The sequence below is a fragment of the Stenotrophomonas sp. ZAC14A_NAIMI4_1 genome, from assembly GCF_003086915.1.
Classification (GTDB): Bacteria; Pseudomonadota; Gammaproteobacteria; order Xanthomonadales; family Xanthomonadaceae; genus Stenotrophomonas.
In genome coordinates this window covers 737142-794210 of sequence record NZ_CP026002.1, presented here as the reverse complement: position 1 = coordinate 794210, position 57069 = coordinate 737142, and the positions used below count along the sequence as shown (strand labels likewise).

General features: G+C 67.5%; 50 protein-coding genes and 1 pseudogene (1 of these 51 cut by a window edge). 27 read left to right on the top strand and 24 right to left on the bottom strand.

All coding sequences use genetic code 11. The annotated features are described in order from the left end of the window. Positions 1 to 42: 42 nt before the first annotated feature. A pseudogene (locus C1926_RS03555) lies at positions 43 to 219 on the top strand (helix-turn-helix domain-containing protein); the annotation flags it as partial. Between the two features lie 286 nt (positions 220 to 505). Here C1926_RS03555 and C1926_RS03550 read toward each other — a convergent pair. After that, on the bottom strand, positions 506 to 1654 hold the full coding sequence (locus tag C1926_RS03550) for an acyl-CoA dehydrogenase family protein (protein ID WP_108758274.1): 1149 nt from the start codon (positions 1652 to 1654) through the stop codon (positions 506 to 508). Between the two features lie 163 nt (positions 1655 to 1817). Between C1926_RS03550 and C1926_RS03545 the strand changes: the two genes are divergently transcribed. From C1926_RS03545 to C1926_RS03530, 4 genes are read left to right on the top strand one after another with little or no spacing between them, the layout of a single operon-like run. Next, on the top strand, positions 1818 to 2747 hold the full coding sequence (locus C1926_RS03545; RefSeq protein ID WP_079222406.1) for a metalloregulator ArsR/SmtB family transcription factor: 930 nt from the start codon (positions 1818 to 1820) through the stop codon (positions 2745 to 2747). 7 nt (positions 2748 to 2754) lie between these two features. Next, the gene (locus tag C1926_RS03540) at positions 2755 to 3849 is read left to right on the top strand and encodes a homocysteine S-methyltransferase family protein (RefSeq protein ID WP_079222407.1); all 1095 of its coding nucleotides are present in this window, start codon (positions 2755 to 2757) and stop codon (positions 3847 to 3849) included. Beyond that, positions 3846 to 6530 (top strand): methionine synthase, encoded by a 2685-nt coding sequence (metH, locus tag C1926_RS03535; protein ID WP_108758273.1) that lies wholly within the window; start codon positions 3846 to 3848, stop codon positions 6528 to 6530. The genes C1926_RS03540 and metH overlap by 4 nt, the downstream gene beginning before the upstream one ends. A gap of 47 nt (positions 6531 to 6577) precedes the next feature. Further along, on the top strand, positions 6578 to 7765 hold the full coding sequence (locus tag C1926_RS03530; protein WP_108758272.1) for an MFS transporter: 1188 nt from the start codon (positions 6578 to 6580) through the stop codon (positions 7763 to 7765). Positions 7766 to 7813: 48 nt separating this feature from the next. Here C1926_RS03530 and C1926_RS03525 read toward each other — a convergent pair whose 3' ends face one another. The 5 genes from C1926_RS03525 to C1926_RS03505 all read right to left on the bottom strand — a co-directional run bounded on the left by C1926_RS03525 (position 7814) and on the right by C1926_RS03505 (position 11776). Continuing rightward, positions 7814 to 8500: a DUF2058 family protein gene (locus C1926_RS03525; protein ID WP_108758271.1), complete on the bottom strand. Its 687-nt coding sequence runs from the start codon at positions 8498 to 8500 to the stop codon at positions 7814 to 7816. Between the two features lie 10 nt (positions 8501 to 8510). Continuing rightward, positions 8511 to 8750, bottom strand: a complete 240-nt coding sequence (locus C1926_RS03520; RefSeq protein WP_079222411.1) for a SlyX family protein — start codon at positions 8748 to 8750, stop codon at positions 8511 to 8513. After that, positions 8743 to 10092, bottom strand: coding sequence for a UDP-glucose/GDP-mannose dehydrogenase family protein (locus C1926_RS03515; RefSeq protein WP_108758270.1), 1350 nt, complete (start codon positions 10090 to 10092; stop codon positions 8743 to 8745). Before C1926_RS03515 ends, C1926_RS03520 begins: the two co-directional genes overlap by 8 nt. A gap of 22 nt (positions 10093 to 10114) precedes the next feature. Next, positions 10115 to 11092, bottom strand: coding sequence for an FKBP-type peptidyl-prolyl cis-trans isomerase (locus C1926_RS03510; protein WP_108758269.1), 978 nt, complete (start codon positions 11090 to 11092; stop codon positions 10115 to 10117). A gap of 96 nt (positions 11093 to 11188) precedes the next feature. Continuing rightward, on the bottom strand, positions 11189 to 11776 hold the full coding sequence (locus tag C1926_RS03505; RefSeq protein WP_108758268.1) for a glutathione peroxidase: 588 nt from the start codon (positions 11774 to 11776) through the stop codon (positions 11189 to 11191). A 368-nt stretch (positions 11777 to 12144) separates the two neighbouring features. Here C1926_RS03505 and C1926_RS03500 point away from each other — a divergent pair, with 368 nt between their 5' ends. From C1926_RS03500 to C1926_RS03470, 7 genes are all read left to right on the top strand, one after another. Beyond that, positions 12145 to 12393, top strand: a complete 249-nt coding sequence (locus C1926_RS03500; RefSeq protein WP_108758267.1) for a hypothetical protein — start codon at positions 12145 to 12147, stop codon at positions 12391 to 12393. Between the two features lie 2 nt (positions 12394 to 12395). Next, positions 12396 to 12758, top strand: a complete 363-nt coding sequence (locus C1926_RS03495; RefSeq protein ID WP_108758266.1) for a GntR family transcriptional regulator — start codon at positions 12396 to 12398, stop codon at positions 12756 to 12758. Beyond that, entirely contained in the window at positions 12755 to 13630 is an 876-nt protein-coding gene (locus C1926_RS03490; RefSeq protein WP_108746985.1) for an ABC transporter ATP-binding protein, read from the top strand. Before C1926_RS03495 ends, C1926_RS03490 begins: the two co-directional genes overlap by 4 nt. Then, a complete protein-coding gene (locus C1926_RS03485) occupies positions 13627 to 14652 on the top strand; it encodes a hypothetical protein (protein ID WP_108758265.1) in 1026 nt (341 codons plus the stop codon). Before C1926_RS03490 ends, C1926_RS03485 begins: the two co-directional genes overlap by 4 nt. Positions 14653 to 14673: 21 nt before the next feature. Beyond that, the gene (locus tag C1926_RS03480) at positions 14674 to 15561 is read left to right on the top strand and encodes a DUF2807 domain-containing protein (RefSeq protein ID WP_079222419.1); all 888 of its coding nucleotides are present in this window, start codon (positions 14674 to 14676) and stop codon (positions 15559 to 15561) included. 31 nt (positions 15562 to 15592) lie between these two features. Next, positions 15593 to 16210, top strand: coding sequence for a hypothetical protein (locus tag C1926_RS03475; RefSeq protein ID WP_108746987.1), 618 nt, complete (start codon positions 15593 to 15595; stop codon positions 16208 to 16210). 106 nt (positions 16211 to 16316) lie between these two features. Further along, the gene (locus C1926_RS03470) at positions 16317 to 16742 is read left to right on the top strand and encodes a hypothetical protein (RefSeq protein ID WP_108746988.1); all 426 of its coding nucleotides are present in this window, start codon (positions 16317 to 16319) and stop codon (positions 16740 to 16742) included. Positions 16743 to 16799: 57 nt separating this feature from the next. Here C1926_RS03470 and C1926_RS03465 read toward each other — a convergent pair whose 3' ends face one another. Next, complete coding sequence (locus tag C1926_RS03465; RefSeq protein WP_079222422.1) at positions 16800 to 18239, bottom strand: class II fumarate hydratase; 1440 nt, start codon at positions 18237 to 18239, stop codon at positions 16800 to 16802. A 232-nt stretch (positions 18240 to 18471) separates the two neighbouring features. Here C1926_RS03465 and purB point away from each other — a divergent pair, with 232 nt between their 5' ends. From purB to C1926_RS03430, 7 genes are all read left to right on the top strand, one after another. Beyond that, on the top strand, positions 18472 to 19839 hold the full coding sequence (gene purB, locus C1926_RS03460; RefSeq protein WP_108758264.1) for an adenylosuccinate lyase: 1368 nt from the start codon (positions 18472 to 18474) through the stop codon (positions 19837 to 19839). A 741-nt stretch (positions 19840 to 20580) separates the two neighbouring features. After that, positions 20581 to 21996, top strand: coding sequence for a cupin domain-containing protein (locus C1926_RS03455; protein WP_079222424.1), 1416 nt, complete (start codon positions 20581 to 20583; stop codon positions 21994 to 21996). Positions 21997 to 21999: 3 nt separating this feature from the next. Continuing rightward, positions 22000 to 22902 carry a GNAT family N-acetyltransferase gene (locus C1926_RS03450; protein WP_108758263.1) on the top strand — a complete coding sequence of 301 codons (903 nt, stop codon included), beginning with the start codon at positions 22000 to 22002 and terminating at the stop codon, positions 22900 to 22902. Between the two features lie 186 nt (positions 22903 to 23088). Further along, positions 23089 to 25920, top strand: coding sequence for a 2-oxoglutarate dehydrogenase E1 component (locus C1926_RS03445; protein WP_108758262.1), 2832 nt, complete (start codon positions 23089 to 23091; stop codon positions 25918 to 25920). A 40-nt stretch (positions 25921 to 25960) separates the two neighbouring features. Further along, complete coding sequence (gene sucB / locus C1926_RS03440; protein ID WP_108746993.1) at positions 25961 to 27163, top strand: dihydrolipoyllysine-residue succinyltransferase; 1203 nt, start codon at positions 25961 to 25963, stop codon at positions 27161 to 27163. A gap of 63 nt (positions 27164 to 27226) precedes the next feature. Then, positions 27227 to 28663 (top strand): dihydrolipoyl dehydrogenase, encoded by a 1437-nt coding sequence (gene lpdA, locus C1926_RS03435; RefSeq protein WP_108758261.1) that lies wholly within the window; start codon positions 27227 to 27229, stop codon positions 28661 to 28663. 210 nt (positions 28664 to 28873) lie between these two features. After that, on the top strand, positions 28874 to 29251 hold the full coding sequence (locus C1926_RS03430; RefSeq protein WP_159095028.1) for a hypothetical protein: 378 nt from the start codon (positions 28874 to 28876) through the stop codon (positions 29249 to 29251). Here C1926_RS03430 and C1926_RS03425 read toward each other — a convergent pair. Beyond that, complete coding sequence (locus C1926_RS03425) at positions 29243 to 30139, bottom strand: LysR family transcriptional regulator (protein WP_254057363.1); 897 nt, start codon at positions 30137 to 30139, stop codon at positions 29243 to 29245. The genes C1926_RS03430 and C1926_RS03425 overlap by 9 nt on opposite strands. A gap of 125 nt (positions 30140 to 30264) precedes the next feature. Here C1926_RS03425 and gstA point away from each other — a divergent pair, with 125 nt between their 5' ends. Then, on the top strand, positions 30265 to 30867 hold the full coding sequence (gene gstA, locus C1926_RS03420) for a glutathione transferase GstA (RefSeq protein WP_108758258.1): 603 nt from the start codon (positions 30265 to 30267) through the stop codon (positions 30865 to 30867). 61 nt (positions 30868 to 30928) lie between these two features. On the opposite strand, the gene C1926_RS03415 is transcribed toward gstA, so the two are convergent. The 12 genes from C1926_RS03415 to C1926_RS03360 form a co-directional block, all read right to left on the bottom strand. Continuing rightward, on the bottom strand, positions 30929 to 31192 hold the full coding sequence (locus C1926_RS03415) for a hypothetical protein (protein ID WP_108758257.1): 264 nt from the start codon (positions 31190 to 31192) through the stop codon (positions 30929 to 30931). Beyond that, positions 31189 to 31401 carry a hypothetical protein gene (locus C1926_RS03410; RefSeq protein WP_108758256.1) on the bottom strand — a complete coding sequence of 71 codons (213 nt, stop codon included), beginning with the start codon at positions 31399 to 31401 and terminating at the stop codon, positions 31189 to 31191. The genes C1926_RS03415 and C1926_RS03410 overlap by 4 nt, the downstream gene beginning before the upstream one ends. 167 nt (positions 31402 to 31568) lie before the next feature. Continuing rightward, positions 31569 to 37151 (bottom strand): putative Ig domain-containing protein, encoded by a 5583-nt coding sequence (locus C1926_RS03405; protein ID WP_159095027.1) that lies wholly within the window; start codon positions 37149 to 37151, stop codon positions 31569 to 31571. Between the two features lie 169 nt (positions 37152 to 37320). Further along, a complete protein-coding gene (locus C1926_RS03400; protein WP_108758254.1) occupies positions 37321 to 38910 on the bottom strand; it encodes an alkaline phosphatase D family protein in 1590 nt (529 codons plus the stop codon). After that, a complete protein-coding gene (locus C1926_RS03395) occupies positions 38910 to 41153 on the bottom strand; it encodes a TonB-dependent receptor (protein ID WP_108758253.1) in 2244 nt (747 codons plus the stop codon). Before C1926_RS03395 ends, C1926_RS03400 begins: the two co-directional genes overlap by 1 nt. A 120-nt stretch (positions 41154 to 41273) precedes the next feature. Then, positions 41274 to 42704 (bottom strand): replicative DNA helicase, encoded by a 1431-nt coding sequence (locus tag C1926_RS03390; RefSeq protein ID WP_108758252.1) that lies wholly within the window; start codon positions 42702 to 42704, stop codon positions 41274 to 41276. Positions 42705 to 42935: 231 nt separating this feature from the next. Next, positions 42936 to 43496 carry an NADPH-dependent FMN reductase gene (locus tag C1926_RS03385; RefSeq protein WP_079222438.1) on the bottom strand — a complete coding sequence of 187 codons (561 nt, stop codon included), beginning with the start codon at positions 43494 to 43496 and terminating at the stop codon, positions 42936 to 42938. Between the two features lie 65 nt (positions 43497 to 43561). Next, positions 43562 to 45505, bottom strand: a complete 1944-nt coding sequence (gene asnB, locus C1926_RS03380) for an asparagine synthase (glutamine-hydrolyzing) (protein WP_108758251.1) — start codon at positions 45503 to 45505, stop codon at positions 43562 to 43564. A 3-nt stretch (positions 45506 to 45508) separates the two neighbouring features. Further along, a complete protein-coding gene (locus C1926_RS03375) occupies positions 45509 to 47788 on the bottom strand; it encodes a transketolase C-terminal domain-containing protein (RefSeq protein ID WP_108758250.1) in 2280 nt (759 codons plus the stop codon). 131 nt (positions 47789 to 47919) lie between these two features. After that, a complete protein-coding gene (locus C1926_RS03370; protein ID WP_108758249.1) occupies positions 47920 to 48579 on the bottom strand; it encodes a glutathione S-transferase family protein in 660 nt (219 codons plus the stop codon). 84 nt (positions 48580 to 48663) lie between these two features. Further along, positions 48664 to 49206 (bottom strand): GNAT family N-acetyltransferase, encoded by a 543-nt coding sequence (locus C1926_RS03365; RefSeq protein WP_108758248.1) that lies wholly within the window; start codon positions 49204 to 49206, stop codon positions 48664 to 48666. A 119-nt stretch (positions 49207 to 49325) separates the two neighbouring features. Beyond that, positions 49326 to 50165, bottom strand: coding sequence for a glycine zipper 2TM domain-containing protein (locus C1926_RS03360; RefSeq protein WP_108758247.1), 840 nt, complete (start codon positions 50163 to 50165; stop codon positions 49326 to 49328). Between the two features lie 163 nt (positions 50166 to 50328). On the opposite strand from C1926_RS03360, the gene C1926_RS03355 reads away from it, so the two are divergent. Beyond that, on the top strand, positions 50329 to 50544 hold the full coding sequence (locus C1926_RS03355; RefSeq protein ID WP_079222444.1) for a DUF6116 family protein: 216 nt from the start codon (positions 50329 to 50331) through the stop codon (positions 50542 to 50544). After that, positions 50541 to 51320 carry a TatD family hydrolase gene (locus tag C1926_RS03350; RefSeq protein ID WP_108758246.1) on the top strand — a complete coding sequence of 260 codons (780 nt, stop codon included), beginning with the start codon at positions 50541 to 50543 and terminating at the stop codon, positions 51318 to 51320. Before C1926_RS03355 ends, C1926_RS03350 begins: the two co-directional genes overlap by 4 nt. A gap of 95 nt (positions 51321 to 51415) precedes the next feature. Here C1926_RS03350 and C1926_RS03345 read toward each other — a convergent pair whose 3' ends face one another. Beyond that, entirely contained in the window at positions 51416 to 52216 is an 801-nt protein-coding gene (locus C1926_RS03345) for a tRNA threonylcarbamoyladenosine dehydratase (protein ID WP_108758245.1), read from the bottom strand. 108 nt (positions 52217 to 52324) lie between these two features. On the opposite strand from C1926_RS03345, the gene C1926_RS03340 reads away from it, so the two are divergent. Further along, positions 52325 to 52759 (top strand): cytochrome c, encoded by a 435-nt coding sequence (locus C1926_RS03340; RefSeq protein WP_108758244.1) that lies wholly within the window; start codon positions 52325 to 52327, stop codon positions 52757 to 52759. Positions 52760 to 52888: 129 nt separating this feature from the next. Then, positions 52889 to 53386, top strand: a complete 498-nt coding sequence (locus C1926_RS03335; RefSeq protein WP_079222448.1) for a glycine zipper 2TM domain-containing protein — start codon at positions 52889 to 52891, stop codon at positions 53384 to 53386. Between the two features lie 73 nt (positions 53387 to 53459). Here C1926_RS03335 and C1926_RS03330 read toward each other — a convergent pair whose 3' ends face one another. Further along, entirely contained in the window at positions 53460 to 53669 is a 210-nt protein-coding gene (locus C1926_RS03330) for a cold-shock protein (protein WP_079222449.1), read from the bottom strand. Positions 53670 to 53903: 234 nt separating this feature from the next. Between C1926_RS03330 and C1926_RS03325 the strand changes: the two genes are divergently transcribed. From C1926_RS03325 to arsC, 3 genes are all read left to right on the top strand, one after another. Then, positions 53904 to 54389 carry a DUF456 domain-containing protein gene (locus C1926_RS03325; RefSeq protein WP_108747010.1) on the top strand — a complete coding sequence of 162 codons (486 nt, stop codon included), beginning with the start codon at positions 53904 to 53906 and terminating at the stop codon, positions 54387 to 54389. 121 nt (positions 54390 to 54510) lie between these two features. Next, complete coding sequence (locus C1926_RS03320; RefSeq protein ID WP_079222451.1) at positions 54511 to 55665, top strand: phospholipase A; 1155 nt, start codon at positions 54511 to 54513, stop codon at positions 55663 to 55665. Further along, positions 55665 to 56006 carry an arsenate reductase (glutaredoxin) gene (gene arsC, locus C1926_RS03315; protein ID WP_108758243.1) on the top strand — a complete coding sequence of 114 codons (342 nt, stop codon included), beginning with the start codon at positions 55665 to 55667 and terminating at the stop codon, positions 56004 to 56006. The genes C1926_RS03320 and arsC overlap by 1 nt, the downstream gene beginning before the upstream one ends. A gap of 79 nt (positions 56007 to 56085) precedes the next feature. On the opposite strand, the gene C1926_RS03310 is transcribed toward arsC, so the two are convergent. Further along, positions 56086 to 56721, bottom strand: a complete 636-nt coding sequence (locus tag C1926_RS03310) for a glutathione S-transferase family protein (protein ID WP_108758242.1) — start codon at positions 56719 to 56721, stop codon at positions 56086 to 56088. A 45-nt stretch (positions 56722 to 56766) separates the two neighbouring features. Further along, positions 56767 to 57069 carry the 3' portion of a hypothetical protein gene (locus C1926_RS03305; protein ID WP_159095026.1) on the bottom strand. It continues 30 nt past the right edge of the window, so only the last 303 of its 333 coding nucleotides appear in the window; the start codon falls outside the window, past its right edge — the gene reads right to left on this strand; the stop codon is at positions 56767 to 56769.

Genomic DNA, 57069 nt, shown 5'->3' with positions numbered 1-57069 from the left:
GAATTGGGTTGACACCTTTTCCCTCTGGAAAAGGAATGTTCAATGAAATCAACAATCAGGCGCAGCCAGCGGGATTACTCGCTGGCCTTCAGGTTGTCGGTGGTCGACCAGGTCGAGCGCGGGGAACTGACCTACAAAAAAGCCCAGGAGCGCTACGGGATTCAGGGACGCAGCACGGTCCTTTCCTGGCTTCGGCGGCATGGTCGGCAAGATTGGTCAGGTGGGGCATCATTCCCTTCCACCATCGATCAACTGTTCGGGCGGATCAGGGAGAAACCGCGGGCGGATCAGGGAGAAACCGGCGCGGAGATCCTTGCTACAGAGCGATCGAAAAGACCTAGAGCCGAACGGTCGTCCGCGCCGGGCTCTCGGCACCTAAGGTGCCAGACTCGGAAGAGATAAGAGCCGAGCCCATCCACGCATGGCGTGGATCTACACACGGCCCAACGTCAGCGCGCAACCACGCACGGCCGCGCCGCCATTGCAGCGGTGCGGCCGCTCGAACTCAGCGCAGGCCCGTCTCGTTGCGGGCGATCACCAGGCGCTGGATTTCCGAGGTGCCTTCGTAGATCTCGGTGATCTTGGCATCACGGAAGTAGCGCTCCAGCGGCATTTCCTTGGAATAGCCCATGCCGCCGTGGATCTGCACGGCCTGGTGGGTGATCCACATGGCCGCTTCGGACGCGGTGAGCTTGGCGATGGCCGCTTCGTTGCTGAAGCGCTTGCCCTCGCCCTTCACCCATGCCGCGCGCAGGGTCAGCAGCAGAGCCGCATCCAGCTTGCACTTCATGTCGGCGATCTTGGCCTGGGTCATCTGGAAGGTACCGATGGCGGCACCGAAGGCCTTGCGGTCCTTCACGTATTCCAGGGTTGCCTCATAGGCAGCACGGGCGATGCCGATGGCCTGCGAGGCGATGCCGATGCGGCCGGCGTCGAGCACGCCCATGGCGATCTTGAAGCCCTCGCCTTCCTGGCCCAGCACGTCCTCGGCCTGGGCCACGTAATCGTTGAACTCGATCTCGCACGTGGCCGAGGCGCGGATGCCCAGCTTCGGCTCGGTCTTGCCGCGGCCGAAACCGGCCTTGTCGGTGTCGACGAGGAAGGCGGTGATGCCGCGTGCGCCCTTGTCCGGCTCGCTCATCGCGAACAGCACGATGTACTTGGCCACCGGGCCGGAAGTGATCCAGCTCTTCTTGCCATTGATGATGTAGGTGCCGTCGGCCTGCTTGACCGCGCGGCAGCGCATGGCCGTGGCGTCCGAACCGGACTGCGGCTCGGTCAGGGCGAAGGCACCGATGGCCTCGCCTTCGGCGATGGCGCGCACGTACTTCTGCTTCTGCGCCTCGCTGCCATGGGTCAGGATGCCGTTGCAGAACAGCGAATTGTTGACCGACATGATCGTCGAATGCGCAGCATCACCGGCGGCGACCTCCACCATCGCCAGCACGTACGCAATCGGGTCCATGCCCGCGCCGCCGTATTCGGTCGGCACTTCGATGCCCATCAGGCCGTTCTCGCCCAGCAGGCGGATGTTCTCCAGGGGGAATTCGCCGGTGCGGTCATGGTGCTCCGCGCTCGGGGCGATCTTTTCCTGCGCGATGCGCCGCGCAACGTCCTGCAGCATCAACTGCTCTTCAGTAAAGCTGAAATCCACAACACCCTCCCAGGGACATGATGATATGGGCCACGCACAGCGTGCCCAGGTGCGCCGATTGTACCGGGGCCGGGCAACGGCGGCTGACTTGGGGGCGGTGGCGGCTTGACCGGGACAGGCGCCGTCGGCGAATATATCTCTATATCGCGATAGGTAGATATTTATGGATCTGGAAGACTGGTCGACCCGCCTGAAGGTGTTCGCCGACGCCACCCGTGTGCGCCTGCTGGCGCTGCTGGAACAGGAAGAGCTGACCGTGGCCGAGCTGTCGGCGATCACCCGGCTGGCGCAGCCGCGGGTGTCGACCCACCTGGCGCGCCTGAAGGAAGCGGGCCTGGTCCGCGACCGCCGTGCCGGCGTGTCGGCCTACTACCGCTTCGACGATGCCCAGCTGGACCCGGCGCAACGCGCATTGTGGCATGCCTTGAGCAACGGAAGCGATGACCCGCTGCTGCGCCAGGATGCTGAACGCGTCGCCGCAGTGATGGCCAGCCGTGCCGCCGACCAGAACTGGGCCGACAGCGTGGCCGGCGACATGGAGCGCCACTACTCCCCGGGCCGCACCTGGGAAGCGCTGGCACGCACGGCACTGCCGCTGCTGGAAACCGGCGACGTGCTGGACATCGCCTCCGGTGACGGCGTGCTGGCCGAACTGGTCGCGCCGCACGCCAGCCGCTACGTGTGCATCGACACCAGCGCGCGCGTGGTGGCCGCCGCCAGCGAGCGCCTGCGCCGCCTGCCCAACGTGGAGGTGCGCGAGGGCGACATGCACGCCCTGCCCTTCAAGGACCGCACGTTCGACCTGGTGGTGCTGATGCACGCGCTGACCTATGCCAGCAAGCCGGCGCAGGCCGTGGCCGAGTCCGCGCGCGTGCTGCGCCCGGGTGGCCGCCTGCTGCTGTGCAGCCTGGCCCGCCACGAGCACAAGGCCGCGGTGGAAGCCTACGGCCACGTCAACCTCGGCTTCAGCGACAAGGAACTGCGCAAGTTCGTCGACAAGGCCGGGCTGCAGGTCTCCAGCCTGGAAACGGTGACCCGTGAAAAGCGCCCGCCGCATTTTGAAGTCATCTCGCTGATCGCCAACAAGCCCTGAGGTCGCCGTGTCCGCCCTGCCCTGGCTGCATCCCGAACGTGCCCATGCCCTGCTCGCCGCGCTGCGCGAGCGCATCCTGATCATCGATGGGGCGATGGGCACCATGATCCAGCGCCATGGCCTGCAGGAAGCGGATTACCGCGGCGAACGTTTCGCCGGGGGCTACGACCACAGCCATGGCCCCGGCTGCGACCACGGCACGCCGGAAGGCCATGACCTGAAGGGCAACAACGACCTGCTGCTGCTGACCCGGCCGCAGGTCATCGGCGATATCCACACCGCCTACCTCCAGGCCGGTGCGGACCTGGTGGAAACCAACACCTTCAACGCCACCTCGGTCAGCCAGGCCGACTACCACCTGGAACACCTGGTGTATGAGCTGAACAAGGCTGGCGCCGCCGTCGCGCGTGCCTGCTGCGATGCCGTGGAAGCGACCACGCCGGACAAGCCGCGCTTCGTCATCGGCGTGATCGGGCCGACCAGCCGTACCGCCTCGATCAGCCCGGACGTGAACGATCCCGGCTTCCGCAACACCAGTTTCGACGAACTCCGCGATACCTACCGCGAGGCCATCGAAGGCCTGATCGACGGTGGTGCCGACACCCTGATGGTGGAGACCATCTTCGACACGCTCAACGCCAAGGCCGCGCTGTATGCGCTGGAAGAGGCCTTCGATGCACGCGGAGCACGCCTGCCGGTGATGATCTCCGGCACCATCACCGATGCCTCCGGCCGCACCCTGTCGGGGCAGACCGCCGATGCGTTCCATGCGTCGCTTGCCCACGCACGCCCGCTGTCGATCGGCCTGAACTGCGCGCTGGGTGCTGACGCCATGCGCCCGCACGTGGAGACCCTGTCCCAGGTGGCGGACTGCCACGTCAGCGCCCACCCCAATGCGGGCCTGCCCAATGCCTTCGGCGAGTACGACGAGACGCCCGAGGAAATGGCCGCCACCCTGCGCGGCTTCGCCGAGGATGGCCTGCTGAACCTGGTCGGTGGCTGCTGCGGCTCCACGCCGGACCACATCCGCGCCATCGCCGAGGCCGTGGCCGGTCTGCCGCCGCGCGCCCTGCCCGGCGCACAGGAGCAGCAGGCCGCATGAGCACTTCGCCCTACACCCGCCTGTCCGGCCTGGAACCGCTGGTCATCACCCCGGACCTGCTGTTCGTCAACGTCGGCGAACGTACCAACGTCACCGGCAGCGCGCAGTTCCGCAAGCTCATCAAGGAAGGCCGCTACGAAGAAGCGGTGGACGTCGCCCGCCAACAGGTGGCCAGTGGCGCGCAGATCCTCGACGTCAACATGGACGAAGGCCTGATCGATTCGGAAGCGGCGATGACCCGCTACCTCAACCTGATCATGTCCGAGCCGGACATCGCGCGCATTCCGGTGATGGTCGACTCCTCCAAGTGGAGCGTGATCGAGGCTGGCCTGAAGTGCCTGCAGGGCAAGAGCGTGGTCAACTCGATCTCGCTGAAGGAAGGCGAGGCGCTGTTCCGCGAACACGCCCGCAAGGTGCTGCGCTATGGCGCTGCCGCGGTGGTGATGGCCTTCGACGAGGCCGGCCAGGCCGACACCTGCGCACGCAAGGTCGAGATCTGTACCCGCGCCTATCGCATCCTCGTCGATGAGATCGGCTTCCCGCCGCAGGACATCATCTTCGACCCGAACATCTTCGCCGTCGCCACCGGTATCGAAGAGCACGACAACTACGCGGTCGACTTCATCGAAGCCACCCGCATCATCAAGCAGACCCTGCCGCACTGCCATGTGTCCGGCGGCGTCTCCAACGTCTCGTTCTCGTTCCGCGGCAATGAAACGGTGCGCCAGGCCATCCACTCGGTGTTCCTCTACCACGCCATCGCCGCCGGCATGGACATGGGCATCGTCAACGCCGGCGCCATGCCGATCTACGACGAGCTGGAGCCGGAGCTGCGCGAGCGCGTGGAGGACGTGATCCTCAACCGCCGCAGCGATGCCACCGAACGCCTGCTGGAGATTGCCGAGCGCTACAAGGGCAAGAAGGGCGCGGCGAAAACCGAAGACCTCGCCTGGCGCGAAAAGCCGGTGGCACAGCGCCTGGCGCACGCACTGGTGCACGGCCTGGATGCCTTCGTGGAGGAGGACACCGAGCTGGCGCGGCAGGCCTCCAGCCGCCCGCTGGACGTGATCGAAGGGCCGCTGATGGACGGCATGAACGTGGTCGGCGACCTGTTCGGCGCCGGCAAGATGTTCCTGCCGCAGGTGGTGAAGTCCGCGCGCGTGATGAAGAAGGCCGTGGCCTACCTGCTGCCCTACATCGAAGCGGAGAAGGCGCGTAGCGGCGACACCGCCCGCAGCAACGGCAAGATCATCATGGCCACGGTGAAGGGCGATGTACACGACATCGGCAAGAACATCGTCGGCGTGGTCCTGGCCTGCAACAACTTCGAGGTCGTGGACCTGGGCGTGATGGTGCCGGCGCAGAAGATCCTCGACGCCGCGCGCGAGCACAACGCCGACCTGATCGGCCTGTCCGGACTGATCACGCCCTCGCTGGAGGAAATGAGCCACGTGGCGCGCGAAATGGAGCGCCAGGGCTTCGACCTGCCGCTGCTGATCGGCGGCGCGACCACCTCGCGCGCGCATACCGCGCTGAAGATCGACCCGCATTACAAGGCGCCGACCGTCTGGGTGAAGGATGCCTCGCGCGCCGTCGGCGTGGCCCAGTCGCTGATCTCGCGCGATCTGCGCGAAGCCTTCGTCGCCGCCAACGAAGCCGACTACGCCGACATCCGCGCCCGCCATCGCAACCGCGGCGATGCCAAGCGCCTGGTTTCACTGGAACACGCGCGTGGGCAGAAATTCCAGGGCGACTGGGTGAACTACACACCGCCGGCACCCAAACTGCCGGGCCTGCATGTGTTCGATGACTACCCGCTGGCCGAACTGGTCGATTACATCGACTGGACGCCGTTCTTCCAGGCGTGGGAACTGGCCGGCAAATACCCGGCCATCCTCACCGATGAGATCGTCGGCACCCAGGCCAGCGAGCTGTACCGCGACGCACGCGCGATGCTCGGCCGCATCGTCGGCGAGAAGTGGCTGCAGGCCAAGGCCGTGTTCGGGCTGTGGCCGGCCAACAGCGTCGGCGATGACGTGCGCGTGCAGCACCCGCAGGGCGAAACCACCCTGCACTTCCTGCGGCAGCAGGTGGACAAGCCGGCCGAGCGCCCGGACTTCTGCCTGGCCGATTTCGTCGCGCCTGCCGACAGTGGCCGGCAGGACTGGATCGGCGCCTTCGCGGTGACCGCCGGCATCGGCATCGACGCCCACGTCGCGCGCTTCGAAGCCGACCACGACGACTACAACGCGATCCTGCTGAAGGCCCTCGCCGACCGTTTCGCCGAAGCGCTGGCCGAACGCCTGCACCAGCGCGTGCGCACGGAATTCTGGGGCTACGACCACGCCGAGACGCTGGACAACGAAGCCCTGATCGACGAAAAGTACCGCGGCATCCGCCCGGCGCCCGGCTATCCCGCCTGCCCCGAGCACAGCGAAAAGCGCCGGCTGTTCGACCTCCTGCAGGCAGAGTCCAACGCCGGCATGGAGCTGACCGAAAGCTTCGCCATGCTGCCCACCGCCGCCGTGTCGGGCTACTACTTCAGCCACCCGCAGAGCCAGTATTTCGTGGTGGGCCGCCTCAGCCGCGAACAGGTCAGCGACTACGCCCGCCGCAAGGGCGTCGACCGCGCCCAGGCCGAGCGCTGGCTGGCCTCCAACCTCGACTACGACCCCGAATGAGGCGGTAGCGCTGGGCATGCCCCGGCGCCACGTGCATTATTCCCGCGATGACCGTTCCCGCCGCCCGCCTCTCCAGCTTCTACCTGTTCTATTACGCCGCGCTCGGCGCGTTCACGCCGTACTGGAGCCTGTTCCTGACCGCGCGCGGGATGAGCGTCACCGCCATCAGCGTGATGATGGGCCTGTGGTACGCCACCCGCGTGATCGCGCCCAGCACCTGGACATCACTGGCGGCGGCCTCGCCACGCCCGATCCGCCTGCTGCGGGTGGGCTGCGTGCTGACGCTGCTGAGTTTCGCGGTGTTCCTGCTGCCGCTGCCGCAGCCGTGGATGTACCCGGCGATGGTGGTGTTCTGCTTCTTCTACAACGCGGTGATGCCGCAGTTCGAGTCGATCACCCTCACCCATCTGGGCAGCGACAGCCATCGTTACGGGCTGATCCGGGTCTGGGGCTCGCTGGGCTTCATCGCCATCGTCACCCTGTTCGGCTGGCTGATCGAAGGCGACGGCAGCGGCAGCCGCGCCGGGCTGCTGCCGTGGATGATGCTGCCGTTGTTCGCCCTGCTGGTGGCTTCGGCCTTCAGCAACCAGTACGCACGCGGCATCGGCAAGGCCGAGGGCGACGCCAGCGGTTTCTGGCAGATCGTGCGCCGACCGCCGGTGCTCGCGTTCTTCCTGGCCGCGTTCATGGAACAGCTGTCGTTCGGGCCGTACTACACGTTCTTCTCGGTCTACATGGACCACCACGGCTACCGCACCTCGACCCTCGGCCTGTTGTGGACCATCGGCGTGGTGTTCGAGGTGGGCGTGTTCTTCACCATCGGCCGCTTCTTCCGCCGCTACGACGCCAGCTGGATGCTGCTGATCGCGCTGATCAGCTCCTGCCTGCGCTGGGCGGTCACCGCATTGTTCCCGGAAAACCTGCCGGTGATGCTGGTGGCGCAGACCGCACATGCGCTGGGCTTCGCCGCCTTCTTCGCCGCGGCCATGCAGATGCTGGCGACCTATTTCCCGGGCCGGCTCAACGGCCACGGCCAGGGCCTGCTGTACGGCTTCTCGTCCGGTGTCGGCGGCGTGCTCGGCGCACTCATCGCCGGCCAGCTGTGGCCCATCGACAACGGCCGCACCGCGTTCCTCGCCGGCAGCGGCTTTGCCCTGGTCGGCGCCCTGCTGTGCTTCTTCGCGCTGAGCCTGCCGTTGATCCGCGCGCGGCGCAGCGCCACCGGCACGCACTGACGAAAACGCCGGGCAATGCCCGGCCTCCTCGTCATCCTGCAGACCTGCTTACCAGACCAGGTCGTCCGGCACCTGGAACTGCGGATCCGCATACGGATCTTCTTCGGCCGGTGCATTCGGATCGACCTTCAGCGCCACCGATGCGGCGAACACGGCCTCCGACTGCGCCAGCAGCTCGGCGGTCACCAGCAGGTAACGGCCGTTGAGCTGGACCACGCCCAGCTCACCTGCATTGAGCGCGGTCAGCTGCGCAGCGGTCACGTAGATGCGCTTGATCTTGCCGCCGTAGGGGAAGTGACGGGCGATGTCGGCCGCCTCGTCATTGAGCCCCTTGTCCTTCAGCAGTTCTTCCAGCTTGGCCTTGGCCTCGCGGCGCTGGCGCGCTTCTTCCTGCTTCAGGCGCTCGGTCTCGATGCGCTCTTCTTTTTCCTTCTGCGCGCGGATGGCGTAGGCCTTGGCCAGGTCCATCTCTTCGGCAGTGCGCGGCTTGCGCGGGCCCTGCTGGCCCGGGCCACGCGACGGGCCGGGCTTGCCGGCACCACCACGGCCATGGCCACGACGCTCGCCGGGCTTGTGTTCGCCCTTGCCAGCGCCCTGCGGCCTTGCATTGCCATTGCCATTGCCACCCTTGCCCTGCGGGCGGCCATCACGGCGGGGGGCATCGTTCTTGCGCTCGGGCTTGGGTGCCGGCTTGAAGCCCAGGCCCATCAGCTGGTCGCGGAGGGTATCGCTCATAGGAATCGGATCAGTAGTGCGGCGGCGGCGGTTCGCTCGCCGGATCGGAAGAATTCAATGCGTTGCGGACCTTGCCCAGGTCTTCCAGCAGCACGCGCAGCACATCGGCATTGCGGCTGCCCTGCATGCTTGCAGCGGCCAGCGCATCGCTCAGTTCGGCCAGCGCGTGTTCCTGGAAGGACACGCGCATCTCCAGTTCGACCAGGCGCGCTTCCAGCGCCTGCTCACGTTCACTCGGCAACTCAGACATGCAACGAACGCCCCCGGCCAATGCCGTAATAAGCCAAGCCGGCAGCCTCGACCTCGGACGGGTCGTACAGGTTGCGGCCATCGAACACCACCGCGTCCTTCAGCTGCGAACGCAGCGCCTGGAAATCGGGGCTGCGGAACTGCTTCCACTCGGTCACCACGACCACCGCAGCGGCGCCCTGCAGGGCCTCGTCGGCACTGCCGCAGAACACCAGGTCGTCGCGCTGCCCGAAGATGCGCTGCGCTTCATGGGTGGCTTCCGGGTCGTAGGCACGCACCGTCGCACCGGCGTCCCACAGCTGGGCCAGCAGGCGGCGGCTGGATGCCTCGCGCATGTCGTCGGTATTGGGCTTGAAGGCCAGGCCCCACACCGCAAACGTCTTCCCACGCAGGCTGGCGCCCGCATCCGTGCCGTAATGGCGCTGGATGAGTTCGAACAGATGGCCCTTCTGCGCATCATTGACCGCTTCGACGGCGTTGAGCAGCTTCGGCTCCAGGCCGTACTGCTGCGCGGTGCTGGCCAGCGCCTGCACATCCTTGGGGAAGCACGAGCCACCGTAACCGGCGCCCGGGTAGATGAAGTGCCAGCCGATGCGCGGGTCCGAGCCGATGCCCTGGCGGACCTGCTCGATGTCGGCGCCGACGCGCTCGGCGATGTTGGCGATTTCGTTCATGAACGAAATCTTGGTCGCCAGCATCGCGTTGGCCGCGTACTTGGTCAGCTCGGCCGAACGCACGTCCATTTCCACCACGCGGTCGTGGTTGCGGTTGAACGGTGCATACAGGCGGCGCATCACCGCCACCGATTCGGCGCTGGTGGCGCCGATGATGATGCGGTCCGGGCGCATGCAGTCAGCCACCGCATCGCCTTCCTTCAGGAACTCGGGGTTGGACACCACGTCGAAGGCGATGTCCGCACCACGCGCGGAAAGCTCGGCGGCGATCGCTGCACGCACCTTGTCGGCGGTGCCCACCGGCACCGTCGACTTGTTCACCACCACGGTCGGCACGCTCATGTGCCGGCCGATGGTGCGGGCCACGGCCAGCACGTACTGCAGGTCGGCGCTGCCATCCTCGTCCGGCGGCGTGCCGACGGCGATGAACACCACCTGCCCATGGTCGATGGCGGCTGCGGCATCGGTGGTGAACGCCAGCCGCGACGCGGCATGGTTGGCCTTCACCATCGGCTCCAGGCCCGGCTCGTAGATCGGGATGATGCCCTGGTTGAGGCCGTCCACCTTGGCCTGGTCGATATCCACGCAGACCACCTGGTGGCCGGCATCGGCCAGGCAGGTCCCTGTCACCAGACCGACGTAGCCGGTACCGAAAATCGCAACGCGCATGTCCGTGCTGACTCCTGGGGGCTTACGGCAGAACGCCCAGCAGCTCGACGTCGAAGGTCAGCGTGGCGTTCGGGCCGATCGGGCCACCCGGGGTGCCGTTCTCGCCATAGGCCAGGTCGCCCGGGATCCAGAAGCGGTACTTGGAACCGACCGGCATCAGGGCCACGCCCTCGGTCCAGCCCTTGATGACCTGGTCCAGGCCGAACTCGGCCGGGCCACGGCTGGCGGAGCTGTCGAACACGGTGCCGTCCAGCAGCTTGCCTTCGTAGTTCACGCGCACCTTGCTGCTCGGCAGCGGGCGCTCGCCGCTACCCGGGCGGATCACCTGGTACTGCAGGCCCGAGGCGGTGGTCACCACGCCCGGCTGGGTCTTGTTCTTGGCCAGGAACGCGTTGCCTTCCTGACGGTTGGTCTGCGCAGCCTGGGCGGCCTTGGCCTGCATTTCAGCCTGCTTGGTGCTCATGAACGACTGGATGGTGGCCGTCGCGTCAGCTTCGGTCATCTTCGGCTGGCCCTTGCTCAGAGCGGTGCTGATCGCGTCAAACAGCGAGGCCGTATCGATGTCGTCCTTCAGCTGCGCCAGCGACGGGCCGACCGAGTAGGAACCGATCATCTGAGCGACCTTGACGCGGTCGACCTTGGCCGGCTGCGAGCCCGGTGCCATGCCCGGAACCTGCTGACCGCTGCGGGCCATCACGACCTGGCGCAGGGCCGCGTCGGTGGCCTTGGCCTGGTCCTGGGTGATCTGCGGCTGCAGGCCTTCGAACGAACGCTCGACGGCGGTGCGCAGTGCGGCCACGTCGATTTCATCGGCGATCGGTGCGAACGACTTGGCCACATCCAGACCGATGGCGTAGCCGAGCTTCTGCTTGGGGGAATTCAAGGTTGCGGTCTCCTTGGCGGCCGCCGGTGCGGCCGGTTGTTGCGACAGGGCAACACCAGAGGTGCCCATCGCCAGAATCAGAACCGACGCCGCTGCGCCGCGCATTCCCATCTTCATTCGCTGCATTCCTGGAAGTGTCTGGGCGCCGACGTCGGCGCGAAAGCAATCATTGTCGCACGCACGCCGGAGATGTCGAGGCGCGCGTGCCGTCATTCAATGGGTGGCCGGCGCAGCCAGCGCCTTGTCGATGGCCGCTTTCAGCTGCGGATCATCCGGAGTGACCTTGCTGGCGAACTGGGCAATGACCTTGCCATCGCGGCCCACCAGGTACTTGTGGAAGTTCCAGCCCGGGGCAACGCCGGTGGCGGCGGTCAGGCGCTGGTACAGCGGCGTGGCCTCGGCACCGACCACGTGCACCTTCTCGAACATCGGGAACTTGACGCCGTAGGTCAGCGTGCAGAAATCCTGGATCTGCTTCTCATCGCCGGGCTCCTGGCCCTTGAAATCATTCGACGGGAAGCCGAGCACGGCAAAGCCCTTGCTGGCGTACTGCTTGTGCAGCGCCTCCAGGCCTTCGTACTGCGGGGTGTAGCCACACTTGCTGGCGGTGTTGACCACCAGCAGCACCTGGCCGTGGTAGCGCTTTTCCAGGTTGACCTGCTGCTTGCCGGCCAACGGGCGGTAGCTCACATCAAGCAGATCGGCGGCCAGGGCGCTGGCCGACCCGGCCAGGCCGAAGGCCAGCACGGTCAACAGGGACAGGCCGCGAAGGCGGCGCGGGAGAGCAATCGGCAGAGGCATGAGGGTCGTTCCGCGGTAGCTGTTTCAGGGCTCCGGCCAGCTCCGGCCGGGAATCGGCCGAACTATAGCACCGGGGCCCGGAGCGCCTGCCGTTGCAGGGGCCGCCTCACTTTGCGCGGCGTGGCGGCTGCCGTCCCTGGGTCCCGCCAGCGCACCGCCGATGACATAGCATCGATGTTGCTGAATGGAAGCGGGTCCGGAAAACACGGCTGTGCGAAGCCCGTTCTCCAATCAGATCAATCACTTGACTCGATAGCTTCAAAAGTGTGACCACCCCTGCCATCAGTTGGGTTGCAGCGGGTCTTGCACGACAGCGTGCCGGTGTTATAGTTGCATACAACACCAGTCACCTGAGACAGGGGGAAACCATGAACATCCAGATGCGACGCCGCCATGCCGCCCCTGCGGTCACGGCCGTATCCACGCTGTTGGCCCTGCTCTGGCTGGCCCTGCCGGCACCGCCGGCGCCCTCCTCCTCCCCCGACAACACCCCGCAGGACGCAGCACCCTTCACGGCCGGGAACGCCGAACCCTCTCCCCCTCCCCCGCGTCGGCTGCACAGCTCCCTGTCCATGCCGTACTTCTCGTTCGCACAGCCGCTGACCCCACGGAGCTGAATATGAGCGACATCCAGTGGAGCGACGGCGCTCCCATCTACCGCCAGCTGAAGGAGCGCGTGATCGCCATGATGCTCGACGGAATCCTCAAGCCGGGCGACGCCCTGCCTTCGGTGCGCCAGGTGGCCGCCGACTACCAGCTCAATCCCATCACCGTTTCGCGCGCCTACCAGGAACTGGCCGATGAAGGCCTGGTCGAGAAGCGCCGCGGCCTGGGCATGTTCATGACCGAGCAGGCCGCCACGCAGCTGCGCAGCAGCGAGCGCGAGCGCTTCCTCAATGAAGAATGGCCGGTGGTCCTGGAGCGCATCCAGCGCCTGGGCCTGAGCCTCGACGAATTGCTGCCCCAGGGGAAGATCCGATGAGTACCGTCGCAAGCGAAGCCGTCATCACCGCCAAGGGCCTGCGCAAGGCCTACAAGAACACCGTTGCCCTCGACAACGCCAGCTTCTCCATTCCGGCAGGCCGCATCGTCGGCCTGATCGGGCCCAATGGCGCCGGCAAGACCACCGCACTGAAGGCCATCCTCGGCCTGACCTCGGTGGAGGGCGAGCTGTCGGTGCTGGGCCGCGACCCACGGGCGCACCGCGATGAACTGATGAAGGACATCTGCTTCATCGCCGACGTGGCCGTGCTGCCGCGCTGGCTGAAGGTGCGCGAGGCCATCGATTTCGTGGCCGGCGTGCACCCGCGCTTCGACCGCGCCCGCTGCGAACGCTTCCTGGCCAACACCAAGCTGCAGCCCAAGCAGCGCGTGCGCGAGCTGTCCAAGGGCATGATCGTGCAGCTGCACCTGGCCCTGGTGATGGCCATCGACGCCCGCATCCTGGTGCTGGACGAGCCGACCCTTGGCCTGGACATCCTGTACCGCAAGGAGTTCTACCAGCGCCTGCTGGAGGACTACTTCGACGAGCAGAAGACGATCATCGTCACCACCCACCAGGTGGAAGAGATCGAGCACATCCTCAGCGACGTGATGTTCATCCGCGATGGCCGCGTGGTCCTCAGCGCGGAGATGGACGAGGTGGGCGAACGCTACACCGAGCTGCTGGTGGGTGCAGACCAGCTGGAAACCGCCCGCGCACTGAAGCCGATCGACGAGCGCGCCCAGGCCTTCGGCAAGACCGTGCTGCTGTTTGACGGCGTGCCGCGCAGCCAGCTTTCCACCCTGGGCGAGACCCGCAACGCGGGCCTGGCCGATCTGTTCGTCGCTGTCATGAAGGGGACCTACGCATGAATGCCGTCAACCATCCGGTCAGCCCCGCAGGCACCCTGCGCTGGCTGCTCAAGCGCGAATACTGGGAGAACCGCGGCGGCTTCCTGTACGCCCCGCTGATCGCCGGCATCGTCTCGCTGCTGATGAGCGCGGTGGGCATCGGCCTGGGCCTGTTCGCCCTGCACCGCGCCGCCCGCGACGGCGGCCTGCACGTCGATGGCGAGGACGTGAACATCAACGGCCTGGACCTGGCCCTGCTGACCCAGAAGATCAGCGCCAAGGACATGGCCGACCTCGGCAACGGCCTGGACCTGACCCTGCTGCTCAGCTCCACCTGGCCCTTCCTGGTGCTGGCCTTCGTGGTGTTCTTCTACTGCCTGGGCGCCCTCTACGACGACCGCCGCGACCGCAGCATCCTGTTCTGGAAGTCGCTGCCGCTGTCGGACACCCAGACCGTGCTGTCCAAGGTGATCAGCGCCCTGGTCATCGCGCCGCTGGTGGCCACCCTGGCCGCCGTCGCCACCATGTTCGGCTTCCTGCTGATCATCAGCATCGTCGCGGTCACCCACGGCGGCAGCGCGACCACCCTGATCTGGGGCCCGGCCAGCCCGCTGACCCTGAGCGCCGGCCTGCTGACCGCCATCCCGGTGTACGCGCTCTGGGCGCTGCCGACCGCCGGCTGGCTGCTGCTGTGCTCGGCCTGGGCCAAGAGCAAGCCGTTCCTGTGGGCGGTCATGCTGCCGCTGTTCGCCGGCATCATCGTCAGCACCACCAAGCTGATGCATCTGTTCGACATGACCACCGGCTGGTTCTGGCAGCACATCGTCGCCCGCCTGCTGCTGGGCACGGTGCCCGGCGTGGACCTGGTCTACCGCCTCAGCGCGAACGACAAGGCCAAGAACGTCGAGTCGCTGGCCGCGCTGATGAGCCCGGCCGAGCAGCTGAAGACCCTGGCCATGCCCGATCTGTGGATCGGTGCAGCGTTCGGCGTCGCCTTCATCATCCTGGCCATCCGCCTGCGCAAGCGCGCCGGCGAAATCTGATCCCTTCCCGGAGAGACCACCATGCGTACCCTGCTCGCCTGTAGTGCCCTGTTGCTGCTGTTGCCACTGTCGGTGCAGGCCGCCGACGCACCGAACTGCAAGCTTTCCGCGCCGCGCTCGCTGAAGCTGGACACGGCCGGTGCCAAGGCCGTGGTGTTCGAGGTCAACCAGCACGACCTGAAGGTGGTCGCCAATGCCGGCGGTGGCCAGCTGGAAGGCCGCGCCTGCGCGTCCAGCCAGGAGCTGCTGGACCAGCTGCGGCTGGACCAGCGCCGCGAAGGCGACAAGCTGGTGGTCAGCCTGCGCCGTGACAGCCGGCCCGGCATCAGCCTGGGCAACTTCCATGCCTGGCTGGACATCCGTGGCAGCGTGCCGGACAACCTGCCGCTGCAGTTCCGCATCGGTTCCGGCGATGCCAGCGTGGACAACGCGCAGTCGCTGAGCATGGATGTCGGCTCCGGTGATGGCATCGCCCGCGGCACGCGGGGCAGCGTGCATGCTGCGGTCGGCTCGGGCGACCTGGACATCGACGGCGCCGCATCGCTGAACCTGCTGTCGCTGGGTTCGGGCGATGTCAAGGCCCGCAACATCGGCGGCGACGCCGTGGTCGGCACCGTCGGTTCGGGTGACCTGAAGATCAGCGACGTGCGCGGCAACGCGCGGCTGGAAACGGTCGGCTCGGGCGACATCGGCTTCCGCCAGGTGAAGGGCAACGTGGAGATCGGCGTGGTCGGCTCCGGCGACGTGGACATCGACCAGACCGGCGGCAACGTGCACGTGCGCAGCCACGGCTCGGGCGACATCACCGTCAACGGCGCCGGCGGCAACCTGACCGTCGACCACAGTGGCAGCGGCGACGTCCGCCATCGCGACATCGGCGGCAAGGTCACCCTGCCGCGCGGCAAGTAAGCCATCCATCCATTGCCTTGAGGGGAACGCAATGAACCTGCTGCGCCTGATGCCTGCCGTCCTGCTGTGCCTGCCGCTGATCGCCTGTGGCGGTACGTCTTCGTCTTCCTCTTCGCCGTCGGACACGTCGCCGGGCAAGGCCGTGGCCGATGCCACCGGCGAGATCGGCAAGAGCGTCAAGGAAGCCACCGACAAGGCCCGCGAGGAAATCGCCAAGGGCAACATCAAGATTTCCTCGGACAAGCAGCCGCGTGCGGAGATCACCCCGGATGGCCGCCTGCTGATCGCCGGCAAGGAAGTGGAGACCACGCCGGCACAGCGTCGCCAGCTGCTGGACTATCGCGGCCAGATCGCCGGCATCGCCCAGGACGGCATGGAGATCGGCGTGGCCGGTGCCAAGCTGGGCGCCAGCGCCGCCAGCGAAGCGATCAAGGGCGTGTTCAGTGGCGACACCGACGGTATCGAGAAGCGCATCAATGCCGAGGCCGAGAAGATCGAAGCCCAGGCCAAGCAGCTGTGCAACCGGCTGCCGGCGATGCTGGCCAGCCAGCAGGCACTGGCCCGCGACCTGCCGGCGTTCCAGCCCTACGCCACCATGGACCAGCGCGACATCGACGACTGCAACACCAACACCGTGGTCAACCGCTGACCCTGTGACACTTCGCCGCACCCGGCCGGCAACCTGACCCGTTGCCGGCCGTGGCGGGCCGCCCGGGCTTACAATGGCGGCCCCCGATGCACCCGATAGAACCGCCATGAAAAAGCTGTTGCTGCTGCTGGTCGCCCTGCTCTGCCTGGGCCTGGCCGGCTGCGACCAGGACTACCGCAACCACCGCGCCGAGCGCGGCAAGCCCAAGATCTCCGTCAGCGAAAGCATGGTGACGGTGCGCCGCCAGCCGGCGCCGAACATCATCATCCTGCCCGACGGCACGATGAAGGTGGACGAGATCCAGATCCCGCTGAACGATGGCCAGCGGCAGATGCTGCAGACCATGTTCGGCAAGCTGCAGGTGCTGCGCCAGAACACCCTGGTGGCGGCCCCGGCCGATCCGAACATGCAGCCGGTGAAGATCCAGCCACCGGAGGGCATGGAGGTGATTCCGCCGGACCTGGTGCAGGCCATCCCGGAGTTCAAGGATTACACCGAGACGTTCGGCAACATCGTCGCCGACCGTCGCTGATACGAAAAACGCCGCCCCAGGGGCGGCGTTTTCGTTTGATGCGTGGATGCCGCCAGATCAGCCGCCGGCACCACCACCACCGGCCTGGATGCCACCGGCGGTCAGCGCGGTCGGGTCCAGCAGGCGGCGCAGCTCGGCCTCGTCCAGGCCACTGTCCTCCAGCGCCACATCCAGCACCGGGCGCTGTTCCTTGTAGGCCCGCTTGGCGATGGCCGCCGCCTTCTCATAGCCGATGATCGGGTTCAGCGCGGTCACCAGGATCGGATTGCGCGCCAGCGCCTCGGCCACACGGTCCTCGCGCACCTTCAGCCCCTTGATCGCGCTGTCGGCCAGCAGGACGGACACGTTGGCCAGCAGGCCGATGCCATCCAGCAGGTTAACCGCGATCAGCGGCAGGGTGACATTGAGCTGGAAGTTGCCGGTCTGCCCGGCCACGGTGATCGCGGTGTGGTGGCCGATCACCTGCGCGCAGGCCATCACGGTCGCCTCGGGAATGACCGGGTTGACCTTGCCCGGCATGATCGAGCTGCCCGGCTGCAGGGCCGGCAGTTCGATCTCGCCCAGCCCGGCCAGCGGACCGGCGTTCATCCAGCGCAGGTCGTTGGCGATCTTGATCAGGGCCACGGCCAGGGCATTGAGCTGGCCGGACAGTTCCACGGCATCATCCTGCGCGGCCAGGCCTTCGAACTTGTTCGCCGCGCTGTCGAACTTGACACCGGTCTGCTGCTTGAGGGCCTTGGCCACCTGCTCGCCGAAGCGCGGATCGGCATTGATGCCGGTGCCGATGGCGGTGCCGCCCAGCGGCAGGCGACGCACGCGCTTGAGGCTGTCTTCGATGCGCTCCTGTGCCGAGGCCAGCTGCGCGGACCAGGCGCCAAATTCCTGCTCGAAGGTCAGCGGCATCGCATCCATCAGGTGGGTGCGGCCGGTCTTGACCACCTTGCGCAGGCTGCGGCCCTTCTTGTCCAGGGTCTTGCGCAGGTGCACCAGCGCCGGCAGCAGATGCTCATGCACGGCCAGCACCGCCGACACGCGCAATGCCGTCGGGATCACATCGTTGGAGCTCTGCCCCTGGTTGACGTGGTCGTTGGGGTGCACCACGGTCTTGCCCGCCTTGCCGGCACGGTTGGCCAGGGTGGCGATGACCTCGTTGGCATTCATGTTCGAGGAGGTGCCCGAACCGGTCTGGTAAACGTCGATGGGGAAATGCGCGTCCCACTGACCGGCCGACACTTCGGCGGCAGCCACCTGGATGGCCTTGGCCACGACCTTGGGCAGGTGGCCCAGCTCGGCGTTGACGCCGGCGGCAGCGCCCTTCACCAGGCCCAGGGCGCGGATGAAACCGCGCGGCATGCGCTGGCCCGAGACCGGGAAGTTCTCCACGGCACGCTGGGTCTGCGCGCCCCACAGGGCGTCGGCAGGTACCTGCAGTTCGCCCATGCTGTCGTGTTCGATACGGAACGTCGCGGTTCCACCCTTGCTTGCAGCTTTGCTCATTGCATCAACTCCGCACTACTTCTGTTGGGGAAAGGGAAGCGGCGGCTGGCAGCGGGTCGCTTCCCGGGGCTGGCGGCTATGCCAACGATACTCCCTTGTCCGAAGCATGGGACGCCGCCGATGGGTTGCACCGTCCGACCGGTAGTGCCGGCCGCTGGCCGGCAACGCCGAAGCGCGGCAGCCCGCAGCGTCGTAGAATATGGCCCCCGCCGCTCGCCCCAGCCCTGCCGACATGTCCGATTACGCCCTGCTCGCCCTGTCCCCGCTCGATGGCCGTTATGCCGGCAAGGTCGACGCCCTGCGCCCGATCTTCTCCGAATACGGCCTGATCAAGGCCCGCATCACGGTCGAAGTCGAATGGCTGCTGGCCCTGGGCGCCGAGCCGGGCATCGTCGAACTGGCCGCGTTCTCCGAGGCGGCCACCACCCGCCTGCGTGCCCTCGCCGCCAACCTCACCCCGGCCCAGGCCGCGCGCGTGAAGGAGATCGAGCGCACCACCAACCATGACGTCAAGGCGGTGGAGTACTTCATCAAGGAGCAGCTGAAGGACGACGCCGAGCTGGCCCCGGCGCTGGAGTTCGTGCACTTCGCCTGCACCAGCGAAGACATCAACAACCTCAGCTACGGCCTGATGCTGGAACAGGCCCGCCGCGAAGTGCTGCTGCCGAGCCTGGACGGCGTCGCCGCCACCCTGCGCACCCTGGCCCACGCCCAGGCCGCACAGCCGATGCTGTCGCGCACCCACGGCCAGACCGCCTCGCCGACCACCCTGGGCAAGGAGCTGGCCAACGTGGTGGCCCGCCTGGAGCGCCAGCGCCGGCAGATCGCCGCGGTCGAGCTGACCGGCAAGATCAACGGCGCGGTGGGCAACTACAACGCCCACGTGGCCAGCTACCCGGACGTGGACTGGCCGGCCTTCGCCGAGCGCTTCGTGACCAGCCTGGGCCTGGTGTTCAACCCGTACACCACGCAGATCGAGCCGCACGACAACATCGCCGAGATCGGCGATGCCGCGCGCCGCGCCAACATCATCCTGATCGACCTGGCCCGCGACATCTGGGGCTACATCTCGCTGGGCTACTTCAAGCAGCGCCTGAAGGAAGGCGAAGTCGGTTCGTCGACGATGCCGCACAAGGTGAACCCGATCGATTTCGAGAATGCCGAGGGCAACTTCGGCATCGCCAACGCGCTGTTCGAGCATTTCAGCGCGAAGCTGCCGATCAGCCGCTGGCAGCGTGACCTGACCGATTCCACGGTGCTGCGCGCACTGGGCACCGCCTTCGGCCACGGCCAGGTGGCGCTGGATTCGCTGGCCAAGGGCCTGGGCAAGCTGGAAGTGAACCCGCAGCGCCTGGATGCCGATCTGGACGCGGCCTGGGAAGTGCTGGCCGAGGCCGTGCAGACGGTGATGCGCCGCCACGGCCTGCCGAACCCGTACGAGCAGCTGAAGGCGCTGACCCGTGGCCAGGGCATCACGGCGGAGTCGATGCGGGCGTTCGTGGAGACGCTGGCGCTGCCGGAGGATGCCAAGCAGTCGCTGCGTGAGATGACCCCGGGCAGCTACACGGGTCTGGCTGAGGCGCTGGCTCGCAAGATCTGAGGGGTTCCTTTGCGGCGGCGGCCGCGGGCGCTGCCTGCGGCAGGCAACAGCAACAGCAACGTCAAAGGCGGCTCTGGGTTATGCCTTGCTTGGTGGGGCGGGCTGGGTTCGCGGGACACGCCGTGAACCCATCCATGGGGGCTCGTAGGCGCCATCCATGGCGCCTGCGGTCCCGCGAACCCAACCCGCCCCACCCCTGACAGATTCCCGGTGACGGATCGAAGAGCATTGGGTTGTCGGGACGGAATTTGAAAGAGGGACGCGGCTTCGCCGCGTCCCTCTTTGTTTTTCGGCGCCGTTGTAGAGCCGAGCCCACGCTCGGCTGCCTTTCTCGGGGACAACGGCAAGCCGAGCGTGGGCTCGGCTCTACACGAGCAAGCGCAGCGCGCGACCCGCTGTTGCCTTTGCTTTTCTTCTTCCATTCCGTGGCGGGCCGCGCAGGAAACTGTCAGGGGCCGGGCGGGTGGGCTGCGCGGGGGTGTCCGCGGCATGGATGCCGCGGCCAAGCCCCCAGGGATGGGTTCACGGCGTCCCCCGCGCAGCCCACCCGCCCGGCCCAGCCCATGAAGCCGGTCGACTAACAGTCGACCCTACAAAAGCCCGCCACGAGGGGCTCCGCCGTTGGCCGGAACCCCCGCGACAAACCCGCGCACGTGCGCAATCCCCACGAACGGCGGACAATGGAGATCTCAGGCGGCCCGCCACGCCGCCCCTCCCGCTTTCCGCTGCAAGGAATCCCCCATGGCCGCCCGCAAGTCCACCGCTCCCCTCATCGAAGTCACCGCCCGCCCCGGCAAGCCGCTGGGCATGGCCCCGGCCACGTTCCTGCGCGACTTCTGGCAGAAGCGCCCGCTGCTGATCCGCAATGCCTTCCCCGATTTCCAGACCCCGGTGCAGCCGGAAGACCTGGCCGGGCTGGCCTGCGAGGAAGGCGTGCTGGCGCGCCTGATCCAGCACGACAAGGCCCAGGACGGCTGGCGCGTGCGCAGCGGCCCGTTCCAGGAAGAGGTGTTCCCCGCCCTGCCCGACCGCGACTGGACCCTGCTCGTGCAGGACGTCGACAAGTGGGACCCGGACGTGCGCGCCCTGATCGAGCACTTCAGCTTCCTGCCGCGCTGGCGCATGGATGACGTGATGATCAGCTTCGCCGCCACCGGTGGCTCGGTCGGTGCCCACGTCGACCAGTACGACGTGTTCCTGCTGCAGGCCCACGGCCACCGCCGCTGGCAGATCGACGCCAGCGAATCGATCAAGGGCAAGCGGCCCCCGCTGGGCTTCCGCCCGGACGTGGAACTGAAGCTGCTGCAGGTGTTCAAGCCGACCCACGACTGGGTGCTGGCGCCGGGCGACATGCTGTATCTGCCGCCGAACGTGCCGCACCACGGCGTGGCCGAAGACCCCTGCCTGACCTTCTCCTTCGGCATGCGTGCGCCGGCCTCGGCCGAGCTGATCAGCGACTACCTGGACACGCTCATCGCCGATGCCGACGAGAACATCCGTTACCAGGATCCCGACCTGAAGGTCCCGGCCGATCCGAACGAAATCGATACGGTGGCGATGGCACGGGTGATCACCGCGCTCAACGCCATCCGCATGAACGACCCGGACAAGCTGGGCGACTGGTTCGGCCGCTTCATCACCACCTACCGCGCGGCGGGCGAAGTGATGGCCCACCAGGCGGCACCGGCACCGGAAGAAGTGGTGCAGGCGCTGGCTTCGGGCCTGCTGCTGCAGCGCCATCCGTGGGCACGCCTGGCCTGGCGCCGAGCCAAGCGCGGCGCCAGCCTGTATGTCAGCGGCCAGGATTTCGCCCTGCCGGTGAAGGACGCACAGCGCCTGGCCGGCGCCGAGCAGATGGACGCGGCGGCCTATCGTGGCCTGTCCGACAAGGGCCGCGCGGTGCTGCAGCAGCTGCTGGTCGGCGGCGTGTTCCAACTGATCGACCCGAACGAGGTGTTTGACGCCGAGGACGAGGACGAAGGCGAGGATGCCGCGGTGCTGGGCGAAGTGGTCGAAGGCCACGACCAGGTGGCCGAGCTCGACGACGAGGTGGTCTCCGACGACGTGCACACCGTAAACGTGCACGACGACGGCATCGAGGTCATCGTCAACTTCGAAGACCACGACGAAGACGACAGCAACGACGGCCGCGCCTGAGCCATGGCCACCATCCGGGTCCAGCAGGTCAACCACGCCGACGCCCACGCCGCCATCCACGACGTGCGGCAGCGGGTATTCGTGCAGGAACAAGGCATCGCGGCCGAGCTTGAGCGTGATGCGCTGGACCCGGTCAGCGCCCACGCGCTGGCCCTGGACGCCGATGGCCAGCCGGTCGGCACCGGCCGGCTCGCTCCCGATGGCCGCATCGGCCGCATGGCGGTGCTGGCCAGCCACCGCAACCAGGGGATCGGCGAGGCCCTGCTGGACGCACTGGTCGAGGCCGGGCGCGCGCTCGGCCTGGCCGAGGTGCACCTGCATGCGCAGCTGCCGGCCCGTGATTTCTACGCCCGCCAGGGCTTCCTGCCCGAAGGTGCGGTCTTCGAGGAGGCCGGCATCGGCCACCAGCAGATGCGCCGCCGGCTGGGCGTGGCCAGCGCCATCGACAGCCGCGCCGAGGCCGTGGCCATCACCACCGCCATCATCCACCGGGCGCGGCGCCAGCTGTGGCTGCACAGCCGCCAGCTCGACCCCGGCCTGCTCGATGCAGCGCCGGTGCAGGCGGCCCTGCGCCGCTTCGTCACCGCCCGCCACGACAAGCAATTGCGGGTGATCGTGCACGACGCGGCGGCGATTGCTGCTGCCGGTTCCCCGCTGCTGGCGCTGGCCCAGCGCCTGCCCAGTGTGATCCAGTTCCGCGAGGTCAGCGATCCGATCGACCGTGCGCTGGCCTCGGCCTGCCTGGTCAATGACGCGGGCGACTTCTACTTTCGTCTTATCGGCCATCGGCTGGACGGCGAAGCCGGGATCGCGCTGCCCGCACGTTCGCAGCCGTTCGAGCAGCAATTGCAGCGCGTCTGGGACCGTTCGCGCGATTGCAGCGAACTGCGCGCGCTCGGCATCTGAGCGCGCTGTCCCGGACAAACCTGTCTGGGAGCGACACCGGGGGACGCGCAATGCCGTTGGCGGTGCCCCTTCGTGTCCGGATGGGGGTACAATTTGGCCGTTTGAACGCGCCCGTGCAGGGCTATTCATTTTCCTGCAGGGTCCTTCTGAAGCCATACCCCACAAAGCGAATCAGCACCCTCCATCGTGGACAATCAACTGAAGCAGTTTGCGCAATCTTCGCAACTCGCCGGCGGCAACGCCTCCTATGTCGAGGACCTGTACGAGCAGTACCTGGTCTCCCCGGATAGTGTCGATCCCAAATGGAAAACCTACTTCGACGGCTTCAAGGGCCGTGAAGCAGGCGACATTCCGCACTCGGCCGTCATCTCCCACATCGCGGACGCGGCCAAGGATGCGCTGAAAGCCGGCACCGGCACGGGTGCAGGCGACGAGCGTGAGCGCAATGTCGGTCGTCTGATCACTGCCTACCGCTCGCGCGGCCACCTCGACGCGCGCCTGGACCCGCTGGGCCTGACCACGCCGGTCAACACCCCGGACCTGGGCCTGCCGTTCCACAGCCTGTCCGACGGCGATCTCAACAGTGAGTTCAGCACCGGCGGCGTCGGCGGCCAGCCGCGCATGAAGCTGCGTGACCTGCTGGCACGCCTGAAGGCGACCTACACCGGCTCGATCGGTGCAGAGTTCATGCACATCGCCGAAGTCGAGCAGCGCCAGTGGATCTACAAGAAGCTGGAACTGGCCGGTGGCAACTACCAGCTGGACGCTGACACCCAGCGCCGCACGCTGGAGCGCCTGACCGCCGCCGAAGGCCTCGAGCGCTACCTGCACACCAAGTACGTCGGCCAGAAGCGCTTCTCGCTGGAAGGCGGCGACTCGCTGATCCCGATGATGGACACCATCATCCGCAGCGCCGGCAAGGATGGCGTCAAGGACGTGGTCGTCGGCATGGCCCACCGCGGCCGCCTGAACGTGCTGGTCAACACCCTCGGCAAGAACCCGCGCAAGCTGTTCGACGAGTTCGAAGGCAAGTTCGAGCACGACGAGCACGCCTCGGCCGGCGACGTGAAGTACCACATGGGCTTCTCGGCCGACGTGGCCACCGACGGTGGCCCGGTGCACCTGGCGCTGGCGTTCAACCCGTCGCACCTGGAAATCGCCGACCCGGTGGTTGCCGGTTCCGTGCGTTCGCGCCAGGAGCGCCGCAAGGACACCGCCCGCAAGCAGGTCATGCCGATCCTCATCCACGGCGACGCGGCCTTCTCCGGCCAGGGCGTGGTCATGGAGCTGTTCCAGATGTCGCAGGCCCGCGGCTTCGCCGTCGGCGGCACCGTGCACATCGTGGTCAACAACCAGGTCGGCTTCACCACCTCCAACCCGCTGGATACGCGCTCCACGCGCTATGCCACCGACGTGGCGAAGATGATCGCCGCACCGGTGCTGCACGTGAACGGCGATGATCCGGAAGCGGTCGTGTTCGCCGCGCAGCTGGCCTTCGAGTTCCGCCAGAAGTTCGCCAAGGACGTGGTCATCGACCTGATGTGCTACCGCCGTTGGGGCCACAACGAGGCCGACGAACCGGCGATCACCCAGCCGCTGATGTACCAGGTGATCCGCAAGCACCCGACCACCCGCGAGCTGTACGCCGAGCAGCTGGAAAAGGCAGGCGTGATCGCCGCCGGCGCCGGCAAGGCGATGGTCGATGCGTACCGCGACAAGCTGGACGGTGGCGAAGTGACCACCGAACTGGCCAAGGTCGAGAAGACCCCGCCGACCAGCCCGCTGTTCGTCGATTGGCCGAAGCTGCTGGAAGGCAAGCTGTCCGATGAGATCTCCACCAAGGTGGACAAGGACAAGCTGGTCGAGCTGGCCAAGCTGATCAACACCGTGCCGGAAGAAGTGCAGCTGCACTCGCGCGTGTCGAAGGTCTACGACGACCGCCGCAGGATGGCCGCCGGCGATATCCCGGGCGACTGGGGCTTTGCCGAGAACCTGGCCTACGCCACCCTGCTGGACGAGGGCAATGCCCTGCGCCTGGTCGGCCAGGACGTCGGCCGCGGCACCTTCACCCACCGCCACGCGATCCTGCACGACCAGAAGACCGACAACTACTACCTGCCGCTGCGGCAGCTGGTGGATTCGCCGGAGAAGGCCACCATCATCGATTCGCTGCTGAGCGAAGAAGCGGTGATGGCCTACGAGTACGGTTTCTCGACCACCGATCCCAACACCCTGTGCATCTGGGAAGGCCAGTTCGGCGACTTCGCCAACGGCGCCCAGGTGGTGATCGACCAGTTCATCGCCGCCGGCGAAGCCAAGTGGGGCCGTATCACCGGCCTGACCCTGCTGCTGCCGCACGGTTATGAAGGCCAAGGCCCGGAACACAGCTCGGCGCGCCTGGAGCGCTTCCTGCAGCTGTGCGCGCTGGAGAACATGCTGGTCGTGGTTCCGTCCACCCCGGCCCAGGCCTTCCACATGCTGCGCCGCCAGCAGCACCTGACCACCCGCAAGCCGCTGGTGGTGATGTCGCCCAAGTCGCTGCTGCGCCACAAGCTGGCCGTGTCGACCCTGGACGAGCTGGCCAACGGCGAGTTCCAGCACCTGATCGGCGATGCCAATGCCGATGCCAAGAAGGTCAAGCGCGTGGTGCTGTGCTCGGGCAAGGTCTACTACGACCTGCTGGAAGACCAGACCAAGCGTGGCCAGGACGACGTGGCGATCATCCGCGTGGAACAGCTGTACCCGTTCCCGCGTGCGCTGCTGGCCGCCGAACTGAAGAAGTACGGCAAGGCCACCGACGTGGTGTGGACGCAGGAAGAACCGCAGAACCAGGGTGCGTGGTACCAGATCCGCCACCACCTGCAGTTCTGCCTGGCCGAGGGCCAGAACCTGCACTACGCCGGTCGCGCACGTTCGGCTTCGCCGGCTGCCGGTCACATGGCTGACCACGTCCGCGAACAGCAGCAGCTGGTCGCCGATGCACTGGTCAACCCGTTCAACGACACGTTCGCTGAATAACCCTCCCCCTATTTAGAAGACAAACCAGGAAGCTCCCGCAATGGCCACCGAAGTCAAAGCCCCGGTACTGCCCGAATCCGTCGCCGACGGCACCATCGCCACCTGGCACAAGAAGGTGGGCGACGCCGTCAAGCGCGACGAAAACCTGCTTGACCTGGAAACCGACAAGGTCGTCCTGGAAGTGCCGTCGCCGGTCGATGGCGTGATCAAGGAGATCAAGTTCAAGGAAGGCGACACCGTGACCTCCAGCCAGGTCGTGGCGATCATCGAAGAAGGCGCCGTGGCTGCTGCCCCGGCTCCGGCCGCTGAAGCCGCTCCGGCTGCAGCCGCTGCCCCGGCCGCCGCTGCTCCGGCCGCTGCCGCCGCTCCGGCCCCGGCTGCCAAGTCGGCTGCCGACACCCTGCCGCCGGGTGCCCGCTTCACCGCCATCACCGAAGGCGTGAACCCGGCTGACGTCGACGGCACCGGCCGTCGCGGCGCCGTGACCAAGGAAGACATCGTCAACTTCGCCCGCAACGGCGGCGCCGGCAAGGCCGGTGGCGCACGTCCGGAAGAACGCGTGCCGATGACCCGCATCCGCAAGCGCATCGCCGAGCGCCTGATGGAGTCGAAGAACTCCACCGCCATGCTGACCACCTTCAACGAAGTCGACCTGTCCAAGGTGTCGGCCGCGCGCAAGGACCTGCAGGACGAGTTCGTCAAGGCACACGGCATCAAGCTGGGCTTCATGAGCTTCTTCGTGAAGGCCGCTGCCAACGCCCTGCAGCGCTTCCCGCTGGTCAACGCCTCGATCGACGGCGACGACATCATCTACCACGGCTACTCGGACATCTCGATCGCCGTGTCCACCGAGAAGGGCCTGGTCACCCCGGTCCTGCGCAACGTCGAGCGCATGTCGTTCGCCGACATCGAAAAGACCATTGCCGACTACGCCAAGAAGGCGCGTGACGGCAAGCTGGGCCTGGACGAACTGCAGGGCGGCACCTTCACCGTGACCAACGGCGGCACCTTCGGTTCGCTGCTGTCGACCCCGATCATCAACCCGCCGCAGAGCGCCATCCTGGGCATGCACGCCATCAAGGAGCGTCCGATCGCCCAGAACGGCCAGGTCGTGATCGCGCCGATGATGTACCTGGCCCTGTCCTACGACCATCGCATCATCGATGGCAAGGACTCGGTGCAGTTCCTGGTGGACATCAAGAACCAGCTGGAAAACCCGGGCCGCATGCTGTTCGGCCTGTAAGAGACCTCCCGCCCCTCCGCGCCCGCGCGGAGGGGTTCTGGTAATGCATCAAGGAATAATTCAATGGCTGAACAATTCGACGTCGTCGTCATCGGTGCAGGCCCGGCCGGTTACCACGCTGCCATCCGCGCGGCACAGCTGGGCCTGAAGACCGCCTGCATCGACGCAGCGCTGGGCAAGGACGGCAAGCCGGCACTGGGCGGCACCTGCCTGCGCGTGGGCTGCATCCCGTCCAAGGCGCTGCTGGATTCCTCGCGCCAGTTCTGGAACATGGGCCACATCTTTGGCGACCACGGCATCAGCTTCAAGGATGCCAAGATCGACGTCGAAGCGATGGTTGGCCGCAAGGACAAGATCGTCAAGCAGTTCACTGGCGGCATCGCCATGCTGTTCAAGGCCAACAAGGTCGCCACCTACTACGGTTTCGGTGAACTGCAGCCGGGCAACGTGGTCAAGGTGAAGCAGCACGACGGTTCGGAAGTCGAACTGAAGGGCACCAACGTCATCATCGCCGCCGGTTCGGATTCGATCGAACTGCCGTTCGCCAAGTTCGACGGCGACGTGATCGTCGACAACGTCGGCGGCCTGGACTTCACCGAAGTGCCGAACCGCCTGGCCGTGATCGGCGCCGGCGTCATCGGCCTGGAACTGGGCAGCGTGTGGAAGCGCCTGGGCGCTGAAGTCACCATCCTGGAAGCACTGCCGGAGTTCCTGGCCGTGGCCGACGCCGAAGTGGCCAAGACCGCTGCCAAGGAATTCAAGAAGCAGGGCCTGGACATCCGCCTCGGTGCCAAGGTCTCCAAGACCGAGATCACCGGCGAGGGCAAGAAGAAGGAAGTCGTTGTCACCTACACCGACAGCGAAGGCGAGAAGACCCTGACCGTGGACAAGCTGCTGGTGGCCGTCGGCCGTCGCGCCGCCACCAAGGGCCTGCTGGCCGAAGGCACCGGCGTGAAGGTCGACGAGCGTGGCCAGATCGAAGTCGACGCGCACTGCCACACCGGCGTCAACGGCGTCTGGGCAGTGGGTGACTGCGTGCGCGGCCCGATGCTGGCGCACAAGGGCTTCGAGGAAGGCATCGCGGTTGCCGAACTGATCGCCGGCCTGCCGGGCCACGTCAACTTCGACACCATCCCGTGGGTCATCTACACCGAGCCGGAACTGGCCTGGGTCGGCAAGACCGAGGCGCAGCTGAAGGCCGAAGGCATTCCGTACAAGGCCGGCAGCTTCCCGTTCGCCGCCAACGGTCGCGCCGTGGCGATGATCGAGCCGGCAGGTTTCGTGAAGATCCTGGCCCATGCCGAAACCGATCGCATCCTCGGCATGCACCTGGTCGGCGCCAACGTCTCCGAGCTGGTGCACGAAGGCGTGCTGACCATGGAGTTCAGCGGCTCGGCCGATGACCTGGCCCGCATCTGCCACGCCCACCCGTCGCTGTCGGAAGTGATCCACGACGCGGCGATGGCGGTCAGCAAGCGCGCCATCCACAAGGCGAACTGATCTGCATCACGGTAGGTGCCGACCGTTGGTCGGCACTCGCCTGCAAACCAAAAACCCCGCTTCGGCGGGGTTTTTGGTTGCGCGCAACAGCGCCGCGTGTCTTGACCCTGCAATGCTGCGGTTCAATGATCGGGGCATCTGACCAAGGAAGGAAAGCCCATGCGTTCGACTCCCCTCGCCCGCACGTCGCGCACCGCTGCGGTGATCTTGATGGCAACCTTGGTTCCGCTGCTGGCCTGCGCAGCCGAACCGCTGGAAGGCGACTACCGCAGGGCCTCGGTGCAACCGGTTGAAGTGAGCCCGCTCGGCGCCAACCAGATCCGGATCCGCTACAGCATGCCGGGCGAAACCCTGTTCCACTCACCTGGCGTCGATTACCGCTCCGCCGACGGCACCCTGCAGATCGCCATCCGCCGCTGCGGCGTCAAGGACAGCAGCTGCACTGTCACGGCCAAGGCCACCTCGCCCAAGGGCGATCCGTGGCGGCCCGAAGTCGTGCTGCCCTACCGCGGCGAGAAGATCATGATGATGTACAGCGATGGCCAGCAGCAGGTCGTCCCTGCACCGCCGGCAGCGGGCTCACGCTGATCCGGACGCGCTGGCGGCAGCCGCCGCGCCCAGCACCTGCATGAAGACCTGCGTGGCCCGCGATGCGGGCGCCGCCGGAGAACAGACCAGGCCGAACGCGCGGCGGATGCCCGGGGTGACGGGCAGCACCCGCAGCCCCTGACGATCCAACGGCAGCGTCGATTCGGGCACCAGCGAAACGCCCAGGCCCTCGCGCACCAGCACGCAGGCGCTGGCCCAGTCGCGCACCGTGATCCGCACGTCGGTCAGTTGCAGGCCAGCGTCCTCCATCAGCCGCTGGCCATTCACCGTGCACCCGCCTGTGGCGAGGATGAAGGGCTCGGCAGCCAGTTCTTCCAGCGCGACTCCGCGCTCGGTGGCGCGCCGCCCCAGCGGATGCGCCTGCGCGAGTACCGCCACCCACGCATCGCTCCCCAGGGCCAACGGCAATCGCGCGGACGCAGGGTTCAGCACCACGCCCACCTCGACCGCACCCGAAGCCAGCCACTGTTCGACCTCCTCGTCGGTGCCCTCCAGCACCACCACTTCGATGGCCGGGTGGCGGCGCTGGAAGTCGCGCAGCAGCGTTGGCAGCACGGTCGAAACGATCGAGGGAAACGTTGCCAGGCGGATGCGCGCACCGCTCAGCCCTTGGCTGTCGTCGGCCAGCGCGCGGATGGCCTGCAGGCCGTCCAGCATGCGCCGCGCGTGATCGATCACCTGCTGGCCCAGCGCCGTGACATCCACCTGGCGGCGCTCGCGGACAAACACCGGGAAGCCGAGTGTGGCCTCCAGCTGGCCGATGGCCTGGCTGGCGCCGGACTGGGTGATGCCGACGCGGTCAGCCGCGCGCGAGATCGTGCCCTCGTCGGCCACGGCGACCAGCAACCGCCAATGCGCGAGATTCATCATGTGATGCAGTAGCTCAACTTATGGCAATGAAGTCGAACATTAATTTTACCACCGCGCTCCAGCTGGGCAGACTGCCCTGGATCGGCAGGCCCCTGCCATTTCCCTGCCACCGGAGGCTCCCCTTGAAGCTGTACTACGCACCCTGGACCTGCTCGCTCTCGCCCCATATCGTGCTGCGCGAACTCGGCCTTCCCTTCGAACTGGTGAAGGTCGACAACGCGACCAAGCGCACCAGCGATGGCCGCGATTTCCGCACCATCAGCCGCACGGGCTATGTCGCGGCACTTGAACTGGATGACGGACAGGTGCTCGGCGAAGGCCCGGCCATCGTCCAGTACCTGGCCGATCTGCGGCCGGACAGCGGCCTGGCGCCGCCACCTGCAAGCTGGCAGCGCGTGCGGCTGCAGGAATGGCTGAACTTCGTGACCAGCGAGATCCACGCCGGCTCGGCGCCGCTGTTCAATGCGGCGCTGCCGGACGAGGCCAAGGCCATCTTCCGGCAGAAGCTGTTCAAGCGCTTCGACCTGCTGCAGGAGACGCTGGCGGCACAGGACTACCTGATGGGCGCCGCCTTCAGCGTGGTCGACGCTTATCTGTTCACCGTGCTCGGCTGGTGCCGCTTCTTTGCCATCGACCTTGCGGCGTGGCCGGCGCTGGACGCCTACGTGCGCCGGATCAATGCGCGCCCGGCGGTGCAGGCGGCGCTGCGCGCCGAGGCGGCCTGATGTAGCGCCGAGCCCATGCTCGGCGGCTGATGCAAAAAAGCAGCCGAGCGCAGGCTCGGCTCTACCCCTGCCGGGCGGGCGCTGCGGGCTTTGGCGCGTCCTCACACACGCGATGCTTGACCACGGTGTCCCCCACCTTCCATTGCTTCACGACCCGACAGCGCTCCTTGGCCTCGGGCGCTTTCGCAGACCTGGACCCGGCCGCATCCGCCTCATCGGCAGCGGCCGTCTGCTGGCGCTCCAACCACGCCGAGGACGGTGCCGGCGACTGCGCCAGTGCCGGGCCGGCCAGCGCCGCCAGGGCAACCAGCAGCAGCACCTTCATGCCGCCACCGCACGGCCGCACAGCACGCGGGCCGGCAGCATGAACAGCGCACGCAGGAAGGCGAACAACGCCGAGAAGGTGATGCCGACCAGGCGGAACGGCAGGCTCAGCAGCCAGACGAACGGCCAGGCAATCAGCGCCAGCAGCGCCAACGGCCAGCACAGCACGAACAGCAGGCACCACACGCCCAGCGCGAACAAGGTCTTCATGACGGTCTCCTTGGGCGGCACCCTGCCGCCTGTGACCACCGTGCCGCGCGCCCGCGGCCGCCGCAAACGGATTGCGACGAAACCGGGCTGGGGGCGATGAAACCCGGTGCAGCGGCGGTCGCCGGGCATGGCCCCGTGCCGCCGCTGGCAGTATCGCGCTGGCGGCCTCAGCGGCTGCCGTTGCTCAGGCGCAGGCCGATGCTGCTGGAACGATCACTGCCCCGGGCCTGTTCATGGCCCAGCAGCAGCGACAGGATCCAGCCGCGCGCGATGGACAGGTCGACGCCGGCAGACAGCGACAGCAGATCATCGTTGTAGCTGCGCATCGCCAGGCGGTAGTCCTGCGGACGCGCCCACTCGGCGTAGTTCAACGTTGCTTCGCCCCGGTCCTGCAGCGCCTGCCGGTACTCGATGCTCCAGAACGGGCGCATGCGCGCCTCAGCCGATTCGACCGCGCTGCCTTCCAGGCCGAACGCCAGCGCGCGGCTGTCGACGACGTGGCGGCCGTAGGCCAGATCCAGTTCGCCCAGGCCGTGCTCGCGGTAGGCATCCAGCGTGCTGCGGCTGCCATCCAGCCGTGCGTAGCCACTCATGCGCATGCCCGACAGCACCTGCTCATAGCCAAGTGCCAGCGAACCGAACCACTGCGAACCCTCGCGACGGGCCACCGCCATCGCGCCGGCATCGCGGCTCCAGCGCTGCAGGTCGAAGCGCAGGTCGCCGGTGGCCAGCACCGCGTCGACGAACACGTGCGTGTTGCCGCGCCACAGGCCATACAACGCCAGCGACCGCTGGTCGGCCTGCAGGCGCGTGCGGGCATCATCCTGCTCGCTGTCGTTGCGGCCGATGCTGCCGGCCACGCCCCACAGTGCGCTGTCACCCAAACGACGATCCACGCCCACGGTCAGGCCGTCGCTGCGCAGGTCATACCGCCCTGCCCCGGTCGGGCCACCCCGGCCGTAGGTGGCCGTGCCGGACGCCCAGGTTCCCCAGCCGGCGGGCAGCAGCGGACGGCCGTCCTCCATCGCCTGGCCCAGCGGCAGCGACGCCGCCTCCGGGCCGCGCGCGCCGGTCGACACCGACAGCGTGTTGCTGTCGGCATTGCCGCCCGCACGTACCTGCCGCAAGCGCTCGCGGATGTTGGCCTGCTGCGCGTTGGCGAAGCGTACGCTCGCATCCACCTGCGCCTGCAGCAGCCCGGTCACGCCCGGGTCACGGGTCGGGTCCGGGCGCATGTTCACCACCAGCACCAGCTCGACACTGGCCGCGCCATAGCTGCCGGCAGCGCCCTGCTCGGCGGTGATCACCGCACGACCTTCGCCGTGCACGTGGACGGTGCGGCCCTCGACACTGGCCACTGCGGTGTCGCTGCTATGGAAGCTGAAGGCACCCGGGCTGGCGCTGGTCGGCAGCGGCAGTTCGAAACTGCCCTGTTCCAGCAGGCGCTGCAGGTCCGCACTCCACGCCAGCACCGGCACGGCCAGCGCGATATCAACCACGTGTTGTTGCTGCGCAGCCGCTTCATGGTTGGCATCGCCGTCCTGGTCCACGGTCAGCACGCAGCGCCCTGCCGCCAGCATGGCGACGCGGGTACCACTGACACTGCAGACCGCGGGGCTGCTGCTGCCGAAACGCAGCGGCTGACCCGACGCACCACCCAGCGCGGAGACCTCGAAGCTGCCGCCCTCGCTGTAGACCGGCGTCGCCGGGTCCACGCTGAAGCCGGTGATCGCCTGCGCGGCCTGCGCGATCTTCAGCTGGTAGCGCGCCACGCCGGTGAAGCCGTAGGTGTCGCTGACTTCCACGTCGAAATCGAACACGCCGGCCACGGTGGCCACGCCCTGCACCTGGCCGTCGCTGGACAGCAGCACGCCGGGCGGCAGCGCACCCGACATCAGGCGGAACGCATAGGGCGCGGTACCACCACGGGCCTGCAGGCGCAGGCTGACCGGGCCAGCCTGGGTTGCCGCAGGCAGCGGGGCTTCGACTTCCCCGATCTGCGGAGCCGCCACGTTCAGCACGAATGCGCGGCGCGCACGGAACGGACCGCTGCCGGAGCTGCTGTCGTTCACCTCGACCTCGATCTCGAAACGCCCTGCGGCCACCGGCGTACCTGCCAGGTGTCCGCTGCGATCCAGGCGGAGGCCCGTCGGCAGACTGCCGCCAACAATGGCGTAGGTGTAAGGGGCTGCGCCGCCACTGCTGGACAGCTGCGCGTCGAGCGCCGTGCCAGCCACGCCCAACGGCAACACGGCCGACTGCAGCACCACGGTCGGCGTACCCACGGTGATCGTGATCGTGGCCGGCGCCGACGTGCGGAAGGCATCGCTGACGGTGTAGCTGATGCTGTCGTTGCCGGCATAGCCTGCGGCCGGTGTGTAGCGCAGCGTCGTGCCCTGCACGTCAACCTGCCCATGCTGCGGGCCCACGGTCAGCTGCACCTGCTCGGCCACACCGCCCACCGACAGCGGCAGCACGACGGCTGCGGCACCGTAAGGCACGACGATGCTGGAATCGGCCACGGCCAGGTCCGGCAACGGCACCACCGCTGCCGAGGCGGCCGACGCCACGCCGCTGCCGTATTCGCTGCGTGCGACCACCACGAAACGATAGGCGCTGCCGTTGGCCAGGCCACGCACGGTGATCGGCGAGGTCGTACCGGTTGCGCTGATGCTACCCGGCTGCGCGGTCACGGTGTAATCGACGATGGCGCCACTGCCGGCCGACGCTGCATCGAAATGCACCTGCACCTGCCCATCACCGGCCACGCCGCGCACATTGGCGACGGCCGACGGCAGGTCGGCGCCGACGCGTACACCGGTGGTCGCCCCGACGTTGGCCAGCGCAGTGCGTGCCTCGGTGCCCTGTGCATTGCGCAGGCTGCCGGCAGCAGCCTGCAGCGATTCCACCTCGATGCCATCCTCGTCCCGGTCATCGGCCTGCAGCGTGTACTGGAAGCTCAGCACACTGCCCTGCACCTCCGTCTCCACCGCCGAGAGCGTGGCCAGCCGACGCTGGCTGCCGATGCGCAGCAGCAGCTGCGGTGCGGCGCCCACCTGCAGGACCTGATCGAACTGCACCGCAAAGGACAACACCTGTCCGGCGAGGTAGCGGCCGACGGACGGCACCTGCACGCCGGTCACCGCCGGTGCGCCCTGCACGGTGAGCGGATCGGACGGCAACGATGCCGCACCGGCTCCCGCCGCATTGAAGGCGGTCACCACGAAGCGATGGGCGATGCCGGTGGGCAGCCCGTCGATACGCAGCGGACTGCCGTTGCCACGCACGCTCTGTCCACCTGGCAGTGCCTGCAGCAGATAGCTGTCGACCGCACTGCCGCCTTCGAACGCCGGCGCCTGGAAGCTCACGTCTACGCTGCCCGCGGCAAGTACGACCGCAGTGATGCGCGGCGCGCCCGGCACGACTGCCAGCACCGCGAACGAACGGCTGACGCGGGTTGCGGCACGGGTCGCGGCGTCACCCGGCTGATCGGCGTCGATGCTGCAGTTACCGGCCGCAAGCAGGGTCACCCGGCCATCGGCAGCGACGCTGCAGACCCGGGGCGTGCTGCTGGACAGCGACAGCGGCAGGCCACTGCTGGCACTGGCCAGCACCTGTGGCGTGCTGCCGAAAGCCTGGGCATCCAGGGGTGCGAACTGGATCTGCTGCTGCGCCATCGGCACCACGTCGTCCGATGCGATGGACGCCGCGCCCAGCCCGGCTGCGGTACGCGCGGTCACCGTGAAGCGATACGCGGTGCCATTGCGCAGGCCGGTGAACACTGCCGGAGAAGCGGCCGCCTGCAGCTGCAGGCCACCGGGCTGCGCGGTCACCACGTAATCCAGCACCGGGCTGCCACCATCCTGCGCGGGCGCTGCGAACTGCAGCGTCACCACGCCATCGCCTGCAACCACGCCGATGATGGACGGTGCCGCAGCCGGCTGCGCGCCCACCAGGATGCCGCCGGTAGCGCCCACGCCTGCCAGCGCCAGCACAGCGTCGATGCCATCGGCATTGCGGATGCTGCCACCGGCCAGCTGCAGGCCGTCGATGCCGATGCCGTCCTCGTCCAACTGGCCCGGCAACACGGCGTAGCTGAAAGCCAGCAGGTTGCTGCCCGAGCCAGCGCGATAGGTCGCGGCTACGCGCTGCCCGCCGATCGACAGCAGCAGCTCGGGCACGCCCTGCACGATTGCCGGCTGGTCCAGGACCAGCATGAAATCGAGGCTGGCACCGGCGAGGTAGCGGCCGTCGGCCGGTACCTGCAGGCCGGTCACGCGCGGCACGGTCGGCATCGTCACCGGGTCGGACTCAGCGGAGAACGTGCCGGGCCCTGTCGCGGTGCGCGCACGCACGGCGAAGGTATAGGTCGTGCCTGCGTGCAGGCGGCTCATGCGTACCGGGCTGGAGCCACCGCTGACCACCGCAGCACCCGGGCGCGCTGCCACCTCGTAAGAGAGGATGGCACTGCCACCGTCGCTGGCGGGTACATCGAAGTACACGTCCACGCTGCTTGCGCCGATCCGTTCGACGCGACGCAGGGTCGGCGCCGACGCGCGGGCAGCCACCACGTTGAAGCTGCGCTCCACCGGCTGCGCCGCGCGCGTGCCCGCGTTGCCGGGCTGCAGTGCGCGCACTGTGCACGTACCGAGCGCGGACAGGCGCAGGTTGCCTGCACTTTCCAGCACGCAGACCAGCGGATTCAGGCTCTCGTACTCGACGGCCAGGCCGCTGCTCGCGGTGGCCTCCAGTACCAGCAACGAACCCAAGGGCTGGTCACCGGGCGCATTGAACTGGATCGTCTGCCCGGTCATCGGCGTGACCGCGGCGCTTGGCTGCGACGGTTGGCTGGTCTGGCTGCCGTTGTTGGCGATCACCTGGAACTGCACGGGCATGCCGTTGGCAAGGCCGGTCACCGTGATCGGCGACTGCGTGCCGAGCACCCACTCGCCCGTGGACGCCATCACGGCGTATTGGACAATGGGCGCGCCGCCGGTCTGCGCCGGTGCGGTGAAGCTGACCACGGCCTGGCCATCGCCGGCGACGGCCACGACCTGGCCGGGGGCATCGGGCGCGATGGCCGCGATGTTGCCCGACAACGGCTGGTGCGCGCTGGCGGCCGCGGCATCGGTGACCTCCACGCTGACGCTGAACGTGCCCGCGACCTGCGGCGTGCCATGCAGGCGCCCCGTCGGCTCAAGCACCAGCCCGGCGGGCAAGGTGCCACTGTTGATGCTGAAGTTGTAAGGCAGGCTGCCGCCGCTTGCGGCCAGGTTGAAATCCACAGCGCTGCCGACGGTGAACTGCTGGACGCCCGGCATATCGAGCTGCAGCGGTTGCGCGGCAGCGGAAGTGCAGCGGATCTCGACCGGGCTGATGTACCTTCCGGTCTTGATGCTCATGAACAGGCCGTTGGCCACCAGGAAGCTGCTGTCGACCGTTCCGCTGTGCGCTCCTGCAGACCCGGTGTTGCTGCGGTAGTCGTAGCCTCCCGGGCCGAAACTCAAACTGCGGAAAATGATGGCGTCGGCCGAGTTCGGCGGTTTGCCGATGTTCTCGCCGCTGTCTGTGAAACGGACCGTCAGCGACTCCCCTGGCAGGAAGGCACCCTGTGCGAACGACCGGATCTCGCTGGTCGTGGCACCTATCAGGTTGATGGCCTCGCACGCCGCCGACGCCGCCTGCGCAGCGCCCGTACCTGCCAGCAGCTGCAACAGCACCACGCACATCCAGGCGACGCCGCGCCTCACCCCACTCTTCCCTGCTACCGCCGACATCGATCCGTTCCCCATGAATGAAGGGGGCGCACGCGCTGCTCCATCGCCGCGCGTGCAGCGATGGGTCATGGACGGTGATGTTTCCCCCTGTTACCGGTGCGGTAACGGCAGGTGACGGGGGAACTTGAGCGCCGGCCGGGGCTTATACCGGCACGGCCCCCGGTCGGCCGTGGATGACCTGGAAGCGCGCTGCGGCCCGCACCTCGGCATCGGCACGCAGCACGCTGTCGGCAAAGCGCAGTTCGGCATCCACGGTCTGCCGGTTCAGCTGCAGCTTCCACCAGCCGCGACGGTCGCCGTCGAAATAGCGGATATGCGGGTTCTGCGGAATCGAAGGTCCGTAGTACGGTCCATACGGCGTATCGTCGCCGCCACTGCTGATCGCCGGCGCGATGAATTCAGTGGCCACCACCGGCGAGCTGGCCGCGTCGAAATCCAGCTTCAGGTCGTTGACGAAGGTGGAATGCCAGTCGCCGCCGAGCACGATCGCGTTGCCCTGCCCGCCTGTCTGCAGCGCCTGCAGCAGACGGTTGCGCGCAAGCGGATAGCCGTCCCAGGCGTCGTTCCAGAAGCGCTCGCGTGGGGTGCCTGCATCCAGCCGCAGCTGGGCCATCAGCAACTGCTGCACCACCACGTTCCAGCGCAGGCCCTGTGCGGCCACCATCGACTGGGCGAACCAGGCTTCCTGGCCGACACCGAGCATGCTCATGCGCGGGTCCAGTGCCGCTTCGCAGCGCGCCGATTCGCCCACCCCGCAGGGATTGGCGGGACGGAACTGGCGGCAATCGAGCAGGCTGAGCTGTGCAAGATCACCGTAACGCAGCCGCCGGTGCACGCGCAGGCCACCATTGCCTGCCGGCGTGCTGCGCATGGGCAGGTGTTCGTAGAACGCGCGGTAGGCCGCCGCCCGACGCACGATGAAATCTTCCGTCGATACGCCGGGCTTCTCCGGGTGGATGCCGGAGTAGTCGTTCTGCACCTCGTGGTCATCCCAGATCACCGCGAAGGCATGCGCGGCATGCGCTGCCTGCAGGTCCGGATCGAGCTTGTACAGCGCGTACTGGTCACGGTAGCGCTCCAGGCTGACGGTCTCGCCACTGAAGCGCGCTGCATCCAGCGTGCTGCCGCGTGCATTCTGCAGCGGGCTGTATTCGTACAGGTAGTCGCCGGCGTGCAGCACCAGGTCGACATCGCTGCGCGCGATATCGCGCAGTACCGGATAGTAGCCGCTGTTCCAGGCCTGGCAGGTGCACAGGGCCAACCGCAGCTGCTGCAGCTGCGTATCAGGCAATGGCGCGGTGCGGAAATGGCCGACCGCGCTTTCTTCGTCCCCGTCGCAGGCGAAACGGTAGTAGTAGTCACGGCCCGGGCGCAGGCCATTGACCTCCACGTGCACCGAATGCGCCAGTTCCGGTACGGCAGCAGCAACACCCCGCTGCACCGGCCGGCGCATGCCAGGGTCTTCAGCCACGTACCAGCGCACCGGCACCGCCCGCGCGGGCATGCCGCCGCCATTGAGCGGGTCCGGTGCCAGCCGCGTCCACAGCACCGCGCCCTGCGGATCCGGGTCGCCAGCAGCGACGCCCAGCGTGAACGGATCGCGCCCGAGCCGCGGCCGCGGGCCGGCCGTGGCCAGCCCCGGCATCGCCGCCAGTGCGATCGCCGCCCCCGTGCCCTGCCACGCCATGCGCAGCAGGCGGCGACGGGTTTCCGGATCGGCAGGCGCGCGCATCAGAAGCGGACGGTGGCGGTGGCCATCACCTGCCGCGGCGCGCCGACCTGCATGGTCGCCAGGCTGCGGGTCGGGTCAGTGGCGTAGGTGCCATTGGTGTTGATGGAGGACAGGTAGCGCTTGTCGGTCAGGTTGGTCAGGTTCAGTGCAACCGTCAGGTTCTGCGCCGGGCCCATCGCACCGAAGTCGTAGGCCACCGACGCGTTGACCAGCCAGTAGCTGGGCACCGAAAGATCATTGGTGTAGGTCACGTAACGCTTGCCGACATGGTTGGCCGACAGGCGCATGTCCCACGGACCCGGGGTCCAGGCGAGCGTGCTGGCGAACATCCATTCGGGCGTGTCCACGGTCTTGCGGCCGCGGGTCGGCACCACTTCGTTGTTCACGTAATCGTTGTCGTAAGTGCTGTCATTCCAGGACAGCGCATTGGACCAGGCCAGGTCCTGCATCGGCTTCAACTGCAGGGTGGCCTCGGCGCCGCGGCTGGTGACCGAGCCGACGTTGGAGAACAGTGCCGGGCAGCCAAGGATACCCACGCACTGGGCGATCGCCAGCAGGCGGTTGTCGAACTTCACGTCATATACCGCGACCGACGCTTCATAGCCGCGGCCGTAGCCACGCCAGCCCAGCTCGATCGTGCGCGACTGTTCCGGCTTCAGGTTGCCTGCGCTGGCATCGAAGTCGGCCTGCGGCACGTTGAACGGGCTGCCCACGCCCAGTGCATAGGCAGCGACATTCTTTGCGAACGAGCCGAAGACCTCGTTGCCTTCGTTGAGCTTGAAGTTGAAGCCGGCCTGCGGCAGCAGGCCTTTCTTCGCGGTCAGGCTGCTGTTGTTCGCGTAGTTGCCCAGCGGCGTACGCACGCTGGTGCGGGTGTGAGGCGACTTGGCTCCGATGTCGATGGTCAGGCGATCATCGAACAGGCGGAAGCGGTCCTGCACGTAGAACTGGCGGGTGATGGTGGTGTACTGCTGGTTCCACACGCGCTGGTCGGGATTGCGCAGGAAGAAATCGTCGGTGATGGGACCGTCGATGTAGTAGAAATTGCGCTGCACGCTGTGGCCGTTGTCCTCGTACCAGAGGCCGGCTTCCAGTTCGTGGCCGCCGACGTTCCAGGTGAACGCAGAGGTCACGCCGGTACGGTCGATCGCGTACTCAGTGGTGCGGATCGAAATCGGAATTTCCCGGCTGGTACCCGGGTTGGACGGATTGGAGGGGCTGAACCAATGGCCCTGGCCGCGATTGCTGTGGTTGTAGACGTTGACCTTCAGCCGCATCGACTCGTTCAGGCCGAAATCGCCAGCGATGCTGGACAGGTCGTCATTGCGCAGGCCATGGCCGGAGTAATACGCGTCCCATGGGCTGTTGACGCCACCACTGTACTGGCCGTTCGCAGCAGCAACCGCGCGATCCCAGTCCGGCGCATAGTTGTCCCAGTTCCAGCCGAGGCGATCGATCATTTCCAGCGACAGATCCTGGTAGTCGGCCTCGACCCGGCGCGATCCGTTGAACAGCGCGGTGATCCTGCTGTCCTCGCCGAAGTGGTAGGTGGCCTTGCCGTTGAACTGCTTCGACTCCTGCGATCCCTTGCCCTTCCACTTGTCGCCCTCGGAATACGCGCCGGACAGATAGGCGGCAAAGCCCTGGTGCTCGCCCGTCTCCAGCCGTGCATAGCTGCGGCGCGCATTGTCACTGCCGAAGCCCTGCGCCAGCACCACGCCGTACTCGGTGGACGGATCGATCGAATAGAACTGGAAAACGCCCCCCAGGTTGCTGGTGGACGGCGTGCCGAGCGCGCCGATGCCGGTGGACACTTCCGCACCGCCCAGGTTCTCGCTGATCACGGCACGGCTGATGTGCAGGCCATTGCTGTTGCCGTAGGACATGTTGCCCAGCGGGATGCCATCAAGCGTATAGCCGAGGCGGTTCTGGTTGAAACCGCGCAGGCTGATGCTGGTGGACCACTCATAGGCACCGGTGGCGTCGGCCGACTCGAAATGCACGCCCGGCTTGCTGGCCAGCAGCTTCAGCGGGTTGGCGCCCGGCGGCAGCACCTTCATGTCTTCCGCGGTGACACGCTGCACCTGGCGGGCCTCGCCGCGGCCGATCACCGAGATCGAATCGAGGGTCGTCGCCGACGGTGCTTCAGTGGCAGGAGCGGTTTCAGCCAGAGCAAGCGACGGCAGCGATGCACAGACCAGCAGGGCAAGCAGGTTGCGGCGAAGCGGAGCATGGGGCGACATGAAGGCGGATTCCTTGGGCACGCTGGACGCCGAAAGGCGGCGTCGAAGAGCAGCAGCGGCGGAATCGTAAAAGCAGCGCGTTACATGTCATTTACACGCTGCATACACAGGAAGAACCCGTTACTCGAACGAACCGACCGAATCGTGGGACAGGTTGTCGAAGCGGGTGTATTCGCCGAAGAACTTCAGCTTGCACGAACCGGTGGGGCCACCACGGTGCTTGCCGATGATGATCTCGGCCAAGCCCTTGTCCGGCGAATTTTCCTTGTTGTAGTAATCGTCTCGGTAGATGAAGACGATCATGTCCGCGTCCTGCTCGATTGCGCCCGATTCGCGAAGGTCGGCCATCACCGGGCGCTTGTCGGTTCGCGTTTCCAGCGATCGATTGAGCTGCGAAAGCGCGATCACCGGTACGTTCAGTTCCTTGGCCAGGCCCTTCAGCGAGCGCGAGATTTCCGAGATTTCGGTCGCGCGGTTTTCGCTGTTGCCCGGCACGCTCATCAGCTGCAGGTAGTCGATCACGATCAGGCCCAGGTCGTGTTCGCGCTTCAGGCGGCGGCACTTGGAACGCAGGATCTCCGGCGACACGCCCGGCGTATCGTCGATGAAGATCTTGGTTTCCTTCAGCATCTTGATCGCGCTGGTGACCCGGCTCCAGTCCTCGTCTTCCAGCTGGCCGGTACGCAGGCGCGAGGCATTGATGCGGCCGTTGGAGGAAATCAGGCGCATCGCCAGCTGCGATGCGGACATTTCCATCGAGAACACCGCCACGCCCTTCTTCGACTTGATCGCCGCGTACTCGGCGATGTTCAGCGCGAAGGTGGTCTTGCCCATCGCCGGGCGCGCGGCCAGGATGATCAGGTCGGTCGGCTGCAGGCCGGCGGTCATCGCATCGAAATCGGTGTAACCGGTCGGCAGGCCGGTGATGTTGCCGCCGTTCTCGAAGCGGTTGCGCAGTTCTTCGAAGGCGTCCTTCAGCGCGCCGGGCATGGCCACGAAGTCGGTACGCCCGCGTGCGCCCTGTTCGGCAATGGCGAACACGCTCTTCTCGGCCGAGGCCAGCAGTTCGCTGCTGTCGCGGCCTTCCGGCTGGAAGCCGTCGTTGACGATGTCGGTGCCGACCTGGATCAGCTGCCGCAGCACCGCCTTGTCACGCACGATCTCGGCGTAGGCGACGATGTTGGCCGCCGATGGCGTGGTGCTGGCCAGCTCGATCAGGTAGGCGCCGTCGCCCACCAGTTCCATCTTGCCCTGCGATTCGAACCACTCGCCCAGGGTCACCGCATCGAACGGGCGCTCGCGCTCGGACAGCTCGCGGATCGCCCGGTAGATCATCTGGTGGTCGCGGCGGTAGAAGTCGGTCTCGGTCAGCTGGTCGTTGACCCGGTCGTAGGCTTCCGGCGCCAGCATCAGGCCGCCCAGCACCGCTTGTTCGGCTTCCACCGAGTGCGGCGGCACGCGCAGCTGGTCGATGCGCGATTCGTCGCGATCGCGGTCGAAGCCATCGCCGCGCTCTTTGCGGTTGGAACGGAAGCCGGAACGGGCGGACATGCTGCGGTGTTTCCTGCGAAAGTGGGCCAGACGAGTGTAGGCATGCGCCGACCCCGGCGGCCATGGACAAGCCTGTGGATAAGCCGTGGACGAACAGGGGATATCCGCCGCTGTGCGACGTGCCTGTCCGGCCTATGGAGACCCATTATCGCATGGGGTCAGAGCCCGCCGCTGTATCGCATGGGGTCAGATCCCTCTGCGCAGCAGAGGGCTCTGACCCCGAAAGGAGCGTCAATCGCCCTTGGCATGCACCGCGATCAGCTGCAGGAAGCGGTCTACATAGCCCTGCAGGAACTTCTGCGTGCCTTCATTGTGGATCGTGCCATCCGCCCCGATCAGCTCGTCCTTGAAATGGAGGAACGCCTCCGGCTGGCCGAGCACGTGCATGTCCAGGAAAGCCAGGCTGTTGCGCAGGTGCTGCTGGGCCACGGCCGTGCCGATCTGGCCGATGGAGGCGCCGATCACCGCCGCCGGCTTGCCGCCAAAGGCGCTGTCACCATAGGGCCGCGAGCCGATGTCGATGGCGTTCTTCAGTACGCCCGGCACCGAGCGGTTGTATTCGGGGGTGACGAACAGCACCGCATCAGCACCGCGCACCTCGTCCTTCAGGCGGGTGCCCTGCGCCGGGTAGCTGCCGTCGAAATCCTGGTTGTACAGCGGCAGATCATCGATGCGCACGTACTGGAAACGCGCGCGATCACCGGCCAGCTTTTCCAGTGCCAGGGCCAGCCTGCGGTTGCAGGACTCCCTGCGCAGGCTGCCAACGAACACGGCGATGGTGGGAACAGGCATGGCGACACACTCCTGGCGGGGGAAAGGGCCAGCCTAGCGGCCGGCCCGGTGTGCCCCGGTGAAGATCAGCCGCGTGCCACGCCCGCCCGCACCTGCCGCCAATGGTCCTGCCAGGCCTGGAACATCAGCACGTTCCACAGGTGGGTGTGCCACTTGCGCTGGCCACCCAGGAACTGCTGCCACAGCGGCTGCACGGCGGCGGCCGACAGCACGCCTTCGCGTTCCAGCCGGGCCGGCTGCAACAGGTCATCGGCCCACGGCCGCAGGTCGCCCTTCAGCCATTCACTCACCGGCGCGCCGAAACCGCGCTTGGGACGGTGCACCATCGACTGCGGCACGTAGCGGCCCAGCACGCGCTTGAGCAGCACCTTGCTGGTGTCCTCGCTGCGCTTGAACGCCAGCGGCAGCGACCAGGCGAATTCAGCCACGCGCCAGTCCAGCAGCGGTGCCCGCGCCTCCAGGCTGACCGCCATCGAGGTGCGGTCGACCTTGCACAGCAGGTCGTCGGGCAGGTAGCTGACAAAATCGGCCAGCATCATCGCGTCGGCCGGGGTGCCGGCGCCGTGCAGCGGGTCGGCCAGGTCGTAGAAGCTGCCGGCCTCGCGTGCGCCGATCACCGCCGCCGCCGGGTCGCGCCAGCGCGAGATGCGGTTGCGGTAGACATCGCCGATACCGCGCGCGCCGGTCTCGGCCAGCAGCGCAGCCAAGCCGCCGGTGCGCGAGGCCTCGCCCTGCTGGTGCGCACGCGCGCCCATCCAGCGCCGTAGCGGCGCCGGTACGCGGCCCAGCATCTGCCAGTTGCGCAGCGCGCGCACGTAGCGGGTATAGCCGAAGAACAGTTCGTCGCCGCCGTCCCCGGACAGGGCCACGGTCACGCCCTGCCTCGCCAGGCGCGCAACCAGCGCGGTCGGCACCTGCGAGGCGTCGGCAAAGGGTTCGTCGAACATCGCCGGCAGCTGCGGCACCACCGCCAGCGCGTCGGCGCCGCTCACATAGAGCTCGGTGTGGTCGCAGCCCAGGTGCCCGGCCAGTTCCTTGGCCAGCGGCGCCTCGTCATGGTGCGAGCCGCTGAAGCCGATGCTGAAACTGTGCACCGGCTGCGTGCTCTGTGCCTGCATCAGCGCGGCCACCAGCGATGAATCGGTGCCACCGGAGAGGAACACGCCCACGGGCACGTCGGCCACCATGCGCAGCGCCACGGCATCGCGCAGCAGGCCGTCCAGCTGTTCCTCGGCGTCCTCGATGCGGCCCTGGAACGGCGCGGCCAGTGCCGCCTGCATGCGCGCGCGGGCATCCCAGTACGGGCGCTGCGCCTGCTCGGGGCGATGCGCGGACGCACCGGCGGCCACCATCGCCGCATCCAGCCGCAGCACGCGGCCCGGCATCAGCTTGTAGCAGCGCTGGTGGATGCTGTGCGGGGCCGGGATGTAGTCCAGCCGCAGCAGCAGGGTCAGTGCATCGCGGTCGATGTCGTTGTCGAAATCCGGGTGCTGCCACAGCGCCTTCAGTTCCGAGCCGAACACCAGGGTGTCGCCGGCCCAGCCGTAGTACAGCGGCTTCTTGCCCACCCGGTCGCGGGCCAGCCACAGGCACTGCTCGTGGCGGTCCCAGAGCGAGATGGCGAACATGCCGTTGGCGCGCTGCAGGGTCTCCTCGACGCCCCACTGCAGGATCGCGGCCAGCAGCACTTCGGTATCGGAATGGCCGCGGAAGGCATGGCCCAGTGGTTCCAGCTCGGCACGCAGCGCAGCGAAGTTGTAGACCTCGCCGTTGTAGGCCATCACGTAACGGCCGTCGGCCGAGGCCATCGGCTGGTGGCCCAGCGGTGACAGGTCGAGGATGCTCAGGCGGCGGTGCGCCAGGGCGATGCCTGCGCTGGCGTCGACCCAGGTGCCGCCGTCATCCGGCCCGCGGTGGTGCAGCGCCTGCCCCATGGCCAGCGCCTGCGCCTGCAGCACCTCGGCCGGCGACTGCGCCGCCGGCAACAACATTCCCGCCAATCCACACATGCATCAGGGTTCCTGCGCCAGGTCGAGGGCGGCGCCAATCACCGCATTGTCGCTTGGAAGGCCGAACATTGCTGCCCCCGCCAGCGGCGTGTAGGTATCAGCGCCGCAGACCCGCCGCAGCGGCAGGTGGCCATGCCCGGCCTCGACCAGGGCGGTGACCACCCCCTCGCCCACCCCGCCGCTGTGGCGGCCCTCGTCCAGCACCAGCACCCGCCGCGCGCTGGCGGCCTGGGCGGCGATGAAACCAGCATCCAGCGGCACCAGCCAGCGCAGGTCCACCACCCGTACCTGCCAACCGGTCTGCGCCTGGATGGCCGGCACCGCGCGCAGCGCCATCGGCACGCCGTTGCCGTAGGTGAAGACCACCAGATCGTCCGCATCAGGCGCGTAGACCCGGCCCTCGCCCAGCACCAGCGCCTGCCCCGGCGCCGGGTAGTCGAACAGCCACTGGCCATCACCGGGCGCGTGCAGGTCCTTGCTCATGTACAGCGCGATCGGCTCGAGGAACACCGCCACCCGGCCGTCCACCCGGGCCAGCGCCGCCAGCGTGCGCAGCATCATCACCGCATCGTCGCCGCGCGACGGGCAACCCACCACCAGGCCGGGGATGTCGCGCAGCGCGGTGATCGAGTTGTCGTTGTGGAAATGGCCACCGAAGCCCTTCTGGTAGCCCAGCCCGGCCACCCGCACCAGCATCGGGTTGCGGAACTGGTCGTTGGAGAAGAACTGCAGCGAACAGGCCTCGCCACGCAGCTGGTCGATGGCATTGTGCAGGTAGGCCAGGTACTGGATTTCCGGTATCGGCAGCAGGCCCATGTTGGCCAGGCCCTGGGCCATGCCCAGGATCATCGTCTCGTCCAGCAGGGTGTTGAACACCCGGCGCGGCCCGAAGCGGCGCAGCAGGTCCTTGGTGACCGTGTAGACGCCGCCCTTCTGCGCCACGTCCTCGCCAAACAGCAACGCCTGCGGGTACTTGCACAGCAGTTCCTGCAGGCCGTGGTTGATCTGCACGGCCAGGTGGCGCGGCGGCTGCCGCTCCGGCAACGCGTCAGCCCCTCCGTACAGCGCCTCGCGTGCTTCGGCCGGCACCGCGCGCCCGGCTTCGGCCATCACTGCCGCCGGCGTGTAGGGCGCCAGTGGCGCAACCACTTCATCCAGCGACTGCAGCTTGGGCCGACCTTCGGCATCGGAGGCAGCCGACAGGCAGCGCGCACGCAGCGTCTCGTAGGCGGCCTCGATGCCGGCGGCATCCATCCAGCCTGATTCCAGCGCGATCTGTGCCGACCGCAGCAGCGGGTCCTGTGCCTCGGCCGCGCAGAGGTCAGCCAGCGCGCGCCATTCCACTTCGAAATCGGTGCCGGCATGGCCCATCAGCCGCGTGGTGCGCAGGTGCAGGAAGGTCGGCCGGCGGGTACGCCGGCAATGCTCGACCGCCGCCTGTACCTGGGCATGTCCCGCCGCCAGGTCCAGGCCATCGGCGTAGTAGTAGTCCAGCCCCGGCTGGCGGCTGAAGCGTTCGGCGATCCAGCCTTCCGGGGTCTTCACCGAAATGCCCAGGCCGTTGTCCTCGCAGACGAACAGGATCGGTGCGGGCAGCTTCTGGTAGGCCGACCACATCGCGGTGTTGAAGGCGGTCTGCGCGGTGGCATGGTTGGCCGAGGCATCACCGAAGGAACACAGCACGATGCTGTCGGCGGGGATCGGCAGCGGCTGGCCCAGGCGCTTGCCGCTCTCGATGGCCAGGGCAGTGCCCAGCGCCTTGGGCAGGTGCGAGGCGATGGTGGAGGTCTGCGGCAGCACCCACAGCGGGCGACTGCCCCACACCTTGTGGCGGCCACCACTGGCCGGGTCGTCGGCACTGGCGGCAAAGGACAGTGCGGCATCGCGCAGCGGGTCCAGGCCCGGCACCTGGCGCGCGCGCTCGGCCATGAACGCACCGGAACGATAGTGCAGGAAGGCCGGATCGGTATGCCGGCAGGCCCGCGCCTGCAGCGCGTTGCCTTCGTGGCCGGACGAACCGATGGTGTAGAAGACCTTGTTCTGCAACCGCAGCACGCGCGCCATCAGGTCCAGCTGGCGGCTGGCCATCTGCGAATCGAACAGCTCGGCGAACGCCGCTGCGGTGAGCGTGCTGCCCGGCAGGATCGGCGCATCCGGGGCCGGCTTCGGCCGTGGCAACCCGCGCCAACCACGCAGCGCCTCGAGGAAATTGACATCGCACACTTCGGCGCGGTTGAGCGCGCGCATGCGTGCGGGAATCGGATCGGGAACCACAGCGAACATCGAACACCCTCCGTGTCGTTGTTGCGTTTCGCCGGGCGCGGCCCGGCGCTACCATGCCGGGCTTCACGGCCCTGCTTTCGTAGAGTCGAGCTTGCTCGACTGCCCTGGAAGTCAGTCGAGCAAGCTCGACTCTACCCGCGGCCGTCCAGGCGTGCGCGAACCTCGGCGGTCACCGCCGGCATCGCCACGAAACGTGGCTGCTCGCGTACCCGCTGCAGCCAGGCGCGCACTTCCGCGAACGGCTGCAGGTCGATGCCACCGTCGGCGGCAACATCGGTGTAGGCGAACAGCGCGATGTCGGCGATGCCGTACTCGTTGCCGGTGAACCACTGCGCCTGCCGCAGGTGCTGCTCCATCACCGCCAGCGCAGTGGCGGCACGCTCGTGCAGGCGCGGCAGTTCAGCCCGGCGCGGGGAGTCCAGTGCGGTCCAGCCACGGATGAAGCGCGCCACGGCCACGCAGGGCTCGTGGCTGTACTGCTCGAAGAACATCCAGCTCAGCGCCTGCGCCCGTTCCCAGCCATCGGTGGGCAGGTAGGGCGTGCCTTCGGCCAGCCAGAACAGGATCGCGTTGGATTCGGTCAGCACGCGGCCATCGTCGCGCACGATCAGCGGCACTTTCGCATTCGGGTTGAGCGCGAGGAATTCGGGCGAGTGGGTCTGCCCATGCGCGCTGTCCACTTCCACCCAGCGGTAGCGGCTGCCGAGCTGCTCCAGCAGCATCCGCACCTTGTGGCAGTTGCCCGACACCGACATGCCGTGCACCGTCAACGGAACGCGCTCTTCCACCATTGCCTGCTCCAGGACATCCCGGCCGACGGCCGGCTGCCCGCAGTCTGGCAAGCACGCCGGCCGATGCCAAGCGCGGGTGCAGCATCAACGCGTGCGTTGCCGCCACTGCGCGCGCGACTGCCCCCAGATCTCCAGCGGCCCGCCTTCGTAGGGTGGCGGCAACCGGCCCATGCGCAGCAGGCCGCTGCCCAGCTTGCGCGCCACCGCCTTGGACTTCTCGTTGTCCTCGGCGATGGTGTGGATCACCTCGTCCCAGCCCTGCGTGTCGAACGCCCAGTCAATGGCGGCGGCGGCGGCCTCGGGGGCATAGCCGCGCCCCCAGCTGGCGCGGCGGATGCTCCAGCCGACCTCGGGACCGGGCCAGCCCAGGGGTTGCCACGGGCCCATGCGGCCGACCCACTCGCCGCTGGCCTTCTCGATGACGCTGAACATGGAGAAGCCGAACAGCTGCCAGGCGCCGGCCAGGCTGCAGAAGCTGCGCCAGGCCACCGAAGGCAGCTGCACGCCGCCCAGGCTGCGCATCACCTCTTCATCGGCACAGAAGGCCAGGTAGGGTTCCAGGTCCTGGGCCTGCGGCGGGCGCAGGATCAGCCGCTCGGTTTCGATGCGCAGGTCGAAGATGCTCATGCAGGCTCCGTCATATGCCGTGGCCGGCCATCATCGCCGATCCGGGCGCGGTGACGATGCCCGCAAACGGAACAGGCCGGCAAAAGCCGGCCTGTCCGATGGACGCTGCAGCAGAAACGTTACTGGCGGTTGGCCGCCGCTTCGCCGGCCGCTGCGGTCTGGGTGACGAGCTGGCCATCCACCACCGGCAGGCGGTCGCTGGCCGGCTTGTTGTCCATGCGCACGGTCTTCTCGGCGCCATCGTAGCGGTAGGTCACGTTGTAGCCCTTGACCACATCGTTGGTGCCCATGGCGATGCGCGTGCCCGGCTTGCTGGCCATGCGCATGGTGCCGGTGGTGCCGTCTTCGTTGCGGTAGGTCACGTTGTAACCGGTGACACGGCTCGACTCGGAGGTCGCCGTTTCAGTGTGGCACTGGCGTTCGGTGCGGTTGACCACGCGGCCACCGACGTGGCGCTTGTCCACCTGGTTGCCGATGAAGCCACCGGCCACGGCGCCCGCTGCAGTGGCCGCCTTCTTGCCGTTGCCGCCACCCACCTGGTTGCCGAGCAGGCCGCCGACCACGGCGCCCACCACGGTGCCGCCCACGTTGCCATCGCGCTCGGGCAGGCGCTCCTGCACCACCACGTCCTGGCACACCTCATGCGGGGTCTGGGTGGTGGACGTCTCGCGCACCGGCTCGGTGCCGATGACCGTCGCATACGCCTTCTGCTTTTCGGTGAGCGGGTCGACCTTCAGCACATCGGCGTATTCCAGGCCGCGCGGTGCAGTGGCATCGACCGCGTCGCCGCGCGCGCCATCATCGGCAGCGCTGCCATCGACCAGGCGCGACTCGGAAGGATTGGCGGCGCCCAGCGAATCCGGGGCCTTGTCACCACTCTTCATGAAGGCGGCGGTTGCGATGCCACCCACCAGCAGCGCGCCCGCTGCGACCAGGACAGTTGTAGTTGTGCTTTTCATGACCTGCTCCTTGCGGACCGTCCGCAACGTTCTCGATGCAGATTGCAGCATGGCCTGCCTGAACGGAATCTCCACAATTCCTGCTCATGGCCGTAACCCATTCAGCATCGGGAAATGCAGGGCCCGTGGTAGCGTTTGCACCTCGCCCACGTGGAGCCCCGCCATGGCCAACCCGATGCTGCTGCCGGTCCTGCAATGGGCACGCCGGCTGCGCTACCCCACCCTGTTCAAGCTGACCGCCGGCCTGTTCGCGCTGACGCTGTTCATCCCCGACCCCATCCCGTTCGTGGACGAACTGGTGCTGGGCCTGGGCACCCTGCTGCTGGCCAACTGGAAGAACCGCAGCGCGGCGACGCCACCGCCGCTGGAACAGCGTTGAACATGCTGGTCGACAGCCATTGCCACCTGGATGCCAGCGAGTTCGACCCTGACCGCACGGCCGTGATCGAACGCGCCCGCGCGGCCGGCGTGCAGGCCCAGGTGGTGCCGGCGGTGACCGCCGCCAGCTGGCCGAAGCTGCGCGAGGTCTGCCAGCAGGCGCCGGGGCTGTACCCGGCGTACGGCCTGCACCCGATGTTCCTGGCCGAGCACCGCCCCGGGCACTTGGACCAGCTGCGCGACTGGATCGAGCGCGAGCGTCCGTGCGCGATCGGCGAGTGCGGCCTGGATTTCTTCGTCGACGGGCTGGACGCGCAGGCGCAGCAGGACTATTTCATCGGCCAGTTGAAGCTGGCCCGCGACTTCGACCTGCCGGTGATCGTGCACGCGCGCCGCGCGGTGGATGCGGTGATCGCCGCGATCCGTCGCATCGGCGGCCTGCGTGGCGTCGTGCACAGCTTCCCCGGCAGCCCGGAGCAGGCCGCACAGCTGGACAAATTGGGCTTCCTGCTCGGTCTGGGCGGGCCGCTGACCTACGAACGCGCGCAGCGCCTGCAGCGGCTCGTGCGGGAGATGCCGCTGCAGCAGCTGCTGCTGGAAACCGACGCACCGGACCAGCCCGACGCCGGCATCCGTGGCGAGCGCAATGAACCGGCGCGGCTGTCGGTGATCGCCCGCCACGTGGCCGCACTGCGCGGCACGGATGTGGAAACCGTGGCACAGGCCACCAGCGAGAACGCCCGGCGGCTGTTCGCGCTGCCTGCCACACAAGGGTAGTGCCGGCCAGCCCCACGCCGGTAGTGCCGGCCGCTGGCCGGCAACCCAGGAATGATTGAATCAGCGCGGAAGCCGGCCAGCGGCCGGCACTACCGTCAAGCCTTGAGCTTCTTCGGCTCCAGCAGCATTTCCAGCGCCTTGCCGGCTGCAGCGAAGGCGAACGCGCCGGTGATATGCGTGGCCGCACCCAGCCCGGCACCGCAATCCAGCTTCAGCGCGGCATCGGCGCCCAGGTTCGGCCGCAGGCCGCAGACGCTGCCATCGGCCTGCGGGTACTTCACGTTTTCCAGCGAGTACACCGCCGGCACGCCGAAGTAGCGCTTGGCGTTCTTCGGGAAGTTGAACTCGCTGCGCAGCTTCTTGCGGATCAACGCCAGCATTGCGTCGTGCTCGGTACGCGAGACATCGCGGATGCGCACCAGGGTCGGGTCGGTACGCCCGCCGGCGGCGCCCACCGTCAGCAGCGGCAGCTTGCGGCGGCGGCACCAGGCGATGGTTTCCACCTTCACCCGGAAGCTGTCGCAGGCGTCGATGACCAGGTCGAAACCACGGTCCAGCAGTTCGGCCATGTTGCCGGTGGTGAGGAACGCCTGCACCGCATCGACATCGATCTGCGGATTGATCGCGCGGCAGCGCTCGGCCATCGCCTCGGATTTGTTGCGGCCGTAGTTGCCTTCCATCGCCGGCAGCTGCCGGTTGGTGTTGGACACGCAGATGTCATCGGCGTCGATGAGGGTCAGGTGGCCGACCGCCGAACGGGCCAGCGCTTCCACGACCCACGAGCCGACGCCGCCCATGCCCACCACCGCCACGCGGCTGCCCTGCAGGCGCTCGAGCGCGCCTACGCCATACAGCCGTTCGATGCCGGCGAAGCGTTGTTTGACCTGTTCGTTCATGGGGCTATTTTAACGTGCAGGCAGCGGCGGCCATAGCGGGCCGCCATCGAACCCACCGTTGCACGCCCGCGCATCACCCATTCGCGCATCACCCACGGAGGAGCAAGCATGAACGCCAGCCCGCCCCGTCGTCCCTCCAGCGCCCAGCGCTACCTGTTCGTGCTCGGCCTGGGCCTGCTGATCGGCCTGGTCGCTACGGTGATGGTGGGCCGCGCCCTGCAGGCGGGCCGCGATCCCTTCCCGCACAGCCTGATGCACGTGATGCAGCGGCAGGCCGAACTGCTGCAGCAGGCCCAGCAGCAGAACCGCTGCAGCCTGGCTGACAGCGTGCCGCGCCTGCAGTCGCTGCGCCTGCTGTCCAACGACCTGGACCTGGCGTTTCCCGGGTTGAAGGAGGATGCGCGCTTCCAGCAGCATGCCAGCCAGTACCGGGCCAGCCTCAATGCCGCGCTGGCCGCCCCGCCCGCCGACTGCGCCGCGCTGGGCAAGGTCGTGCAGACCGTGCAGGACGACTGCCGGGCCTGCCACCAGGACTTCCGCTGATTCATCTTCCAGCCGGGGAAGGCCGGCGTGATTGGCACCTTGTTCACGTTGAAAAGTGGACGATTCGATCACCCTGCTGCATGACGCAGTACCACCCTTCCATCCGCCTTCACGGCCAGGAGACGCCCCATGAAGATCCAGCTCATCGCTGCCAGTGCCATCGCTACGCTCGCCCTGGCTGGCTGCGCCACCTCGCCCGGTTACGGCGGCGGTGGTTACAACAACGGTGGCTACAACAATGGCGGCTATGGCAACAACGGCGGCTACAACCAGAACCGTTGCGCCGACTGCGGCATCGTCACCCGCATCAATACCGTGGCCTCGGGCCGTACCGCGCCCAGCGCGACCGGCGCCATCCTCGGTGGCATCGTCGGCGCCGTGGCCGGCCATGAGATCTCCGACCACACCGGCGGCAGCCGGGGCAACAAGAACGTCGCCGCCGCCGCAGGCGCGGTGGGTGGTGCCCTGGCGGGCAACCAGATCCAGAAGAACGTGACCAGCGATACCTACGACATCACCGTGCGCATGGATGATGGCCGTACCGTCGTGGTCAACCAGCGCGACCTGGCCGGCATCCGTGAGAACACCTACGTGCGCGTGGTCAACGGCCGCGTCGTCCTGCGCTGATCCGGCAGGCGCCGGTGGCAATGAAAAAGGCCCGCTTGCGCGGGCCTTTTTCGTGCAGCACGCTGCAGGCCGTTCAGACCGGCTCTACGGCATCTGCCTGCAGGCCCTTCTGGCCCTGCACGACGGTGAAGGTGACCTTCTGGCCTTCCTTCAGGCTCTTGAAGCCCTGGGTCTGGATGGCACGGAAATGCACGAACACGTCTTCGCCGTTTTCACGGCTGATGAAGCCGAAGCCCTTTGCATCGTTGAACCACTTGACGGTACCGGTCTCGCGATCAGACATCTCACTCACTCCCTGGTGACTCTCTTGTTGTTGGAAACGCCTGTTGGGCGGCTGACAAGCAAGGGGGAAGCGAGGTGCAACGATGCAGCGGATCGAAGAGATCTTGCTTCATCAGGCCACGATCCACGGTGACCTTGCCAAGCTCAGCGACTGCAACTTAACCCGACCAAAACGAAAAAGCAACTGCCAAAATTCTTCACTGTCAACCCCAAAAAGACCACCATACTGGACAGCATGGACCTCTCATTCATCTTGTATCTGCTAGCGGTCATTTTTGTCCTTGTGGGCATCGCGGGCATCATCCTGCCGGCGCTTCCGGGCGTGCCGCTGGTCTTCGTCGGACTGCTGCTGGCGGCATGGGCCGACGGCTTCGCACACGTCGGCTGGCCCACCCTGGTCATCCTCGGCGTGCTGACCGCGCTGTCCCTGCTGGTCGATGTCCTGTCCACGGTGGTCGGAGCGCAACGGGTGGGCGCCAGCCGCAAGGCACTGTGGGGCACCTTCATCGGCAGCATCGTGGGCCTGTTCTTCATGCCGGTCGGCCTGTTTGCCGGCCCCCTGCTGGGCGCCCTGCTCGGCGAGTACTGGCACACCCGCGAGCTTGGGCGCTCGACCAAGGTCGGCCTGGCCACCTGGCTGGGCATCCTGCTGGGCCTGGCGCTGAAGCTGGCCGTGGTGATCGCCATGCTGGGCCTGTTCGCGTTTGCCTGGTTCCTGTAACCGCGCCGCCTTCACGCCACGCGCACGCCCGCGCCGGGCATAAACCAAGGGGCTGGCCGTTGCCACGGGCAGCCGCCACACTGTGCGTCTTCCCGTATTCATCCCTGAAGGGCCTGCTGCAATGACCCTCCCCACGCTGCTCCCCCGCTTCGCGCCGCTGGCGCTGGCCCTGGCCAGTGCGCCGCTTGCCGCGCAGGAAATCGCGCCCACTTCAACCGCTACGCCGGCCGGCTGCGCCGCCGTCGACAGTGACGCCGCGCGCCTGGCCTGCTACGACCGGCTGTTCGGCCGCAACGTCCAGGCCACGGCCGAGGCTGACGCCGCCGCCCAGCAGGCCGCACAGGCCCTGCGCGAACAACGCCAGGCGTCACGCCTCAGCCAGGGCGAAGAAAAGCTGCGCACCCGCGTGGGCGACCTCTTCCGCCCGGCGCCGGACGACAGCGCCCTGGCCAACGCCGGCCGCGGCTCGCTGCTGGACAGCCGCTGGGAACTGGCCGAGGACTCCAAGCTGGGCCCGTTCCAGCTGCGCGCCTACAAGCCGGTCTACCTGTTGCCCGCCTTCTGGACCAGCGACAAGAACCAGATGCCGCAGTCGCCGAACCCGGCCAACAGCGTAACCACGCCGCAGGTGCTGGACAGCACCGAGCTGAAGTTCCAGATCAGCTTCAAGACCAAGATCGCCGAGAACCTGTTCGGCGACAACGGCGATATCTGGGCCGGCTATACCCAGAGTTCGCGCTGGCAGGCCTACAACGCCGAGAATTCGCGCCCGTTCCGCGAAACCAACTACGAGCCGGAAGTGATGATGGTGTTCCGCAACGGCTACTCCATCGGAGGCTGGCGTGGGCGGATGACCGGCATCGGCCTCAACCACCAGTCCAACGGCCGGCCCGACCCGCTGTCGCGCAGCTGGAACCGGGTGATGCTCAACATCGGCCTGGACCGTGAGAACTGGGCGCTGGTGCTGCGCCCGTGGTACCGCATTCCCGAGTCGCGCAGCGAAGACAACAATCCGGATATCGAAGACTACATGGGCCGCGGCGACGCGACCCTGATCTGGAACCGCAACGGCCATGAAGTCGCGCTGATGGCGCGCCATTCGCTGCGCACCGGCGACCGTTCGCACGGCGCGCTGCAGCTCGACTACGGCTTCCCGATCAGCAACCTGCTGCGCGGCCATATCCAGGTGTTCGATGGCTACGGCGAGAGCATGATCGACTACAACCACAAGGCCACCTACGTGGGCGTGGGCGTATCGCTGCTGGAGTGGTTCTGATGACCGTGACGATCTGGCACAACCCGGCGTGCAGCAATTCGCGCGGCGCGCTGGCGCTGATCCGCGAGGCCGGCATCGAACCGGTGGTGGTCGACTACCTGGGCGCCCCGCCCGACGTGGCCACCCTGCGCCAGGTGCTGGCCGAATCCGGCCTGGCCGCCACCGAGCTGGTGCGCAGCAAGGAAGCGCAGTTCGCCGAACTGGGCCTGGCTGGCGCCGATGAAGCCACCCTGCTGGCCGCCATGGCCAAGCACCCGCGGCTGATCAACCGCCCCATCGTGCGCACCCCGAAGGGCACGCGCCTGTGCCGCCCGCCGGAGCGCGTCCTCGACCTGCTGTAGGTAGAGTCGACCGTTGGTCGGCTATCGCAAGCACGGCGGAGTCGACCAACGGTCGACTCTACCCCCAAGACGCTGGCGATCACATCCAATCAGTGATGCCTTCGCGGCGGTAGGTCTCGATGAATGACGGTCGCGCCTTCAGGCGCTGCGCGTAGACCTTCAGCACCGGCAGGCTGTCTGCCGGGGTAGGCATGTTGCGCGACCAGCGCATCAGCATCACCAGCATGAAATCGACCACGCTCGGCGCTTCGCCCAGCACGTACGGCCCCTGCGTCTGCAGGTGCGCGGCCATCCGCTGCCACGCAGCTTCCAGGCGCTGGCGCGCCATCACCTGGGTGGCGGCGACGTTGGCTTCGCCGGCGGCTTCATGCGGGTAGAACCACGCGCGGTAGGCGGGCTGCAGGGTGTTGGCGCACCAGAACATCCAGCGATATGCCTGGCCGCGCGCGGGCGTACCCGGTGCCGGCAGCAGGCCCGCTTCGGGATAGCGGTCAGCCAGGTACAGGGCAATGGCGGCCGCTTCGGTCAGCACCTGGCCATCGATCATCAGCGTCGGCACCACGCCAGCCGGGTTCAGGGCCAGGTACGGCGCGGCCTTGTGCTCGCGCTTGTCGAAATCCAGCAGCACCAGCTCATGCTCGATGCCCAGTTCGATCAGCAGCCAGTGCACCACCAGCGAGGCGGTGCTGACAGACCCATACAGCGTAGTGCGCATGCGACGACTCCGGTTGCGGGAAGCGCCGATTATGCGCCCAATGGCTCAGCCACCGCCGCAGGAGGCCATGCAGCTGTCGGCGTTCTGGCTGCAGCTGATCAGCGGCGACTGGTCCATGCAGGCCTGCGCCTGTGACATGCAGGAACGCCGCATCTCGTCATCCTTGATCCGGTCGCACTTGCTCGCCGCCTGCGCATCGCAGGTCGAGCGGCGGTCCGAATCGGAGCGGGCCAGGCAGGCGTTGCGGTACTGCTGGCACGCCATCACGCATTGCGCGCTGGCGTTGTTGCCGGGTGCGCCGTCGTACAGATCTCCGCCACTGCTGCAGGCGGCGAGGGAAACAAGACA

Coding starts and splice junctions, on each gene's coding strand:
- C1926_RS03545 (WP_079222406.1), top strand. CDS start 1,818: ATGGATCTGGAAGACTGGTCGACCCGCCTGAAGGTGTTCGCCGACGCC.
- metH (WP_108758273.1), top strand. CDS start 3,846: ATGAGCACTTCGCCCTACACCCGCCTGTCCGGCCTGGAACCGCTGGTC.
- C1926_RS03530 (WP_108758272.1), top strand. CDS start 6,578: ATGACCGTTCCCGCCGCCCGCCTCTCCAGCTTCTACCTGTTCTATTAC.
- C1926_RS03525 (WP_108758271.1), bottom strand. CDS start 8,500: ATGAGCGATACCCTCCGCGACCAGCTGATGGGCCTGGGCTTCAAGCCG.
- C1926_RS03520 (WP_079222411.1), bottom strand. CDS start 8,750: ATGTCTGAGTTGCCGAGTGAACGTGAGCAGGCGCTGGAAGCGCGCCTG.
- C1926_RS03515 (WP_108758270.1), bottom strand. CDS start 10,092: ATGCGCGTTGCGATTTTCGGTACCGGCTACGTCGGTCTGGTGACAGGG.
- C1926_RS03510 (WP_108758269.1), bottom strand. CDS start 11,092: ATGAAGATGGGAATGCGCGGCGCAGCGGCGTCGGTTCTGATTCTGGCG.
- C1926_RS03505 (WP_108758268.1), bottom strand. CDS start 11,776: ATGCCTCTGCCGATTGCTCTCCCGCGCCGCCTTCGCGGCCTGTCCCTG.
- C1926_RS03500 (WP_108758267.1), top strand. CDS start 12,145: ATGAACATCCAGATGCGACGCCGCCATGCCGCCCCTGCGGTCACGGCC.
- C1926_RS03495 (WP_108758266.1), top strand. CDS start 12,396: ATGAGCGACATCCAGTGGAGCGACGGCGCTCCCATCTACCGCCAGCTG.
- C1926_RS03490 (WP_108746985.1), top strand. CDS start 12,755: ATGAGTACCGTCGCAAGCGAAGCCGTCATCACCGCCAAGGGCCTGCGC.
- C1926_RS03485 (WP_108758265.1), top strand. CDS start 13,627: ATGAATGCCGTCAACCATCCGGTCAGCCCCGCAGGCACCCTGCGCTGG.
- C1926_RS03480 (WP_079222419.1), top strand. CDS start 14,674: ATGCGTACCCTGCTCGCCTGTAGTGCCCTGTTGCTGCTGTTGCCACTG.
- C1926_RS03475 (WP_108746987.1), top strand. CDS start 15,593: ATGAACCTGCTGCGCCTGATGCCTGCCGTCCTGCTGTGCCTGCCGCTG.
- C1926_RS03470 (WP_108746988.1), top strand. CDS start 16,317: ATGAAAAAGCTGTTGCTGCTGCTGGTCGCCCTGCTCTGCCTGGGCCTG.
- C1926_RS03465 (WP_079222422.1), bottom strand. CDS start 18,239: ATGAGCAAAGCTGCAAGCAAGGGTGGAACCGCGACGTTCCGTATCGAA.
- purB (WP_108758264.1), top strand. CDS start 18,472: ATGTCCGATTACGCCCTGCTCGCCCTGTCCCCGCTCGATGGCCGTTAT.
- C1926_RS03455 (WP_079222424.1), top strand. CDS start 20,581: ATGGCCGCCCGCAAGTCCACCGCTCCCCTCATCGAAGTCACCGCCCGC.
- C1926_RS03450 (WP_108758263.1), top strand. CDS start 22,000: ATGGCCACCATCCGGGTCCAGCAGGTCAACCACGCCGACGCCCACGCC.
- sucB (WP_108746993.1), top strand. CDS start 25,961: ATGGCCACCGAAGTCAAAGCCCCGGTACTGCCCGAATCCGTCGCCGAC.
- lpdA (WP_108758261.1), top strand. CDS start 27,227: ATGGCTGAACAATTCGACGTCGTCGTCATCGGTGCAGGCCCGGCCGGT.
- C1926_RS03430 (WP_159095028.1), top strand. CDS start 28,874: ATGGCAACCTTGGTTCCGCTGCTGGCCTGCGCAGCCGAACCGCTGGAA.
- C1926_RS03425 (WP_254057363.1), bottom strand. CDS start 30,139: ATGAATCTCGCGCATTGGCGGTTGCTGGTCGCCGTGGCCGACGAGGGC.
- C1926_RS03415 (WP_108758257.1), bottom strand. CDS start 31,192: ATGAAGGTGCTGCTGCTGGTTGCCCTGGCGGCGCTGGCCGGCCCGGCA.
- C1926_RS03410 (WP_108758256.1), bottom strand. CDS start 31,401: ATGAAGACCTTGTTCGCGCTGGGCGTGTGGTGCCTGCTGTTCGTGCTG.
- C1926_RS03400 (WP_108758254.1), bottom strand. CDS start 38,910: ATGCGCGCGCCTGCCGATCCGGAAACCCGTCGCCGCCTGCTGCGCATG.
- C1926_RS03395 (WP_108758253.1), bottom strand. CDS start 41,153: ATGTCGCCCCATGCTCCGCTTCGCCGCAACCTGCTTGCCCTGCTGGTC.
- C1926_RS03390 (WP_108758252.1), bottom strand. CDS start 42,704: ATGTCCGCCCGTTCCGGCTTCCGTTCCAACCGCAAAGAGCGCGGCGAT.
- C1926_RS03385 (WP_079222438.1), bottom strand. CDS start 43,496: ATGCCTGTTCCCACCATCGCCGTGTTCGTTGGCAGCCTGCGCAGGGAG.
- asnB (WP_108758251.1), bottom strand. CDS start 45,505: ATGTGTGGATTGGCGGGAATGTTGTTGCCGGCGGCGCAGTCGCCGGCC.
- C1926_RS03375 (WP_108758250.1), bottom strand. CDS start 47,788: ATGTTCGCTGTGGTTCCCGATCCGATTCCCGCACGCATGCGCGCGCTC.
- C1926_RS03370 (WP_108758249.1), bottom strand. CDS start 48,579: ATGGTGGAAGAGCGCGTTCCGTTGACGGTGCACGGCATGTCGGTGTCG.
- C1926_RS03365 (WP_108758248.1), bottom strand. CDS start 49,206: ATGAGCATCTTCGACCTGCGCATCGAAACCGAGCGGCTGATCCTGCGC.
- C1926_RS03360 (WP_108758247.1), bottom strand. CDS start 50,165: ATGAAAAGCACAACTACAACTGTCCTGGTCGCAGCGGGCGCGCTGCTG.
- C1926_RS03355 (WP_079222444.1), top strand. CDS start 50,329: ATGGCCAACCCGATGCTGCTGCCGGTCCTGCAATGGGCACGCCGGCTG.
- C1926_RS03345 (WP_108758245.1), bottom strand. CDS start 52,216: ATGAACGAACAGGTCAAACAACGCTTCGCCGGCATCGAACGGCTGTAT.
- C1926_RS03340 (WP_108758244.1), top strand. CDS start 52,325: ATGAACGCCAGCCCGCCCCGTCGTCCCTCCAGCGCCCAGCGCTACCTG.
- C1926_RS03335 (WP_079222448.1), top strand. CDS start 52,889: ATGAAGATCCAGCTCATCGCTGCCAGTGCCATCGCTACGCTCGCCCTG.
- C1926_RS03330 (WP_079222449.1), bottom strand. CDS start 53,669: ATGTCTGATCGCGAGACCGGTACCGTCAAGTGGTTCAACGATGCAAAG.
- C1926_RS03325 (WP_108747010.1), top strand. CDS start 53,904: ATGGACCTCTCATTCATCTTGTATCTGCTAGCGGTCATTTTTGTCCTT.
- C1926_RS03320 (WP_079222451.1), top strand. CDS start 54,511: ATGACCCTCCCCACGCTGCTCCCCCGCTTCGCGCCGCTGGCGCTGGCC.
- arsC (WP_108758243.1), top strand. CDS start 55,665: ATGACCGTGACGATCTGGCACAACCCGGCGTGCAGCAATTCGCGCGGC.
- C1926_RS03310 (WP_108758242.1), bottom strand. CDS start 56,721: ATGCGCACTACGCTGTATGGGTCTGTCAGCACCGCCTCGCTGGTGGTG.